Genomic DNA, 43,010 nt, shown 5'->3' with positions numbered 1-43,010 from the left:
GTAGTGGAATGGTCCTGGGAAGACCAACCAAAGGGGGTGATAGTCCCGTACACGAAAGTCTGTATATAGTGAATTGAGTAGGGCGGGACCGGAGAAATCCTGCTTGAATACACCGGCACCATCCGGTAAGGCTAAATACTCCTGAGAGACCGATAGTGAACCAGTACCGTGAGGGAAAGGTGAAAAGAACCGCAAGCAGCGGAGTGAAAAGACCCTGAAACCGTATGTCTACAAGCGGTCGGAGCGTAAAAGCGACGGCGTGCCTTTTGCATAATGATCCTACGAGTTATTCCTTACTAGCAAGTTTAAGTGCTTAAGGCACGGAGGCGTAGCGAAAGCGAGTCTGAATAGGGCGCTCAGCTAGTAGGGATAGACGCGAAACCGAGTGATCTACCCATGGGCAGGTTGAAGGTGAGATAGTCTCTCACTGGAGGACCGAACCGGTAAACGTTGAAAAGTTTTCGGATGACCTGTGGGTAGGGGTGAAAGGCTAATCAAACTCGGAGATAGCTCGTACTCCCCGAAATGCATTTAGGTGCAGCGTTGGGAAGAGTATTGCGGAGGTAGAGCTACCAATAGGGCTAGGGGGCTTCACCGCCTACCAACCCCTGATGAACTCCGAATGCCGTAATATTGCACCAGCAGTGAGGCTACGGGTGCGAAGGTCCGTGGCCAAGAGGGGAACAACCCAGACCATCAGCTAAGGTCCCTAAATTTGAGCTAAGTTGGATAAACGAGGTGGGGATGCTATGACAGCTAGGATGTTTGCTTGGAAGCAGCAATTCATTTAAAGAGTGCGTAACAGCTCACTAGTCGAGCGTTCCTGCGCGGAAAATGAACGGGCATCAAGCTCAATACCGAAGCTATGGACTCTACGGAGTGGTAGGGGAGCATTCCAGTTGCGGCGAAGGTCAAGCGCGAGCTTGGGTGGAGCGGCTGGAAAAGAAAATGTAGGAATGAGTAACGAAAAAATGGGTGAGATACCCATTCGCCGTAAGACTAAGGGTTCCTCGTTCGATGTTAATCAGAACAGGGTTAGCCGGGTCCTAAGGAGCAGCCGAGAGGCGAATCTGATGGCAATCTGGTAAAAATTCCAGAGCTTGCATACACTAAAAAGGGGACGGGGTTGAGGAGATTGCACGTACTGACGGAATAGTGCGTTGAGCGGAAGCCTCTGGCTGAAGCGAGCGATTGAATGAGCCTCCAAGAAAAGCCGAAGTATGCAACCCGTACCGTAAACCGACACAGGTAGTCGAGGAGAGTATCCTAAGGCGCTCGAGTGAACCACGGTTAAGGAACTAGGCAAATTAGCCCCGTAACTTCGGGAGAAGGGGCACCACGAGAGTGGTCGCAGTGAAGAGGTCCAGGCGACTGTTTAGCAAAAACACAGGACTCTGCCAAATCGAAAGATGAAGTATAGGGTCTGACACCTGCCCGGTGCCGGAAGGTTAAGGAAGGGGCTTAGGGGTAACTCGAAGGTCTTGACTGAAGCCCCGGTAAACGGCGGCCGTAACTATAACGGTCCTAAGGTAGCGAAATTCCTTGTCGGGTAAGTTCCGACCTGCACGAATGGTGTAACGATCTGGACACTGTCTCAACCGTGAGCTCGGTGAAATTGAAGTATCGGTGAAGATGCCGGTTACCCGCAACGGGACGGAAAGACCCCGTGAACCTTTACTACAACTTCACGTTGGGTTTGAGCATAAGATGTGTAGGATAGGTGGGAGGCTATGAAGTGATCACGCTAGTGGTTGTGGAGCCGTCCTTGAAATACCACCCTTCTTATGCTTAGATTCTAACCGCAGGGACAGCGTGTGGTGGGTAGTTTGACTGGGGTGGTCGCCTCCAAAAGAGTAACGGAGGCTCGCAAAGGTACCCTCAGCATGGTTGGTAATCATGCGAAGAGCGTATGAGTATAAGGGTGCTTGACTGAGAGACGGACGCGTCGAACAGGGACGAAAGTCGGCTCAAGTGATCCGGTGGTTCCGCATGGAAGGGCCATCGCTCAAAGGATAAAAGGTACTCCGGGGATAACAGGCTGATCTCCCCCAAGAGCTCACATCGACGGGGAGGTTTGGCACCTCGATGTCGGCTCGTCACATCCTGGGGCTGGAGAAGGTCCCAAGGGTTGGGCTGTTCGCCCATTAAAGTGGCACGCGAGCTGGGTTCAGAACGTCGCAAGACAGTTCGGTCCCTATCTGTTGCGGGCGTTGGAATATTGAGGAGATCTGGCTCCAGTACGAGAGGACCGGGTTGGACGAACCTCTAGTGTACCAGTTGTACTGCCAAGTGCACCGCTGGGTAGCTATGTTCGGAACGGATAAGCACTGAAAGCATCTAAGTGCGAAGTCGACTCCAAGATGAGTATTCCTTATTAGGGTCGTGGGAGACTACCACGTTGATAGGCTACAGGTCGAAGTGTGGTAACATACGCAGCCGAGTAGTACTAATTACCCGAAAGCTTCTTATGTGAAGAAGAATGGATGGGAGTGGGTGTCAAAGCTCACTCCCGTGAACAACCTAGAGTGCCTATTCTAAAAGAAATTCTACTTCTACCCAATTGTCATGAAAATACAAAGGGGCTTCGATGAAGATCGGGGTCAACAGTGATGAAAAGTCTGGTAAATGTGCTGATGAAGCAAATTTTGGGGATTGTGACCCAAGATTCATCACTCATCATTCCTCACTCATCACTTACCAAAGACTTGTTGGTGGTTATAGCGAGCGGGTTCCACCTCTTCCCATTCCGAACAGAGAAGTTAAGCCGCTCAGCGCTGATGGTACTGCCCTTGGGTGGGAGAGTAGGTCGCTGCCAACTCAATACAACACATACAGCCTCATTCGTTAACTCGGATGGGGCTTTCGTGTGTACGGGACTGACCAACAACACACCCTGTCCAACACCCAACCCAACCGGAAAAGACGCACAGCCGTGCGTCTCTACAAGGCCCACAATCTCACAATCCACCTAACCACGGAGTGGTTTAATCTTGCATAGCCGCGGTCGTCCGCGGACAAAAGTCGGAGCAAGGCGTCCCAACCACGGCAGTGGTTGAACTGACTAGCAAAAATGGTTCAACCGCTCCCGCGGTTGTGGAACAAGCCCGTAACTGAAAAATCCCCGGACGACCGGGGCTATTCTGAATTCAATCGCTCCGCGATTGGCAGGGTCTTGAAAGTGAGGAAGATAAGGAATGACAACTTGAGCTTTTTAATTGTGCAGCAGGCCGCTGCACAATTCCCCCTACCTCCTAAACCTATACAAATACGTCGCCCGACTCGCCGTACCCGTAACCTTCTTCTCCAACCTTTCCAGCATATTGATACCCAGGATTTTCTTTTGAAAATTATTGATGGCAAAGGGGCGATCATACAGCCCAATAAACAATACGGTTTTCATCGCCAAATATTTAGCTTTGTTTTACACTAAAAAACGCTGCGATGAAAAAACAGGTCCTTTTCAGGGTGACAAAGCCCAATTTTAAAATAATTTGCCTTACTATTTTTGGTTTAGCTTCCTCAATGCTTGCCATGGCCCAAAGCAAACCAGACACCACGAGTTACATCCAAACCTTGAACATCAAGACGGGAAAAATTGATACCATTCTGGCCATTAAAAAGCATTTTGAAGCACCCAACTGGCATCCTGACAACTACCTGGTACTGAACAGCAAAGGAAAAATTTTTACGCTGGATTTGGCTACAAAAAAAATGACGGAGTTGAACACCGGCTTTGCCACTGCCTGTAACAACGACCACGGCATTTCACCAGATAAAAAATGGTTGGTCATCAGCCACAACGACCGCAGTGACCCTTCACCAAAATCCTACAAATCCGCTTTGTACATTCTGCCCATCACCGGAGGAGAACCCCGCAGAATAACCCCCGAAGTGCCCTCTTTTTGGCATGGCTGGAGCCCCGATGGCAAGACCCTGGCCTATTGTGCCGAGCGCAACGGGAATTTTGATGTTTACACCATTGGTATAGAAGGCGGGACGGAAAAAAGATTGACCAGTACCGAAGGATTGGACGACGGCCCCGATTATACCCCCGATGGGAAGTACATCTATTTTAACTCCTACCGCACCGGCCACATGCAAATCTGGAGAATGTTGGCCGATGGCAGCCAACCCGAACAAATGACTTTTGATGCCAATTCCAATTGGTTTGCCCACCCTTCGCCCAACAACAAATGGATTGTGTACATTGCCTACACTTCGGATGAAAAACAAAGCCATTTGTTTGGCAAAAACGTCAAATTGTGCCTGATGAACCCCAAAAGTAAAGCCATCAAGGACATCACCCCGGTGTTTTATGGCGGCCAAGGCACCATCAATGTGCCGTCCTGGAGCCCGGATAGCAAAAAAGTGGCCTTTGTGAGCTATTCGGTCAAATGATCCATTTAAACATCAGGTCAACCTAAAATAAGCTTTATGGAAAACCATAACTCAGCAAGCAGAAGAAAGTTCTTACAAAAACTGGCGGCCACAAGCTTGGCCACTGCAGCCTCCCCATTGGCTGCCCTCAGTGGCAGCCTTCTTTATTCATTCCTTAATCACCTTCAAGTCCCGAAAATACCCTTCTGTCCCTACATCAACCCATAAACCAATGCCCCCGGAAGCCTTGTCGCCCAGTTTCAAATCCTTGACCAGCAGCACCGGATATTTGCTATTGTTCAAAAACAACTTTGCTTCCTTACCTTTTACCTCAATCCGCATGGTGATCCATTCGTTCAACCCCATGTCAGCATAACTTTCAAAGGTTTCAGGCGCTTCTTTTCTTAAGCGATCAAACTTGAAGTTGGGGTAAGAAAAGTACTGGATACTGTGATTGCGCCGAACCTGGTCATCGGCACGGCCATTGGTAGGGCGGATGTAAATGCCCTCGAATTTTGAGTGCTGCTCATCAATTCTGAATGCTACTCCGATAAAACCCCGGTCCGAAGGGCGGGCAGTTTTTAACAAACGACTCAATACCTTCACTTCAATCACGCCATCTTGAAAATCAAGGCCTTTGATTCGCACATAAGTAGGCTCATCTACGGCCTTCAAGGTGGAGTCTTTTTCAACTCTCAGTACTTGTTTGCCCATCAATTTTTCGATGGACATGTAAGTTTGGTGGGCTTCGAGTTGACCAGCCTCAAGTTTGATCGTTTGAGCGAATAAACTTTTAGTAAAAAGCAAAAGCCCGATGATTAAAGCAAATTTTAAGGTTTCCATTATTTAAACTTGATTGAAGAAGGTTGATGCAAAGGTCTTGCCTTAACCGCTAAGTGACCCTTAAACTATCTTAAGAAATTGGAGAACTTGGGTGCCAACTCAAGTTAATACCATAAAATTTCCGCTTTGGACATATGCTCAAAGCGAGCACTCATTTAGGAATCACATTCACAATCACCCTTTGATACCGGGTTAAAGCTGGGGTGCCATTGTCTTTTACTTCCAAAATAAAGTGCATCGTCCTGGTCTCGCTGACGTTTGGTGCTAAGAATCTGAATTCTTTATTGTTGGGGTTTTGTAGGGAAAACTGGCTTGCATTGAGTGAGCCCACTTCTTTGTAAAACACCCACTTGTAACTCAATGCATTGTTGTCTGGATCAGTGGCATCCGCAGAGAGGACTACTTCTGATCCTGATTTTACGGTGATTTCCTTCGGATGTTTGAGCGTGACCACGGGAGGATGGTTGGCCCCAGCAAAGGTTTTGGCAACGCACCAATCCATGCGGGCAAAGAAGTCATTTTGAAAGGCTGTTCTCCAGCGCCAGATGGTGGCGTGATTGCTGGTGTGAAAACTTTTGGTAATCTCGCTGTATACCTCGTCCTGCGTATCGGTCCAGATGGGACGTGTTTCGGCTTCGTACATGTATTTTTTAAAGGGCGGAATATACAACTCATAGCGGCCACCCCAGCCTCCGTAATTGGGATGTTCCGGATCGTTTAGTCCATTGTTGATCAACCCTAAAAAAGAGGGGGTGTCACCCTCCATCAAATATTCGATCTTTGGATATTTTTCACCCAAAGCGCCATGATTTTTACGTACATGTTCATCCAGGTGTTTGTTCCGGACAATGGCAGTATCTGCACCGGTAAAACGACCATGGAAAACATCGCCAGAGATGCCAGGCCAGGTAGCATAGTGGTATTGACCACCGCCATTTTCTTCAAAACCAGGGCTTACGATGTAAAACAAGGCTGGGAAAGTATTGCGAATCCAGGGCCCCGTGTCGTCCTGATCGGAAATGGTGTAAACCCTCAATTTGGAGATGACTTGATTGATGGTGCTTTCCGACTCCGTCTTTTTTAATTTCCAGAGTGCCTGTGCCAGTACGTTGGTGCCACCCCAGGCCTGTATGTATAGCGGACGAGGGTCATTTTTGAGCATACTTTTTAGTAGCCAATCCGATCCTTCCGAATCTTTGCCATCGCCCAGGCCTTCCTTGCCAAAAACGGGCAAACCTTTTTTGATGATGGAATGGATGTAAGCCTCGCTTGGAAAGCCTTTTTCGTGGACTTCGAGGTTGTTTCTAACTTTGCCATAAGCCTCGGCTATTTCATGCAAACGCCATTCGGCGGTTTTGTTGCGCTGCCAGCAGGAGGTTGTGGCTACAATCCCTTCCGTGTCAAAGTGATTGGCATAGGTCAAAAAGCGCACAAATGACATGGCATCATCGGGCTCATTTTCAATATCGGTCAGGACAAAAACGCGTGGATTTTGGGTGTAAGCGAAGCCCCCGAGTATGGACAGGATGAATAAATAGATGATTTTCATGGCAAGCGAGCTAAATAAGGTTCTGATTTCTTGTACCATTGCCAGGACGATGCCTTCACAAGCCCTTAGCAAGGAGTGAATTTACTTTTTTGTCCATTAATCTAGCCATCCATTTTTATTATCCAAAAGCACGGCCTTTTGGAAAGCTGTTTTCAAAACTGACTTTCATTTGCCAGTAGGTTTATTTTGAGAAATTGCAGTAACTCAAGTCAACACCACAATCTTCCCCGTAGCTTGATTGCTTTCCATGTACTGGTGGGCGGCCACAATTTGATCGAGGGAAAAGACCTTGTTCACCTTTAATTTGATTTCCCCACTTTCAACCAATTGGATGAATTCCTGAAAGGATTGGGTGGCGCAACGCATTTGGCCACTGTCAAAAATGGTCAACTGCACTGTGGCCGGAATAAACTCCATTGGTGCAAAATTGGGGATTGACCATTTTTCAGAAAGCATTCCGGTCATACAAGTCATTCCACCTGGTCGGTTGCATTGCAGTGAATCCTGGAGGGTCTCGGCACCTACCAATTCCAAAACCTTGTGTACACCCAATGGGAAAAGGTCACGTACTTTATTCCTTAGTTGACCATCGTCGATCAAAACATGAGTTGCACCATTTTCGTAAAGAGTTTGGGATTTTGCGGGATTGCGGGTACTGGCGATGATGGTCAAACCCTGGTGTTTTGCCAGTTGGGTGGCGAGCATACCTACGGATGAAGTTGCGCCACGGATCAGCAAAGTTTCCCCCTTTTGGATGTTTAAAGCCAGGTGCAAAGAGCCGTACACCGTTTGGAACATTTCGGGAATTGCCCCCAGCATTTCCCAGGACAAATCACTTTGAACAGGATAAAGAATGGTTTTGGGCAAAACCGTGTATTCCGCGTAACTTCCATCGTAATCCCGGCCCATGCCGCCCATCATGGCGGCCACCTTTTGACCTTTGGGGTATTCTCCGGATGGGTCAAACTCTATTTCGCCAACACATTCGATGCCCAGTACCCGCGGAAACTGCACATTGGGCGAATAACCTTTGCGGGTCATCAGTTCTGAGCGATTCAAGCCAAGAGCTTTTATCCGGATCAGGACTTGACCTTCTTCGGGAGTGGGGATGGGGACTTCCTGTATTTGGAAGTTTTCGGCTCCGCCAGGGGTATACAAAACAGCTGCTTTCATGGTGAAATTTTGTGCTATTTGTGCAACAAAGGTGCAAGGCTTACAGGAGTTCAACCCATAAACAATCTTAAGAAAAAGGCTTAATGTAGTTTAAGGAAAAGGGCTATTTGAGTTTTCTGTCCGCCCTTATTTTGCTCAAAAACTCCGGTGTAATGCCCAGATAAGAGGCAATTTGGGTATTGGGCAAACGATTCGACAGCACCGGATACTGCTCTAAAAAAGCTTCGTAACGCTCTTGTCCAGTTGAGCTGATGTTTTGCAATACCCTGTTTTGCAGTTCGATGTATTTGTTTTCCACCATGATGCGGAAATTCCGGTTAAAAACGGTGTGATTGTCGTACAAGTAATAAAGGTCGTCCCGGAAGATTTGGAGGATTACCGAGGGTTCAATGGCTTCGATGTAGAGTTTGCTCGGTTTTTCTTTGTACAGGCTGGCAAAGTCGACGATCCAGTCATTTTCTGCGGCAAACTGAAGGTTGTGTTCCTTACCCTTAGCATCCACACCATACATCTTAAAACAGCCTGAAAGGACAAAAGTGATGTGTTGACAAACGTCGTTTTCTTGAAGGATGAATTGTCTGCGTTTGATCCGTCGTTCTTTAACACGGCTGATCAAGGCCTCAGTTTCCTGAGGTTTAAGCGGGAGGTACTTGCTGAAATAGTCGATTAATTGAGCTGTGTTCATAACATGGAATAACTAACGACCAATCAATTGATCAGTCGTTAGTTATGTTTACTCAAAAGAGTTGTGCCTAAATCCCCAACACCTTCCGGTTAAAGGCCTCATCCGATCCTGCACCAGCAAAATCATCAAATGCCTTCTCTGTCACCTGAATGATGTGGTCGGCAATGAATTGTGCACCTTCCTCTGCCCCTTGTTCCGGGCTCTTGATGCAACATTCCCATTCCAGTACCGCCCAGCCATCGTAATCGTACTGCGACAATTTGCTGAAGATCGCCCCAAAGTCTACCTGGCCGTCGCCCAGGGAGCGGAAGCGGCCTGCGCGGTTTACCCAGCCCTGGAAGCCGCTGTATACCCCTTGAGAACCACTTGGGTTAAACTCGGCATCCTTTACGTGGAAGGCCTTGATGCGGTCGTGGTAAAGGTCGATAAAGGCTACGTAATCCAGACACTGTAGCACAAAGTGGCTAGGGTCGTAGTTGATATTGGCGCGTGGGTGGCCGCCGAGGTAGTCTACAAACATCTCGAAAGTTACCCCATCGTGCAGGTCTTCTCCTGGGTGCAACTCGTAACAAGCATCCACCCCGTTGTCTTCAAACACATCCAGAATTGGCTTCCAACGCGCCGCCAATTCTTTGAAGCCCGTTTCAACCAGTCCTGCCGGACGCTGCGGCCAAGGGTACAAAAATGGCCACAACAAGGCACCAGAGAAAGTGACGTGTGAGGTCAAACCCAGGTTTTTGCTCGCCTGTGCGCCCCATTTCAATTGCTGTACTGCCCATTCGGTACGAGCTTTGGGATTGCCATGCACTTCGGCGGGGGCAAAACCATCAAACATGGCATCGTAAGCGGGGTGTACTGCGACCAATTGTCCTTGCAGGTGCGTCGACAATTCAGTGATGGACAAGCCATAATCGTCAATTTTGCCCACCAACTCATCGCAGTAGCTTTTGCTTTCGGCGGCTTTTTTGAGGTCGATCAGACGGCTATCCCAGGTTGGAATTTGAATGCCTTCGTAGCCCAGGCCTGCAGCCCACTGGCATACGCTGTCCAGGCTATTGAATGGGGCTTCATCGCCCATGAACTGCGCCAGAAAAATGGCGGGTCCTTGTATCGTTTTCATGTCTGCTATAGGTTATTTTGCAATGTCATAAAGTCCCCAGCGATCGGGGTCTACTTCGGGTTTGTCTCCCGGGTTGAAAGATAAGGTAATGGTTTCTTTACCCAAATCAAGGCGCTGAATTTTTCCATTAATTTTTATCTCAACGGGGAAAGAGAAGGGCAAATTCTGGGGTGTTTCCCAGTGCAGGCTGATTTGTTGGCCCTCCACTTTGGAAACCAGCTTGGGCAATTGTGGCTGGCGGAGGTAAACATCAAAAAACCAACCCAGGGCTTTGCCACTTTCCTGCTCGCATATCAATTGAAAATCGGCAGTGGTTACAAAGTGACACTGGCGGCCATCCTTGATTTTTTCCGCTTCAGGCGTATCGTAGCACAAGCGACGCATCGATTTGAGCAGTGCTTCCTTGCCGATGACAGCACGCAGGGCGTGCAAAATCCAAGCACCTTTGGTGTAAATGGGTGCGCGGTAAATCTGTTTGGAACTTTGCGAAGCTAGTGGTGCCACCGCCAGATTATTGGGAAAACGCCGCGAAGCATTCATGTAATCGTGGTAACCCTTGATTCCTTTCAACTCCTCCATGTACAAGGCTTGCATGTAAGTACAAAAACCTTCGTGAATCCACATGTCTTTCCAGTCGTAATTGGTGACCAGGTTGCCCCACCATTCATGGCCAAATTCGTGGTGGTGCAGGGCGTCGAAGCCCCAGTCTTTGCCCCCGGTCATGCTGCCATTGTTGAAGTTGGCACCATAAGCGATGATGCTTTGGTGTTCCATTCCCAGGTGTGGGGTTTGAGCAACGCCGTATTTGTCGACGCGGAAAGGGTAGGGGCCCAGCATTTTTTCGTAAAACTTGATGTGCTCAAAAATCTCGGTAAAGAGTTTTTTCCCTTTCTCATAATCATCGGGCAGCACATAAAACACCACCGGGAAAGTTTCTCCCGTCACACTTTTGTAGGGGCCTTCGATGCTACGGTAAGGTGCAAGGTTGAGCGCTACGTTGTAAATGTTGATGGGGGTAGAAATGTACCAGTGAAAGGTTTGGGTACCGTCTTTGTGTTTGATGGTGCTGCGCAAACGGCCATTGCAGGCAGCTACCAGGGGTTCAGGGACTCGCACATTGAAGGCCATGGAATCGGGCTCATCGGATACGTGGTCTTTGCAGGGCCACCAGAGGTCAGCACCTTCGCCCTGGCAAGTGGTGGTAATCCAGGGGGCGCCGGATTTGGTAGTCGCCCAGGTGAAGCCACCATCCCAGGGAGCACGGGCGGCCACGCGGGGTTTGCCGCCATAAAGGATGCGCACCTGGACTTGTTCGCCCGCCTGGCGGGTAAAGCCTAGGTCGATCCATATTTGGCCAACTTTGCGGACAAAGGGCGCAGCAATCGGCTTCTTTGGATTGGATAAATCCCAGATTTCCTGAACGTTCAACAGGGTGTCCAAATCCAGCACCAATTGATTCATCGGATGAACGACCTTGGCGCGAACGATGACTTGCCCGTCAATTTCACGGGTTTCGGGCTTGATGCTCACACTGAGGTCGTAAAAAGTGACGTCGTAGGCGGCTTGTTCAGGGCTGAGTGGGCCGCCGGAGTCGAGGATGGGGGTTTGGGCGGAAATAGCAGAATAAACCAGCAGGGTGATGCTGATGAAAAAGAATTTAATGTGATTCATGTTTTTGGATTAGCCGATAGAGCAAAAGTTGTCGACCAAATATTCGTGGTGATCGAAACTGTTCTATACAAAAATACGTTTTTTAAGCGAAAGAAGTATTTTTGTTCAGCAACGACTTGCAGCGACAGCGATATCTGCTCGGCAGCCCCCGTTCTGGCCGACTTTCAAATCCCTGCACATCAAGTATTTGGAAAATAGCTCATGCTCGACAACATCATCGTCAAACTCCTGCTCGCACCATTGTCCCTCTTGTATGGAATTGGCATCAGTGTACGCAACAGTTTTTACAATTCCGGACTGATTCGTTCGGTTAAGTTCAATCTGCCCGTTATTTCGGTTGGTAATTTATCCGTTGGTGGAGCTGGCAAAACTCCACACATTGAATACCTCTTGCGCTTGCTGCACGATTACATCGAAGTGGGTACGCTGAGTCGGGGCTACAAACGCACTACTTCTGGCTACCTGGATGTGGAAGCTGATCACAGCGCCAGTGATGTGGGAGACGAACCTCTGCAGTTTCGGCGTAAATTCCCGGACATTGCCGTTTCGGTTTGTGAAAATCGAGCATATGGTATTCCTCAAATGGTAGGTCGCCACCCCGCATTGCAAGCCATTTTGCTCGACGACGCATTCCAACACCGTGCAGTAATCCCTGGACTGAACATCATGTTGACCGAGTACGCCCGGCCATTTTTTGAAGACTTTCTGATGCCTTCTGGTCGATTGCGCGAATGGCGTTCTGCCTACCGCCGGGCCGACGTATTGATCGTAAGCAAATGCCCCCCCAATTTAACCATCGAGCAAAAACATCAAATGCTCGAAAAGTTAAAGCCGCTGGCGCATCAAAAAGTCTTTTTTACCCAATACACTTATGGCGATCCATATTACATTTTTAACCCAGGGTACAAAAAAATCCTGGATAAGGATACCGATTTGCAATTGTTGAGCGCCATTGCGGGAACGGACTATTTGTTGTCTTACCTGAACCCGATTGTAGCTACTGTAACCAGCCAGGAATACACGGATCACCACAATTTTTCAGCGGATGACTTGTTGGAAATTCGTGCACAATTCCTGCGCATCAAGTCACCGAACAAATTGATTCTGACCACTGAAAAAGATGCGATGCGACTGGAAGCTCACCGTGAATACATTCACAAAGAGGATTTGCCCATCTTTGTATTACCCATTGAGGTGGAATTTTTATTCAATGAAGGACCTCAGTTTGATCAAATGATTCAAAATTATTTGCTCAATTTTAAAGTTTGACTAACGCAGAAAAATTAACTTCCCGATTTGGGTTTTGAATAGGGAGTCGAACGGTTCATTTCAAGTGAGCTTCCTATTCAAAAGCCTCAAAAAAAATCGGGAAGTAATTTTTTGCGTCATACTAAGAGTGTATTTTTACCCAAATCCCTACGTCGTGAGCCTTTTGCAACGCATTGTTTATACCGTATTGAAAGCCTTGATTAAGCTGGTTGTCCATGCGTATTATCCACGAATCGCATTTTCTGGAAAAAGAAAACTGAAGATAAGTGGTCCTACCATCATTACGGGCAACCACCCCAATACCCTTATGGATGCCCTGAATGGTGCACTTTGGGTCAATCAACCCGTGTATTTTCTGGCCATGGCCCGATTGTTCAAACCCGATTGGGTGGGCAAGATTCTGCGCTTTTTATTTTGTATCCCCCTCGAACGGCGGAAGGACAACAATGGAGGTCCAGTCAACAATGATGATTCTTTCCGACAGGCCATCGATCACTTATTGGCAGGCAGAAATCTATTCATTGCCCCCGATGGGGGGAATGAGCTGGAGCGCAACTTGTTGCCTCTTAAAACGGGTACTGCCCGCATCAGCCTGAGCGCAGAAATGCAACAGGACTTTCAATTGGGCTTGCACATCCTTCCACTAGGTTATACTTATTATGGTGACCGGGAGCAGTTTGGCAGTGAAATGTTGATCCAGGCTGGTGAACCCATCACGCTCCAGGATTTTGCAGAGGCCAATACTCACGACCATCAGAGCACCGTACGCAATCTGACGGCATTACTGGAAAAACGCATGCAGGACTTGCTCCTCAATGTCAAAGACGAGGAGGAAGATCAATTGTTGTACGTGTTGGAGGACATACTGCGCGATGAGGCTCCTTTGCCACTACCCGCTTTTTTTCAACGCAGTAAAGCCCTGTTGCTCCACTTGCGCAATTATGCCATTGAGCATCCAGAGGCTTACGATAGCTTTGTTTTACAAGTAAAAAATTATGCACAGGCGCTTAAATCGACCCAGGTGCGTTCGGGTGCGGTATTTTTGCAGCAAATCGGGCGTTCGGCTCGCCTGCGCAAACAATTGAAATTTTGGATCTTGGCTCCCGTTTGGGCTTTCGCCTGGCTTAACCATTGGCCGCTGATCGCTTTGTGTCGTTTTGCTGTTCGCAAATTGGATTTGCACATTGGCTACAAAACAACGGTGGAACTCTGCCTTGGCCTATTGGCTTTGCCCATTTTTTACCTGCTGCAATCTTTATTGGTGGAAGCGTTTACGAGTACAACTTTGAGTTGGATCTATTTGCTCGCCATTGCTGTAGCGGGTAGAATCGCCAGTTTCAATCGAGGTTACATGGAGAATGGTTTTTCCTTTGTAAAATTGAATAAAATGGGGCCGATCAAACATAAATTAGCCCAGGAAAGAAAAGCGCTCGCTTTACAATTGGAGACATTTTTGCATCAAATTCAATAATAAATGGTGTCCGGCATCCTTGCAATTGTGTTTATCGGAGCAACGATAGTGCAGTTGTTGTTTTGGTTGCTGGTTTTTTTAAGGTTGGGGACGTACTCTTCAACACCCCCTTTGGGTGAGCTAAATCTTTCGGATGATCAACTTCCCCCCATCTCCGTCGTCATTTGCGGATGTAACGAAGCGGACAATTTGAGCAAATATCTTGACCGTTTTCTCGCCCAAGACTACCCTTTCTTTGAGGTTGTGGTGGTAAATGACAATTCTGTTGATGAAACTGAAAAAATTTTGTTGGCGTTTCAAAAAAAATATTCGATCTTACATCCCGTTACGATAGCAGAGCAACATCCACCTGGAAAAAAGCACGCTTTACAGGTGGGGATTGCAGCCGCAAAATACGATTTGCTTTTGTTGAGTGACGCAGACTGCTACCCATCCTCCCCCCATTGGATCCGGCACATGCAGTCTTTGATTAAAGATGAGGTTTTAATTGGACTAGGCTATAGTCCGTATGAATATCGAAACGGTTTTCTTAATCGTTTCATCCGCTTTGAGGCCATTTACACTGCCATTCAGTATTTCTCTTTTTCCATCGTGGGTATGCCTTATATGGGCGTTGGCAGGAATTTGATTTACCACAAATCACTCTATCAACAACAACAAGGTTTTTCTACACATTTGGATCTCGCTTCAGGTGACGATGATTTATTTGTCAACGCTGTAGCGACCGGGAAAAACACGGCAGTGCAATTGGCTTCAGAAAGTTTTGTTTTTACCATCCCCAAAATGACTTGGGGAGGCTACTACCATCAAAAAACGCGCCATTTGACCACTGGCACCCGCTACAAACCATTGCATCAGATGGTGTTGGGCATGTTGTCAGCCAGCCATTTCTTCCACTACGTCGGAGGTTTGGCTTGGGGCTTATACTCGGGTCATTGGAGCATTGTTTTGATTTTTTACCTGGCGCGAGCCACGGTAGTAGCAATGGTAAGCAGACCCATCTTAAGCCGCTTGAAAGCGCTTTCTCTCTGGCCCTGGATGCTTCCTTTAGACCTGATTTATCTTTTCTACTACTTCGTGTTTGCGCCGGTTTTGATAATCGGCAACCCACGAACATCATGGAAACACTAGCACAAAACAACACCGCCCGTCGCCGGGGCAAAGACGACCACAGCCTGGTTGAACTCGCTGTAAATGGCAATCAACGCGCCTACAGCATTTTGGTAGAACGGCATCAAGGCAGCTTGATGCGGGCCATCCAAAAAATCGTCCCCAACCGGGTCGATGCAGAAGACCTGGCAATGGAGTCCTTTGGCAAAGCTTTTAGCAATCTCGAAAGGTACCGCCCTCATTTTGCTTTTGGCACCTGGCTACAACGCATCGCCATCAATCACTGCATTGACCACCAGCGCAAACGTCGTTTGCAGACGCTTTCGATCGACGCCCGGATGTGTGAAGAATTTGAAGGGCGATTTTCAGAAAACGTTCGCTCCAAAACTTTGAACCCCGAGGAAAGCCTCATCAGTTTACAAAAAAGACACCTGCTCCGCAATTTGATCGCTCAGCTCAGCGAGCGCTATCAAATGATGTTGGAACTGCGTTATTACGAAAATCTAACCTACGCTGAAATTGCCGACGAGCTACAAATCCCATTGGGCACCGTAAAAGCACAATTGCACCGGGCCCGGGAAATCCTTCACGACATGCTTTGTCAGCCAGAAGCGGCAGCGTATTGAGGATTTCGGATATCGGATTGGGTATTTCGGTGGGGTGCTGCTTCTACTATTGTTGTGTGTAAAAACTTAGTATTTCAAATTTGGGATGCTACTGTTTTTCACACTTCAACATGGTAGAAGCAGCGCTACCCCGAAATCCGAAATCCCGAAATCCGAAATTCTACCACTCAGGGCACACCATTTTAGCCTACCTTAGCATCTGTTATGGTAACTAAAAATCCCTGATTATGCGTACCTTATCCCTATGGTGTGGCTTATTGCTATGCAGTTTTTTATTAAGCGCTTGCCAGAGTGGTTCAAGCAATTTTGAAAATGGTGATGCAGAAGATTCAGCTGCTCCTCAGACTGAGAAGTATGTTCAATTTACACAACCACCTCCTCCAGGCGAAAATGAAGTCGGCACTCCGCTTGAACCCAAACTCATCAAAACGGGGACGCTGGAATTTGAGACATCCAACCTTGAAACTACCTATCAACTGGTTCGTCAGGCCGCCCAAAGCAACGAGGCTTTTTTGAGTAACGAATCAACCTCGAACCAATACGACCGGATCGTCCAACACCTGACCATTCGGGTACCTTCCCGTAATTTTGACAAACTGATAAAAGCTGTTAGTGAAGGGGTCAAACGTTTTGATACAAAATCCATCGAAGCCACTGATGTGACCGAGGAATTTGTGGATGCTGAGGCACGCTTAAAAACCAAAAAACAACTTGAACAGCGGTACCAGGAACTCCTCAAACGGGCCAACAAGGTTTCAGAAATTCTGGAAATTGAAGAACAAATCGGGGAATTAAGAGCTGAAATTGAAGCCGTTGAAGGGCGATTGCGCTACCTCAACAATCGGGTGGATTATTCGACTTTGGATGTACAGTTTTATCAGAAAATGCCTACTCTGGCTAGAAATGACCGGCACTTTGGAAGGGCTTTTTTACAAGGATGGGATAATTTTGTTTCCCTCTTATTTGGATTGGTCGCCAATTGGTCAACCATTCTTATTTTGCTTGTAACAGGGTACTTTTTACAACGCTATATTCGGAGAAAATTGAAAAATAAGGTGCAAGAGTGAGTTACAAGGGTGTAGTCTGATTATACCCACGAATCTTCAACTGGACTCCCCGAAAGTTCTAAACTTTCGGGGAGTTCTGCGCAAAGCCAAAATATTCAACTATCCCGCTACACTACTTTCATAAGCAGCAGCGTCCATCAATCCTTCCAATTGCGAAGGATCGCTGATTTCTACTTTGATGATCCAGCCTTCACCATAAGGATCAGTATTGACCAAATCGGGCGAGCCATCCAGGGCGGCGTTCACTTCCAACACCTTACCATCTACGGGCATGAACAGGTCAGAAACGGTTTTTACCGCTTCAACTGAGCCGAACACTTCGTTTGCATTCAGCTGATTGCCTATGCTGTCAATGTCTACATAAACAATATCGCCCAATTCGCCCTGAGCAAAATCAGTGATGCCAATGGTGGCAATATTGCCTTCCGTTACGCGTACCCATTCGTGCTCGGATGTATAACGCAAGTCTTGAGGAAAATTCATGTCTGAATCGTTGAGAGTTTAAAATTGGTTTCTTTGGTTAGTTGAGAGGTTGAGAAGCTGAGAAGTTGAGGCTACCGCGAGTAACTTAGACAAGGTCTAGGTCAAAATCGCTTGCGGTAGCCTCAACTTCTCAACTCCTCAACTCCTCAACCTAAATTATGCTTTGGCCTTTTGCTCAGCCAGGAATTGTTTTACCCATTCAGTTGTCACCGATTTTGGACGTTCCAGCGGGAATCCCAGGGCACGCGACCAGCACAATGCGGCCAGTACACCCAAGGCGCGGGAAACCCCGAACAATACCGTGTAATACCCGTATTCTTTCAGGCCATAGTGCACCAGTAGCGCACCAGAGTGGGCATCCACGTTTGGCCAGGGGTTTTTGACTTTACCCAGGCTACTCAAAATGCCGGGCACTACGTCGAATACCTTCCAAACTACTTCGACCACATCGTCGTGGCTGATGTATTCTTTGGCAAACTCCATTTGAGCCATAAAACGTGGATCCGGGCGACGCAATACCGCGTGCCCATAACCTGGAACGACTTGGCCCTTGGACAAGGTGGCGTGTACGTAATCGGCAATTTGCTCTTTGCTTGGTGCAGTAGTGCCCAACTCATCCAACATGTCAAAGATCCACTTGATCACTTCCTGGTTGGCCAGGCCGTGCAATGGGCCAGCCAGTGCGTTCATGCCTGCTGCAAAAGTCAGGTAAGGATCGCTGAGGGTAGAACCAACGAGGTGGGTGGTGTGCGCTGAGGCATTACCACCTTCGTGGTCGGCGTGAATGGTCAGGTACAAACGCATCAGGGCCTTGAACTCTTCGTTTTCAAAACCCAGCATGTGCGCGTAGTTGCCCGACCAGTCTTCGGTAGTGCTGGGAGCAATATGGTTTCCACCTGCATAGGTGCGGCGGTAGATGTATGCAGCAACCTGGGGCAAACGAGCGATGAGGTTCATCGTGTCCTCATACGTCGCATCCCAGTATTCATCTTTAGGCATCCCTTCATCGTAACGGGCCGCAAAAACGCTTTCCGTTTGCATGGCGTTGATGGCGATCGAGAACTGGGTCATGGCGTGGGTATTCGCCGGTAGGGAATCCAGGGTTGTAAACACGTGAGCGGGTACTGCACTACGTCTGCGCCATTCTGCGGTCAACCAATCAGCTTCAGCCTGTGTGGGTACTTCACCAACCAACATCAACCAAAACAATGCTTCGGGCAGTGGTTCTTTGCCGTCTTTACCTTTGGGGAGTTGTGCTTTCAATTCCGGAATCGACATATTCCGAAAGCGGATACCTTCCATTGCGTCCAATTCGGAGGTTTCCCAAACCATCATTTTGATGTCGCGGGCACCGCCATAAATCTGTCCGAGGTTTACGTCATCCACCATCAATTCGCTGTGCTCCTTGAGCAAGGATTTGATTTCGACTTTGAGTGCGCTGGATTTCTCGTAGAATTTTTTCTTGAGGGTATCCATTCAAGTAAGTGTTATGGTTAGTAATGTTATTCGCTTGCTTGGTACAGTGTACTTAGTTGGGGTAATTACCTTTGCAGATATTCTGTGCCAGTATTTCAGGCCGCAAAAATATTACATTCATTCCGCCAAATAAAAACAATTTGGCAAGGATTTCCGATGCTGCCGCAATTTATTTCCCAAATACAGACGCACGGCGCGCGTCTTTACCTGACCCGAAATCGAAATTAAAACGCCTTAAACGTTCCAGGGTTGGCTAAAGGCGGCTGTTTCCGTAAAAATGCAATAATAAATTGGTTTTTTTAGATGATCTGTGTCTCCTTGCCGCTTCTTTTTTAGTTTTGTTGCTCATTTAAGCTGCTAGCATGTTGGTTGTAAACGATGTATTGATTAGTGACGAAATAGTACAAGAGCATTTCATTTGTGATTTGGATGCTTGTAAGGGCGCCTGTTGCTGGGAAGGGGACTTTGGTGCACCCCTGGAAAAGGCTGAATTGCCCATTCTGGATGAAATCTACGACTCCATCAAGGATTTTTTGACCAGCGATGGCCGGGCTGCGATTGAAGCGCAGGGCAAATACACCTATTTTGAAGAAATGGGAGGCTACGGTACACCTCTGGTCAATGGCGCAGCCTGTGCTTACCTTACCTACGACATCAATGGTATTGCGAAGTGTGGCATTGAATTGGCACACCAGGCCGGGGCAACTCACTTTTTAAAACCGATTTCCTGTCATTTGTACCCAATCCGGGCCAAGTCGGAAGTGGCCGGATTTGAAGGCCTGAATTATGAGCGCTGGCACATCTGTTCGGCAGCCTGTACTTTGGGCAAAAAGGAAAAAGTACCCGTTTATGTCTTTTTAAAAGATGCGCTGATCCGAAAGTACGGGGAAGATTTTTACGAGGAGCTGTGTGAAGCGGCGAAGGTTTTGGAGGAATAAGGACTGGCTATCAAAATACTTACAACTGGACGTTTAAACGGTTCGTCCAGTTGTAATGGTGACACTTTTATTTACAAATACTCTTCAGCAATGTCTTTTTCAAAGTACAGGTAAAAGTATACCGCAAATCCAAAATCAGTCGCATCCGTTGAAACCAACCTGTAGCCTTTTTGTGCATATTCGTCCAATTTGGCTTGAATATCACTTGTTGAATCTTTCAGGATATGTTCTTTATCCAGCGATAGTTTGGAATAATAAATGAGTGATTCGAGTTTGTACTCTTTCATTTTGTGTTTTAAGTTATGGATTAAGAATGGTTTAAAATCAATAAGCCCTACTTTACAGCCGCTCCCTGGTACAACAGTTTTTTGCTGCTGTTCTCCAAAGAATACATCCCTCGCCACTGCTTCAGCACGTATTTTTTGCTTTTCCAGGTGCCTGCATCACCCTTGCCTACTTTGGGCAACAGCACCGCTTTTTCGCCTGGTAGAAAAAGCTCGACCTTGGCATCTTCGTCCATCGACTTAAAAACGATAAAAGCGGAAGTGGTCTGGTTCAAATCCTTGGCTTGGGGATCGAGGCGGATCCCTGCTTCAAAAAGGCGGATGCATTCGCTCCGCAATTCCGACCATTGGTAACCTGCTGAACCAATGCAGCCATGCTTGTCTCTATCACCACCTACGGTTGGGGTACCGTCTGGCTTTTGGGCATTACAAGCACTCAATAGGAGGAACATGAAAAAGGCCAAAAGGGTAAATCTGCTTGACATTATCAATGAATTAATGGTTAAATGTGAGTCATTCCGTTTTGTAGTCACTTGCCGCATCCAAGTTTTGTTTTGCTTCAGTCCAAGTTAAGCTAGTTTAGTTTTTCTTCCAACTCAACTTTAGCCCACCATAATAACTGGCTTGAGCAACCCCCGGCTCATAAAAACGGTTCCCTACAGCATTGAGCAAAATATTCCCGGTGTACTCCGTTCCAAAAATATTATTGATGCCTGCAAAGGGTTCAATGCGCCATTGTTTGCCCAATTGGAAAGCATGCCCTACCCGCATCGATGCCAAAGTAGACCCTGCGGCAGTAGCACTATTCGCATCATTTACAAACACTTTGCTGATGCTACGCGCCTGAGCCGCAATAAAAAAGCCGGAGCGATGCGCCCACTGCAAAATGCTGAACAAATGATGTTTGGGCACTGCCGGTTGGGCATTGCCAGCAAAACTGGTGCCATTGGCGGTGTAATCTTCGTAACTGAAGTCTGAATAAGTGTAGTTGAGGGTCAGGTATAGACCTTCCTCCAGGCGCAAATTGAGCGCAGCCTCGATTCCCTTGCGGAGCGATTTACCCGCATTGCGGAAAAAAGTACGCCCCGGAGCAGTCGCCAGTTGGTAAGGTACCAATTCGTCTTGTAAATTGATTTGAAAAAGGGCAAGGTCGAGCCCCAGGCGCTCGTTGATCAGGAACTTGCTGCCCAGTTCGTAATTCAGCGAACGTTGCGGTTTTAAATCGGGATTGAAGCCACCCAAATTGCTGGGGTTAGCAGATAACTCGGTGAGGGTAGGGGTTTCAAAATTGCTGGCCACATTGGCATAAACATTCGCCCAATTGTTGGCTACAAAAACGGCACCAACACTGGGATTGAAGCGGTCAAAATTTTGTTCCCCGCTTTGATTGCCATCGGTCAAGAATGCATCATCGGAGCTGAGGCGCAGGGCATCATAACGCGTTGCAGCAGTGAGGGTCAGTTTTTTTCCCAGCGTCAATTCATTCAACCAAAAAGCCCCGGTGCTGCGGAATTTTTCAATTTGATCAAAAGTTTGATTGCCTCTTTTGCCATTGTCGTTGTTGTAGCGCTGGCGGTCATCCTGTTGATCATTCCACTCCAGGCCCACTTGTGAGCGGTACGGGCCGCTGGTGTAGGCATAGGTGACGCCCACTCCGCCAAAACTCCGCTGGAATTCTACCCAGCCACCACCCTGGAAGGCCAAACGATTGGCAAAATCCCGGTTGGTCAAAAAAGTCCGGGCTGTAAGGCTATGTTTGCAGAAAACTGCTTTTCAAAAACGAGCCCTACCCGTCCTTGAGCTACTTCTTCTCCGGCATTAAATTGTACATTGGCGGCCCGTGCCTGGCGACGGTCGGCGCTGACTTGTTCGCTGGTGAGGCCACCGGCATCCTCGGCGTAAGGGCTCTTGCCGTAATTCACCAGCAGAGAAAGCCGGGTGTTGTCACTCAACTGGTAACGCAGCTTGAGGTTCAGGGTGGTTTGTTGCATGGCACTTTGGGCGCGGTAACCTTCCATGCGGTTTTGCGAAGCGCTGGCAAATACCCCCAGTTTACCCACCTTAAAACCCGTTTTTAGCTGATAGCGCTGGAATCCAAAACTACCTAAAATGGCCTGGCTTTCGGCGAAAGCCTTTTGGCTGGGTTCTTCCGTAGAAAAATTGAGTACTCCACCAGAAGCATTGCCGTATAAACCAGCTGAAGCACCGCGTAACAGTTCCATCCTTTGCAAGGCTCCTGCATCCACGTTGTCTACATCGGCCTGCCCATCGGGGGTAGATTCGGGCAAGCCATCCACAAACAACCGAATACCCCGAATGCCGAAGGCTGCGCGTGCGCCAAATCCACGAATGGAAATGCGCAAATCCTGCGAAAAGTTATCCGGATTGAGGGTGAAAACACCCGGAACGGCCACAAGTGATTCATTGAGGGACAATTGTGCCTGGGCCCGTTGAATTTGGCTTTTGTTCAGCACACTGATGGCAAAAGGCAAGCGGTTGTATTGCGCCTCAAAGCGGGAAGCGCTCACGGTGATGGGCGCAATATCTAGGGTGCGTAGGGTGTCTTGAGGAGTTTGTTCTTGAGCAAAAAGAGAAAAATGCAGGCTTAAAAAAAGCAGTAGGAGGTAGCAGCGCATGGTGTTTGAATTGTGGGTGATTGAGCGGTAACAAAGATAGCAGACTTTGTTTACAACTTTTCACCCTTAATCAATACAGCCGATTGAATGGACTGCTCTTTCAGGTGCAAAAACTGCTTGCGGGTTTCATCCTGCATGTAGCCTTTAAAGTCCAACTCGGAATCAAATTCCACTAAATGAATTTCATAGGGTTGTTCCATGTGCAATTCGATAAAATCTGCTGTATTTCCCGGCCGTAAGCGGAACAACAAACGCCCGTTGTAACGAGGAATGCCGGGAAGCGCAATGGCTTCGAATTCGTCAAAAATGGCCTCCTGGCCGGGTTTGAGGTAGATGAGTTGGGTGATGTAGAGCATGGTAGCTTTTTTTAGATATTAGCAATCAGCTATTAGCTTTTACCAGACTTCCCTTCGTGTGTCTTAAGTGCCTGAGGTTTCTTAGGTGGTGAAATAATATCCTGCTTCGCAGGTTTTTTCTTTTTCCACCACCTAAGAAACCTCAGGCACTTAAGACACACCGAAGCTGACTGCTGATAGTTATTTTATATTGTATTTTTTCAAAATCGGCAACACCTTATCCAATGGTATGGCCTCAATTTTATGCCCATCCTTGCCCTCGGTGGTGGTGGCCATGAATAGCGAATTGAGGATGGCTTCTTCGGTGGCTTCGATGGCGGCCATGAACAGGCCGGACATGGCGTCGTTGCGCAATACGGTCTGTGTTTGAGTGAGGTCCTTGGAGTCGTGTTTGACCCTCGTTTCAGGAGCGGTGCTAAAAGCAATGACGTAGTCGCCGCTGCCATTGGAAGCAATGCCCCCCGTTTTGCCCAGGCCTAAAAAAGCACGTTTGGCCAGGCGCTCCAGATTGCGGCTATCCAGTGGTGCATCGGTGGCCACCACGATCATGCAGGAGCCGTCGGCTTTGTCCTTGAAGTATTCGCTGAGATAGTATTGTTTCAGTTCTTTGCCTACCGGGGCACCGTTGATTTCCAGGACGCCGCCGAAATTGGTTTGCACCAGCACGCCGAGGGTGTATCCACCCAATTCGGCTGGGAATTTCCGCGAGGCTGTGCCAATCCCTCCTTTAAAATTGAAACAAACGGTGCCTGTCCCTGCGCCCACACAACCTTCGGCCACCGGTCCGGATTTGGCATTTTTCAAGGCTTCCCAGACGTGCTCCTTGCGAAGGTGTCGCCCCCGGATGTCGTTGAGGTAGCCGTCGTTGGTTTCGCCAACCAACGCATTGACCGACTGGGCTTTTTCATTGCCGGGCTGGTTCAGGGTGTATTCGATGAGGGCATCTATGGCGGTGGATACATTGAGCGTATTGGTTAGGGCAATGGGCGTTTCGAGGTTGCCCAACTCTTGCACCTGGGTGCTGCCCGCCAGTTTGCCAAACCCATTGGCAACAAAGATTGCGGCGGGAATTTTGTTTTGAAACAAATTGCCCGTATCCGGTACAATCACCGTGACTCCCGTACGGATGTTTTGACCTTCGCGCAGGGTATGGTGACCGACCTGGACATTGCCAACATCAGTAATGGCGTTGTGGCGGCCAGTGGGGAGTACGCCGACGCGGAGGCCAAGGGCGCGGGCGCGGGTTTGGGCTTGGGACATGGTGAGGAGGCTGAAGACAAAAAGAGTGGTAAATAGTTTGCGCATCAGAATTTGAATTCGTTGGGTTATTGTCGCAACCAGATGTGGTATTCATGGTCTAAATTCAACCAATACTGGGCTGAGGTATTAAAAATTTCGCCAAGAATCCTGGCCGTATCAAGACTAATGCTTTTTTCGTTGTTCAACAACTCATTGATGTGCTTTTGTGAAAATGCAGTAACTTCTGCGAATTCTTCCCGGCCCCATTCGCGTAGTTCTAGTTGTTCGTGAATGAAATAGCCAGGTCCAAATTTTTTGACGGGTCTTATTTGTGAGGTTTGATTCATGTTATTAGGAGTGGTTATTTGATGTTGTTGAAAATAACGAAAATAAGGTGGTTGCCAAAAATATGGCTTTTGGGTTAAAGTTGAAAACAATTTGGCGAGCCTTCCAATTTATTTGGGCCTTATAGTCACAAAGTCATAAATGGTAAAATACTTGTTCAGTTCCGCTAAAAAACATAATTTTATCCAATCCAAATGTAAAATATGTACCTCAACGACCAACAAGTACAAACAATCCGGGACTATTTTCAAAACAAACCAGTTTTGAAAGCTTACTTGTTTGGCTCTTACGTACGTGGTGAGGCCGAGGAAAAAAGTGATGTAGACATTTTGGTCGAATTGGACTATACTCAACCAGTCGGGCTGGAGTTTGTAGGCATGAAATTGGATCTTGAGGATTTACTGGGTAGAGAAGTGGATTTGGTTTCTGCTAGGGGGCTTTCTGAGTTTATTGGCCCTCTTATTCATCAGGAAAAAGAGTTGCTTTATGCCAGATAAATTTGGGGATAAGGGGCGGATAGAGCATATACTCAAAGCCATCAAGACCATTGAATCCTACATTCAAAAAATCACGTTTGAACAATTTCAGCAAGACAACATGCGCCTGGACGCCTGTATTAGGCAGTTAGGAATTATCGGAGAGGCGGCCAATCGGGTTTCTGAAGAACTAAAGCAGACCTCATCTCAGGTACCCTGGCGTCAAATAATTGGTTTGCGGAATGTGCTGATTCATGAATATTTTGGAGTTGATGATAAAAGCATTTGGGATATTATCACAGTGAATCTACCAGTTTTAAAGGGAGGTTTGGAGCATGTGCTTTCCGAGATTGGTTCGTAATTACTGATGCCCAACCCAAAAATGTTCAATAGTATAGAGACCAGAATCACTAGCAGTACATTCTTTGATTTTTTCGATGACTTTTATATATGTGCTTTTGTCAAATTGAGACCAGCCATTACCTTTGTCAAGGTGTTGTTTCCAAAAATCTTTTAATTCACCTACATTACATAGGGCAAGTCCTTTGAAAAGTAGCCTATCAATTGGCGGGTGAATCTTTTTGACTTTTTCGTGCTCATGATAGCCGCCGCAGACAAAAATAGTTTTGAGGTAGACATTGATGAGTTTTGCAGCTACACCATAAGAGATTTTCTTATCAGATTGCGCAATTAATTTTTCACACCATGCATTGTGCTCCTCGTCAAAATTATCAGGCAAACTACCTGGATAATCAATATATCTCTTCAATTCTATACCATCAATCAACTCCTTTGCCAGTTCAACTTTAAACCGTTGTCCCAAAACACTAGCAGCCCGGCCCGCAGCCCAAACTGCAAACTTATGCTTGTGATTTTCAATCTTAAATTCTTCTTTACACAGATTCATACCCTTTAAGTCTTTTATAGAAAGTATCTTACGATAATTTTAAGTAAAAGTTACATTGGATTCAATTCACCACCTGCCGATAATACCCCACCATCTCCCGTCCCAGCGCATACACATCCCGCCACTCAAAATACCAGGGACTCACCCCACTCACTGCCTTAAATCCCTTTTTCCGAAACAACATCTTACTCCTCGTCAAATGGAAGTATTGCGAAACCACAATGACACTTTTGAACCGCAAAGAATCCTGTAAACCGAGCGTATTGACAACCGATAAGGTGGTATTGTTTCCTTGGTTGTCCACTATGATGAGGCTATCCGGCACCCCATTTTTGAGCAAATAATCCCGCATTTTATCCCCCTCGTAATGGCCTTCTTTGCCTAGGCCGCCACTGACGAGGAGTCGTTTTACCCGACCTTGTTGGTACAGTTTTAGGCCACAATCGACTCGTTTGGCCAGGCGGGTGGAGAGGGTTCCATCTTCGTTGACCTTATTGCCCATGATGACGCCGAGGTCGGCAGATTGCTGGTGATCCCATAAGCCGTCGACGATGGTTATACTGAGGTGTAGGAATATCCAGAGCAGCAAAAGGAAGAGGCTGTACTTGGTGTAGCGGAGGATGGGTTTGTTCATTTGATTTGGCAAAGGTGATAAAGTGTTGTTCAAATGTAGCCCGTATTTTGGGATTTGCAAATTTAGAGTTAGGTTGATGGTTACTGTTGAATAGCCTACGTTAAAGAGCTTTTCGAAAGTCTGAAACTTTCGAAAAGGCGTCTTAGGTTTGAGATTTAAGCACCATTTGGGAACCTCTTTTCGAAAGTTTCAGACTTTCGAAAAGCTCAAATAAGCACCATTTTGTAAAATGAAATACTAGTCATATTGCTCACTTTATTTCTAGTTCCTATGCAGAAAAACTGCGAACCAATAGTGCTTTGTGCCTTCGCGCCTTGGTGGCGCAAAAAATGTCTAATAGTGCATCCAAACCCTATAACAGGCAAAAAGCCAACCCAAGTATCCACTATTTTCCCTTAACTTGCCCCGATCATTCAGCACAAATCATGCCTATATGCTCGGGTTAAAACCATACTTTTTTGCGCTATTTTTTCTCCCCATTTTTCTTGTCGCCCAAAACCCCAAAGTCACCATTTCCGGTTTATTGAAAGACGCTTCCACCAAAGCCCCACTCTCCTTTGTCAATGTCGTTTTTAAATCCCCGCAAGACAGCAGTTTGATCACAGGCACCATCAGCAATGAAGAAGGGCGATTTAGTGTGGCCGAGCTCAGCAGTGGCACTTATGTTTTGGAGTTGTCGCTAATCGGCTACCGTCGCAGCATCCAAAGGGTGGAAGTAGGTAAGTTGAGTGCTTTCCTGGACCTGGGCATCCTTGAGCTCCAGGAAGACGCCGTGCAACTTGGCGAAATAGTCGTCAGCGGCCAGCAAGACGAGGTCAATAGCCGCATGGACAAAAAGACCTTTTCCCTGAGTGACAACCTCAGCCAAAGTGGTGGTTCGGTGCTGCAAGCCATGAAAAACCTTCCCGGTATCACCACCGACAACGACGGCAAAGTACAACTGCGCGGCAGCGACAAAGTCACCATCCTGATCGACGGCAAACAAACCGCCCTGACGGGTTTTGGCAACCAAAAAGGCCTGGACAACATCCCCGCCTCCGCCATTGAAAAAATCGAAATCATCAACAACCCTTCCTCCAAATACGATGCCAATGGCAACGCTGGCATCATCAACATCATTTACAAAAAGAACCAGGAGGAAGGCTGGAATGGAAAAATTGGTGTAATGACTGGCCTGGGCGCCTTGTGGCCCAAAGCAGAAAGCTTGCCGGGAATCCGTACACAATACCAGGTTACCCCTAAATTTAATCCCTCGGTAGCCCTCAATTACCGCCGCAAAAAACTCAACACCTTCTTACAAAGCGATTGGCTCTTGGACAAAACCTTGAACCGCAACGAATTCACCACCCGTTTTTACGAAGATGGTGAGGTGGTCAGGCAACAGGTACAGCGCAACCGCACCACCACCAATATTGCCGCTAAAGCAGGTATCGATTATGCCATCAGTGCCAATGATGCCCTCACGATTTCCGGTCTGTACAGTAGCGAACATGTATTGGATGATGGCGATATTCCTTATTTCAATCAGAATTTATCCGAACGCCGCCGCCTGTGGCAGTTCCACGAAGATGAATACAATACGGCTTTTACAGGTTCGGCGGTGTATCAGCACAAGTTCAAACAGGCCGGGCATTTGCTCAATCTCAGTTTCAATTACACCTTTCACCGGGAGGACGAAAAATACTTCCTGACCAACATCAATCCAACTTTTACCGGCCGAGACACCTTTAAATTGATTGCTGACGAAAATGTTTCTGACCTGAATCTGGATTACGTCAAACCCTTGAAACACGGTAGGGTAGAGGCTGGTTTCAAATTCCGCCGCCGCTACATCCCCACCAATATGCGCTTTTTCCCGGGGATCAATTCACCGCTGGATACCAATGCGGCCGGCTGGGCCAATTACGGCGAAACCATTCCCGCTCTGTACAGCAATTACATTTATGAGCGCCACAATTTTGAAGTGGAAGCAGGGTTGCGGGTAGAGTACGTCCAACTGAAATATGCCGTAAACCCCGAGCACAATACCTACAAAAGTGACGGCTACAACTACATCCAGCCCTTTCCCAGCGTACGCCTGAGTTACAACCTGAAAGCGAACCACAAACTATCCCTCTTTTACAATCGCCGAGTCGACCGGCCTGACGAAGGAGACATCCGCATTTTTCCCAAATACGATGAACCCGAGATTTTGAAAGTGGGCAACCCGGCCCTAAAACCGCAGTTCACGAATACCATCGAGTTGGGTTATCGAACTTCCTGGGCCAAGGGTTACTGGTATTCAGCCTTGTACCACCGCATCGTCGATGGCACCAAAATCCGCATAGGTACCATCGTGCCGGGCAGCAACATCATCTACAACATTTACCAAAACGCGGGACTGAGTTACAATACGGGACTGGAATGGATTGTACAACAGTCCGTGAGCAAGTGGTTTTCCTTCAACGCCAACCTGAACGTGTACCGCAACGTCATCGATGCATTTACGATAGAAAACAAATACCCCGTACCCTCGGTATTTTCCGCAGCAAAAACGACCTACACGGCCGGTAATGCCAAATTGAACCTCGCTTTCAAATTCCCCAAACAACTCGACCTGCAAGTGACCAGTATTTACCTCGCACCAGACATCATCCCGCAGGGCAGAATCGCGGCCCGCTTTTCGGTAAACCTGGGTTTGAAAAAAACGATCCAGGATGGCAAGGGCGAATTGTTTTTGAATGGAACGGATGTATTGAATACCCTGCGGATTCAAAAAACGATTACGGGCAGTGGTTTCTCTTACACGACGACGGATTATTACGAAACGCAGGCTTTCCGGGTGGGGTACAGTTGGAAGTTTTGACCAGAAGGTTGATGTGATAAAATTAAAGGTCATGACCCAGAATGCCTTGGTAATAAGTGCGCATAATTCCACGTTTAACCATCCAAATCGACACAAATGGCACTGGAAGCAAACAAAGATGAACAAGCTAAGCAAGGCTCAACACCTTTTGCCCAAACCTATTTCCACGGAACCAAGGCTGACTTAAAAATTGGCGATCTGATTGAACCAGGGTTTAACTCAAACTATGGAAAGAGAAAAAATGCCAAATACATTTTTTTGTCTGCGACCTTGGAGGCTGCGATTTGGGGAGCTGAACTTGCTTTTGGCACAGCACAAGAACGAATTTATTTGGTAGAACCAACCGGAGCTATCGAAGATGACCCCGACTTGACCGACAAAAAATTCCCCGGCAATCCGACAAAATCCTATCGCTCGACTGATCCCTTTAGAGTGGTAGGGGAAGTTACCATTTGGAAAGGGCACCCAGCAGAACAGGTTAAGGCCATGAAAGACGCTTTGGAAAAGTTGAAGGAGCAAGGTATTGATTCGCTCAATGACCACTAATGATTGAAATGGAATGAGCGAACTTTTACGACAACAAATAGAAAAAATAACCCTGCTGTCAGACGCAGAGTTTGACTATGTTTTGTCCCATTTTGTAAAAAAGAAATTCAAAAAACACCAGTTTGTTGTTCAGGAAGGTGAACATGTCACCTACGATTATTTCATTTTGAATGGCTGTTTAAAATCATACTTTACCGACCACAACGGCAAAGAACACATTCTGCAATTTGGCATGCAAGACTGGTGGATCACGGATTATCAGGCGTACTATGAGCAGTCGACGGCAAGCATCAATGTTGACTGCATTGAAGCCAGCGAACTGCTTTGTTTGTCCCTACAGAATCGGGAAAAATTGTGTTCAGAAATGCATAAAATCGAGCACTTTTTCCGAAAAAAAACCAATAAACACAATGTGGCTTTACAACAACGCATCCTCTCCTTGTTGAGCCACAACGCCAAGGAAAAATACGAGCAGCTGATGCAGTTGCATCCACAGCTTTTTCAAAAAGTCCCCAAACAATTGATCGCTGCCTATCTCGGTGTTACCAGAGAAACCTTGAGCCGACTCAATTCTTCTTCGAAATAATGTGCGCTACCTCACAGCAAAGTTGTGAGGTATGTCCTTTCGATTTCCTTGCCTTCCTTTGACCTTTGTGCTGTCAACAAAATGGTAAAAAACAGCACCAACATGAAAAGGCGAAACGCAGTAAAAGCAATGGTTTTGGCGGGTGTTTCAAGCTCTTTTCTTCCAGTTTTTGGCCATCAACCAACCCTTAAAACTAAAAAAGCAATGTGGAATAAAACGAAATTCACCGAACTATTGGGGATAGATTATCCCATTGTGCAAGGGCCATTTGGTGGCGGATTGTCGTCTGTAGCACTCACTAGTACCGTTTCAAATGCGGGCGGTTTAGGTTCATTTGGGGGACAACCTTATTCAGCCAGTGAAATTATTGAAATCAGTAAAGAGATCAGGAAGTTTTCCAACAAGCCCTTTAACATCAATTTGTGGGTGAACGATCGAGATGCCCGCCTGGCAGATTTTGGGGATGATGATTATAAAAAGCTAACGGCTTTATTTGAACCCTATTTTAAGGAATTGGGTTTGCCGATACCTGAAAGACCCCGCAATCTTGGGACCAAATTTGAAGAACAAATCGAAGCCATTTATGAAGCCAAACCGGCCATCTTCAGTTTTGTATACGGCATACCTTCAGCAAGCATCCTGGAAAATTGCCGAAGACTGGGGATAAAAACACTTGGCGCAGCAACGACAGTAGATGAAGCAATTGCTTTGGAAAACGCTGGAGTTGATGCAATAGTGGCAACAGGTTTTGAAGCGGGTGGGCATCGGGTTTCATTTTTGAGGTCGGCTGAAGATTCTTTAACCGGAACATTTTCATTGATCCCCCAGGTAGCCGACCAGGTAAAAATCCCGATCATCGCAGCTGGAGGAATTGCCGATGCCAGAGGAATAAAAGCAGCATTGGCCTTAGGGGCTGATGCGGTACAAATGGGAACCGCTTTTTTGGCCACTGCACAATCCAACGCATCACAAGATCACAAAGACAAATTGTTTACACCGGACGCAAAATACACGACCCTTACCAAAGTATTTACGGGCAGGTTGGCAAGAGGAATCAGAAACAGGCTTACGGAAGAACTAAAGGATCACCAAAATTTACTGGCACCTTATCCATTACAAGGTAAATTTATGGGCTTATTAAAAGCGTACCCGGCAACGGCCAATTCAAACCCCGATTTTAAAGCATTTTGGGCTGGACAATCAGTATCATTGCTAAAATACCGGGATGCTAAAATTTTGATGGAGGCTTTGGTGAAGGAAATGAATGAAAAATAAGTAACGTGTAAAATATACTAAGAATGTGGGAATCATGTAACTGTTCCTCCTAACCGTGTAATGCTTTACGTGGTTAAGGGGGATATCTTTGCTTTGTGAGATGTAACAATTGGGTGGTAAAAATTTCACATAGTACTCTACCTCTAAAAAAGCAAAGATATGTTTCATCACGTAAAAGAATTGCAATTTAACGCACGCGTTTCCAAACCCGATGTTCGTTTCGCGAAGCTTCTTCTAGAACAATTTGGCGGGCCCAACGGGGAACTTAAAGCAGCCATGCAATATTTTGTACAGGCATTCGGCTGTCGAAAATCGGCTCCTGACAAGTATGATCTGCTCATGGACATTGCAACCGAAGAATTCAGCCACCTTGAAATTGTGGGTGCAACCATTCAAATGTTGCTCACGGGCGTAAACGGTGAATTGAAAAATGCTGCTGATGAATCTGACCTAAGCAAAATGTTAGATGGCAAAGCGGCAAAAGAAAATTACATCCACGAGGCCATGATCAATCCCCACTTCTTTGTTGTAAGTGGAGGCACACCTACCCTTACCGATAGTGTTGGCAACCCCTGGAGTGCCACCTACATTATGGGCATGGGAGATTTAACGGCGGACCTTCGTTTAAACATCGGTGCAGAAACCAGTGCTAAAATGGTTTACGAAAACTTGATGAAATTTACCGATGATGTTTATGTAAAAGAGTCATTGCGGTATTTAATGACCAGAGAGGTAGCCCACTTCCAAATGTTTCAAGCTGCATTAGATAGCATTGAGCCCAACTTCCCGCCGGGAATTTTGCAAAGTGACCCGAAGTTCAGCAACAAATATTTCAACATGTCTAAGGGCAACGATTTTAAAGGTCCCTGGAACGATGGGCCAAGCCCGGAGCTAAACGAAGACTGGCAATTCATTGAAGATCCATTGACACATGTTCGTGAAACAAACGGTTTGTTAGACGAAACAGCCCAAGGAACAGACCGCACAGAAAAAACGGTGCAAAAACAAAATAAAGCATTGAGCGCTGCCCGCAAAGCCGAAGTGGACGAAGCAACCCGGCCCTTAAATGGTGTAATGAGTTGGTCAGTTTACGAAGAGGAAATGGCAGCAGAATTGGAAACAAAATCAAGAAGATAATTTACATTTTATGGGAAAGCCTGTTCCAATTTTTTTGGGGACAGGCTTTTTTCACGCCAGGAGAAGAAATTCCAAAAACAAGGTGTGGATGGAAAATAATCAGTGAATCATGTAATTCTTCTCAGCAATCATGTAATGCCTTATTGGGTTAACAACAATATTTTTGCGGTACGCCATACAGTGTTTGTATGGTAAATTTTTCATATTCCCAATCTCTAAAAAATAGTAACCTATGATGATTGAAAAAAAAGTCCCCTTGCAACTTGTTTGTTTTTCTCATTTGCCATGGAAGTTTGTTTACCAACGTCCACAACATCTGATCAGCCGTTTTACAAAAAAATATGCTGTTTATTACATCGAGGAGTTTACCAACAGTACCGAAGAAGATGGCTACTCCATCAATAAAACAATTGAAAACGTTACAGTTATAGTGCCACATTTGTGCAATCGCGTTCAAGGGGCACAAAATGAGGCAAAAAGAAAAGAAATCGTGCTGAAAAATCTTTTCAAAGCGCACGCTATACAATCCTATGTTTTCTGGTATTACACCCCAATGGCACTTGCCTATACCGCTAATTTTAAACCCTTGGCTACCGTATACGATTGTATGGATGAGTTGAGCGCTTTTAAATTTGCACCACCTGAGCTGAAAACATTTGAACAGCAATTGTTCAAAAAAGCGAATATCGTTTTTACGGGTGGCAACAACTTGTACAAGGCAAAAAAGGGACAGCATCACAACATCCATTCTTTCCCCAGTAGTATTGATAAAGCCCATTTTAAAGCAGCCAGAGACATCAATGAAGAAGTTGCCGACCAGGCAGCCATACCCCATCCTCGCTTAGGATTCTATGGGGTAATCGATGAACGTTTTGACATCGATTTAATCAAACAGGCGGCTGATGCCAAACCTGACTGGCAATTTGTTTTGGTAGGACCGGTTATAAAAATTGACGCCGCCACCTTGCCTAAAAATAAAAACATCCATTACCTCGGCCCTAAAACTTACGAGGAGTTGCCTTCCTACCTGAGTGGCTGGGATATTGCATTGATTCCATTTGCCATCAATGAATCTACCCGCTACATCAGCCCAACCAAAACACCAGAATACCTTGCCGGGGGGAAGCCGGTAATTTCTACCGCCATCACCGATGTAATCAACCCTTATCAGGAATTGGGCTTGGTACACATTGTACAAAATGCCGAAGACCTGCTGCAAATGGCCACATCAGAGTTAAGCATAAGCGACAAGAGCGAATGGCTGGGCAAGGTGGATGAATACCTCAGTACCATCTCATGGGATGCCACCTGGGAAAGGATGCATGAACTGATGCAAAACGAAATGGAGTCAAATCAAGATTTACAAACCGACAAAATCAATCAATATGTATGATTATTTGATCGTAGGGGCAGGACTGGCAGGGTCGGTACTGGCAGAGCGCTTGGCATCAAAAGCCAATAAAAAGGTGTTATTGATCGACAAGCGAAATCACATTGCTGGGAACACTTTTGATTATTACAACAGCGATGGTATTCTGGTGCATAAATACGGGCCGCATATTTTTCATACCAACAGCAAAGAAGTTTTTGACTACCTCAGCAATTTTACGGAATGGCGGCCTTACGAACACCACGTATTGGCAAGTGTGGATGGGCAATTGGTACCCATACCGATCAACCAAAATACCGTCAATGCCCTGTATGGGTTAAATCTTTCTCAGCTGCAGGTACAGGATTTTTTTAATTCAAAAGCAGAAAAAAAAGACCAGGTCCTTACCTCCGAAGATGTGGTAGTCAATGCAGTAGGCAGAGAACTGTACGAGAAATTTTTCAAACATTACACGATCAAGCAATGGGCGCTCGATCCATCTGAACTGGATGCTTCTGTAACGGCAAGGGTGCCCACCCGCACCAATAAAGACAACCGGTATTTTACGGATAGTTATCAGGCAATGCCCCTGCATGGGTACACCAATATGTTTCAGCGCCTATTGGATCATCCCAACATCCACATCATGCTTAATACTGATTACAAAGACCTGGTTGATGAAATCGATTTTAAGACTTTAATTTATTCCGGGCCTATTGATGCCTATTTTGATTTTTGTTTCGGAAAACTTCCTTACCGCTCCATCAATTTTAAAAGCCAAACCATCGACAGTGAAAATTACCAACCCACTGGAACGGTCAATTATCCAATGAGCCAGGCCTACACCCGCATCACCGAATTTAAACACCTAACCGGGCAAAAGCATGAAAAAACTTCCATTGTATTTGAGTACCCTACCGCCGAAGGCGACCCCTACTACCCCATACCACGTAAAGAAAATATGGCAATATACAATCAGTATAAAACATTGGCTGCCGCAGAACCCGATACCTTTTTCACCGGCCGCTTGGGGACTTACAAATATTACAACATGGATCAGGTAATCGCTCAATCACTAACCTTGTTCAAAAAAATAATGCAGGCGGAACAGCTCCAGATCAAAAATGAACCCATCAAATCATCAAATGGCACGGTACAGTTTACTCCGAATATCCCTAAACAATGAAAAACAACAATCCATTTCATTCTTTTTGGATGGCCGGTTACGAGTGTGCCGACCATTTAAATGCTTTTGGTGTAAGGGTTGACCTGATTAACAGCACCGGCCACCTTCATTTAATGGATACTGACTATAAAAACCTTGCTCCTTTTAAAATCGCTACCGTACGGGAAGGAATTAGATGGAGCAAGGTAGAAACAAAACCCTACCACTACGACTGGTCGGTGGTCAGTACCATGATACAAAGTGGCCAGGCCAACAACATCCAGCAAGTTTGGGATTTATGCCATTTTGGTTACCCCGATGACTTGACGCCTTTGCATCCCCAATTCACCGATCGCTTTGTAGCATTGTGTACAGCATTTGTGCAATTTTATAGAAGCATCGATGCTACGTCCATTTTAATTGTTACGCCAATAAATGAAGTAAGCTTTTTATCCTGGTTGGGAGGCGATGTGAAAGGCACTTCACCCTACTGTACCAATCAGGGTTGGGAGGTCAAGTACAATTTAATGAAAGCGTACATCAAAGGAATTGATGCCCTAAAAGCCGTTGACCCCTCGGTGCGTATTTTAACCACCGAGCCACTGATCAACATTGTACCCAATACTGCCGCAACCCTGGAAGAAATTGAAAATGCGGCAGCACTGCACGAAGCTCAATTTCAGGTGACAGAAATTTTGTGCGGCCGGATGTGCCCTGAATTAGGGGGAAGCGAAGCTTACCTTGATATACTGGGGTATAATTTTTACTACAACAACCAATGGACAGCAGCACCACATGAATTTTTGGATTGGAAAATAGGCGAGCGAAATCCAAAATTTGCCCCTTTGCATCAATTGCTTGTTTCCGCTTTTAAAAAATACAATCGCCCCTTTGTATTGACCGAAACGAGTCATCCAAAAGAAGACCGGCCATTGTGGATTAAAATGATTGAAGTCGAGGCACAGAAACTTTTACGAGCTGAGCTTCCTTTTTGGGGCATTTGCTGGTATCCGATGGTCAACAGGCCCGATTGGGATTATTTGCATGATTGGCATTATGCAGGAATTTGGGATGACGTGTACAATAAAGATTCACCAGTAAGAGCCTTGCATGTACCCAGTGCAGAGGCACTGTTGGAGGCACAAAGCAGTTTAAATGAATGCTCTTTTTTATAAAATCACAACATGCACGGAAGCAAATTCATGTTTGCCACTGGAATTGAAAATAGTTATCCCACTATTTTGTTGCCGGATGGTACCACCAAGCGGGTAGATGAAATGGAGAAGACGGGTCATTACCTTCATTGGGAAAAAGATTTTGATTTGGTGAAAGAAATGGGGATAGAATTTTTGCGGTATGGCCCACCTTACTACAAAACCCACACAGCACCTGGTACCTTTGACTGGTCTTTTACAGACGTTACTTTTCAGCGGCTGAAGGAATTGGGCATTACACCATTGGTCGACCTCTGTCATTTCGGGGTGCCGGATTGGTTGGGGGATTTTCAAAACCCTGATTTTCCGCATTATTTTGCTGAGTATGCAAGCGCTTTTGCCACCCGATTTCCTCAACTACAGTTTTATACGCCGATTAATGAAATATTTATAGCTGCCATGTTTTCTGCACAATATGGCTGGTGGAACGAAAGGTTGAGTTCTGATCAGGCTTTTGTAAATGCATTGAAAATTATGTCAAAAGCAAATGTCATGGCCATGCATGCCATTTTAAAAATTCAACCAGAAGCAACGTTCATCCAAAGTGAATCCACCGAATATTTTCATGCTACCGAACCTAGCGCATTACCCCTTGCCCGTTTTTTAAATCAAAAGCGGTTCCTGTCGCTTGACCTTACCTATGGCTTCCCCCTCAATGTCAACATGTATGAATACTTGCTGCAAAATGGGATGACTAAAAACGAATACAATTGGTTTACCCAAAACCAGGTAAAAGCAAGGTGTATAATGGGAAATGACTATTATGTAACCAACGAACACCTGGTTCACCCCGATGGCTCTACCCAGGCATCAGGAGAGATATTTGGGTACTATGTACTAACCAATCAGTATTACAACCGGTACAAATTGCCCATCATGCATACCGAAACCAATATAAGAATGCCAGCTTGTAAAGAGTGGCTGCTAAAACAGTGGGCCAACCTGCACCGGCTCAAACAAGATGGAGTGCCGATTATAGGTTTTACCTGGTATAGTTTGCTGCACCAGGTGGATTGGGATTCTGCACTGAGGAATGATGCAGGAAACGTCAATGAACTGGGTTTGTACGACCTCGATCGAAACATCATGCCAGTAGGCGTAGCCTATAAGCAGTTGATCAAAGAATGGAAAGACATCCTCTTGGAAGAAAGTTATGGACTTCTATTTCAGCACCATTAGATTTTATGAAAAGTAGCTCAAAAAAGCCCGTTCTGGCCAAGTGAGCTGCTGTTCATAAAGTCTAATGATCACCTGAAGAAAATGGTATCTTCTTTTATGATGTCGGCAGTATAATGTGAAAATAAATCATGAGCGTCAATGCGGTCTTCATTTACTCGCGCTGTATGGATTACAGATGGCAGCTCTTTAAAAGGCTGTATATACGCACTTGCAACATCTTTAATTTGTGCGTCTTTACTTACAGTTTTTCTTTTTAATCCTAGTTTGAAGTTTTTCATTTTCGGGAACTTATGTTTAAGTGGAACAAGTTTTTCACCAGTGTAGTTATACTCCCTGTGTCGGATATAGCTACTTACCTGTACAAAATTAATGTAGTTGACCTTAAAAGATGTTACACAATTATTGTTTAATTTTACAAGATTAACGGCGTTATAGGGGCAAATGAACCTAGGCTCACAACCAATTTACATGCTAAGCAAAATCAATATTTTCTTGCTGACCCTGGCCTTTGTAGCTTTGATGGGTTGCAAAACCACCCAACTGAGCAACTCCGCCACCGCGGAAACGGGTATGTTTAAGGTAGCCATCCTTTATCCAAATGGAGAAGATAAAACCTTTGACATGGATTATTACGAAAAGAAGCACATGCCAATGGTAGCTGGGTTTATCGGCGAAAATTTAAAATTTTATGAAATTGACAAAGGGGTATCTGGTAGAACACCAACTGATAAACCACCTTATGTGGCCATAGGTTATTTTTACATTAAGGATGTGGCTTTATACAGTCAAGCGATTGCCAAAAACAGAGATGCCGTTGTCAATGACTTTAAAAATTATACCAACATCCAGCCCGTTGTGCAGATCAGTGAAATCAAATATTTGGTGCACAGTACCAAGAAATAGGAAAGGGAAAGAGGATGTGGACCCATTGGAAGATTTGAAAGACAGTTTGGTACAACACCCGAAAAATGTTCAAAAAACTCCTCGACAACCACAAACTGGGTGGCCTCAACTGCCTGCTTTGGAAAGATGGCCAAATTGTATACCAGGAAAGTTCCGGATACAAAAACCTGGAGACCCGGGAACCGATGGGCACCGATACCCTTTTCAGGATTGCTTCCATGACCAAACCCATAACTGCAGTCCTGGCACTGATATTGAGGGAAGAGCAAAAACTGGATTGGTACGACCCGATCACCAAGTGGTTTCCTCAATTCAGGCGTATGAAAGTCCTGAAAAATCCACAAGGAGAAACCGTGGATGCCACGCGACTCATCACCGTCCTTGACTTACTCACCCATCGGGCAGGTTTTACCTATAGCGATTTTCAGCAGGGACAACTCAAAGAAGACTACCTTCAGGCTTTGGGTGGAGACATCGATTCGGAACTCAGCCATGAACAATGGATCGATGGCCTGGCTGCTTTGCCCTTGCTCAATCAGCCAGGTGAACTATTCAATTATGGCCGTTCAAGCGATTTGTTGGGGATCCTCATTGCCACCATTGAAGGGAAGCCGCTGGGCAAGGTAATGGAGGAAAAAATATTCAGGCCATTGGGCATGAATGATACCTTTTTTGAGGTTCCAGACCACAAAAAAAGCAGGTGTGCCTCCAATTTTGGGTACGACGAATTGGGCAATCTGGTCAACCTTGAAACCGTTCCCTTAAACATGGCCTTTAAAGAACGCCCCCCTGGTTTAGCTTATGAATCGGGCGGTCAAGGACTGTGGTCCACGATTGGGGACTATTTAAAATTCGCCACCCTTTTCGTTCAAAACGGAAGTTCAAATGGCGTTCAACGCCTGAAACCGGAAAGTATGGAGATCATGTGTACCAATCAATTGACCGCTAATCAAAGGGCTCAGTCAACCTTGATGGGTAACCCGATTTTTAGCGAACATTATGGCTTTGGTTTGGGGCTGGCGGTAGTCATGAAAGAAAGCAAATATGGCTCGATCCCTTGCTCTGGCTCCATTGGCTCAGTGGGTTGGCCGGGTGCATATGGGGGTTGGTGGACTGCAGATCCTGTGAAAAAAACGGTTGCCATCTTTTTAACGCACAGCATGACCGAACCCCAACAACTGGCCCAAGGGATTGGATTTGAATTGTATGAGGCCATTGACATTTTTTCAAATTATTGCAAGGAACACAGTTAAAGTACCACCCAAAAATAGACAACTGAGTTTTGTTTCCTGATTTTTTGCCATCTCAATATTATTCAGGATATTACAGCTACCCTGTTTGTGGATTCATCCGCATTCATTCAATCCATTTATCAAGCAGCTTAATCACAACACAACTCTGTTTTATGAGCTCACGTCGTAACTTTTTACAAAAAATTACCGCATCAGCCATCGCCCTGCAAATCCCCGACTTTGTTTTGGGCGCCCAGGAGGAAGTAATCCCTCAAGAACCCTACGAAGGACCCGTTTTGCGGGTCGCCATCATGGGGCTGGGTAGTTATGGAAACCGCGTTGCCGGGGCCATGCAAGCCTCCCAAAAAGCCAAATTAGTAGGGGCGATCAGCGGTACACCTTCCAAACTCAAAGACTGGCAAAGCAAATACGGCATCCCGGAAAAAAACTGTTACAACTACGAGAATTTTGATGCCCTCAAAAACAACCCCGACATTGATGCGGTGTACATCATCACCCCCAATGCCTTGCACAAAGACCAGGCGATTCGGGTGGCCAATGCTGGCAAACACGTGATCTGTGAAAAACCCATGTCGATCAATGCCAAAGATGGCCAGGCCATGATCGACGCCTGCAAAAAGAACAATGTCAAATTACTGGTCGGCTACCGGATGCACTTTGAGCCCAAAACCCTCGAAATCATCCGAATGAGAAAGAATGGTGAACTGGGTAAAGTGTTGTTCTTCCAGGGCCTCTGCGGTTTCATCATCGGCGATCCTACTCAATGGCGCCTGAAAAAAGAACTGGCAGGCGGCGGCGCCATGATGGACATTGGGATCTATGCAATCAACGGCGCCCGCTACATGATCGGCGAGGAACCCATCTGGGTGACCGCCCAGGAAACCAAAACCAACCCTGAAAAATTCAAACCCGGCGTGGATGAGACAATCCAGTTTCAATTGGGTTTCCCGAGTGGCGCAGTGGCCTCCTGCCTGTCCACCTATTCGCTGAACAACCTGGATCGTTTTTTCCTGAATGGGGATAAAGGTTTTGCGGAAATGTTGCCCTCCACGGGTTATGGCCCCATCAAGGCCCGCACCAACAAAGGGGAATTGGACTACCCACACGTTACCCACCAAACCGTACAAATGGATGAAATGGCGGGGATTATTTTAGAGGGTAAAAAACCCATCGTACCAGTGGACGGAGAAGAAGGATTAAAGGACTTGAAAATCATTGATGCGATCTTTTTGGCCGCCAAGACAGGGAAGAAGGTGCCGCTGAAGTTGTAAATGACCTGAGTCACCCTGAGTTGAAAAACCAAAACCAGGCTAATCTAATCGCGGAGCGATTGAATCTTGAATAGCCGCGGTCGTCCGCGGAAAAATGGCAAGCAGAATGCTTCACAACCGCGGAAGCGGTTGAACAAACCGGGTCGAAATTCAACCGCTCCCGCGGTTGCGGAACCTTGCCAAACACCTATGCCCGCGGACGACCGCGGCTATTCAAGATTCAACCGCATCCGCGGTTGGAATTTCGGAATTCGGGGTGATTTATGACTAATCTAGAAACCAACAGTCATGAAATATTTACCAGCAGAAGACATCACCTTCCAATCAAAATTAAAAGAATCAGAACTCATTCAAAGGCTAGAAAATAGCATTGAACCGGTAAAAGCTTTTCGCTTTGGGTTGTTTAACCGCAAGGATACAAAACCCTATCAAGGTAAAATTGTTGAACACAGCTTCAACATCTCAAGAATCATCAATTACCGAAACTCGTTTTTGCCACAGATTAGCGGAAGCATTGAAAATACCTTTACTGGGAGTTTAATCAGGGTAAAAATGAGGCTACATGTTGTGGTGATTATTTTTCTCTGCATCTGGGGAGCTATTATGGGAGGCGTCTGTATCCTCTTTTTATCCCAAGCCTTTGGCAGCACTGATTTTGACCCAATGATGTTGATCCCACTTGGAATGTTAGTGGTGTTTTATGTAGTGATCATGCTTGCCTTTAAATATGAAAGCAAACAATCTATAGCGGACCTGCAAAGCCTGTTTGAAGCAGAGATAATCAATTGATCCTTTCCTTCACCCCCTGCAACTCCGGTAAGCTTGTACTTGGCCGATCCAAATAAAAATAAGCCGTCGAAGAATAATCATCCCTTCTATAAAAATTCACCCAGCCATCCGGAAAATCCGCATCAAAAATATCTTTGGGTTGATCCAACAAACGGATCGTTTTGTCTCCAGCCAGCACCATAATTGGCTTTAGGGGCGCTTTGTTTTTGACCAGTCGACGAATGTAGTCGCGCATTTCACCGCCCATTTGTTGGATAGCGCCGCTGAAATGCTGGAAAAAGAACACCTGATCGGGTACGTGAAAGCGGTAAAACGCATACTCCCGGGTACTGTCGTTGGCTACGGTACAACCCTGATACAGGTTCTTGTACACACCCAGGCCCCAGGCAGTGCCAATGTAATCTTCAGTACCCGTGCCGATGTAGGAAGGGTATTGCGCGTCGCCATCCATGTACAACTTGACCTCGCCTTCACACCAACCCGTGTTTTCATAACAAGCATCTGTTTTGATGCCCATATTCAGTCCCAGGTAGCGCCCTTTTCCGTCGATGCGGGGCAAAAATTCAAAATCCTTGCCTAGTTCCGAGCTTTTTTGACGGGTCCAAAAGGCGTGAAAATACAGGGCATCCGGCTCAGGTTTTTTCAACTCCACGAAGTCAATGTCGTAAAAGATCATTTCATTGGCCAACTCACTTTCATTGGTGATGGTGATTTTGGCTCCAGTTTTAAAGGGCATACTGATG

The 43,010-nt window shown here is 46.3% G+C and carries 42 protein-coding genes and 2 rRNA genes (2 of these 44 only partly in view); 24 read left to right on the top strand and 20 right to left on the bottom strand.

Annotated features, from left to right (window positions below):
• Window positions 1–2,470, top strand: a 23S ribosomal RNA gene (locus tag ACO08K_RS10280) (it extends 263 nt beyond the left edge of the window).
• Between the two features lie 237 nt (window positions 2,471–2,707).
• Window positions 2,708–2,818, top strand: a 5S ribosomal RNA gene (rrf, locus tag ACO08K_RS10275).
• 426 nt (window positions 2,819–3,244) lie between these two features.
• On the opposite strand, the gene ACO08K_RS10270 is transcribed toward rrf, so the two are convergent.
• Window positions 3,245–3,400 carry an NrtR DNA-binding winged helix domain-containing protein gene (locus ACO08K_RS10270; protein WP_421796307.1) on the bottom strand — a complete coding sequence of 52 codons (156 nt, stop codon included), beginning with the start codon at window positions 3,398–3,400 and terminating at the stop codon, window positions 3,245–3,247.
• 131 nt (window positions 3,401–3,531) lie between these two features.
• Between ACO08K_RS10270 and ACO08K_RS10265 the strand changes: the two genes are divergently transcribed.
• Entirely contained in the window at window positions 3,532–4,398 is an 867-nt protein-coding gene (locus ACO08K_RS10265) for a TolB family protein (protein WP_421796306.1), read from the top strand.
• 147 nt (window positions 4,399–4,545) lie between these two features.
• Here ACO08K_RS10265 and ACO08K_RS10260 read toward each other — a convergent pair whose 3' ends face one another.
• The 6 genes from ACO08K_RS10260 to ACO08K_RS10235 form a co-directional block, all read right to left on the bottom strand.
• Window positions 4,546–5,220 carry a hypothetical protein gene (locus ACO08K_RS10260; RefSeq protein WP_421796305.1) on the bottom strand — a complete coding sequence of 225 codons (675 nt, stop codon included), beginning with the start codon at window positions 5,218–5,220 and terminating at the stop codon, window positions 4,546–4,548.
• A 151-nt stretch (window positions 5,221–5,371) separates the two neighbouring features.
• Window positions 5,372–6,769 carry a nucleoside hydrolase-like domain-containing protein gene (locus ACO08K_RS10255; RefSeq protein ID WP_421796304.1) on the bottom strand — a complete coding sequence of 466 codons (1,398 nt, stop codon included), beginning with the start codon at window positions 6,767–6,769 and terminating at the stop codon, window positions 5,372–5,374.
• A 204-nt stretch (window positions 6,770–6,973) separates the two neighbouring features.
• Window positions 6,974–7,942 (bottom strand): zinc-binding alcohol dehydrogenase family protein, encoded by a 969-nt coding sequence (locus ACO08K_RS10250; RefSeq protein ID WP_421796303.1) that lies wholly within the window; start codon window positions 7,940–7,942, stop codon window positions 6,974–6,976.
• Between the two features lie 103 nt (window positions 7,943–8,045).
• A complete protein-coding gene (locus ACO08K_RS10245; RefSeq protein WP_421796302.1) occupies window positions 8,046–8,627 on the bottom strand; it encodes a Crp/Fnr family transcriptional regulator in 582 nt (193 codons plus the stop codon).
• Window positions 8,628–8,694: 67 nt separating this feature from the next.
• On the bottom strand, window positions 8,695–9,747 hold the full coding sequence (locus ACO08K_RS10240; RefSeq protein WP_373551125.1) for a sugar phosphate isomerase/epimerase family protein: 1,053 nt from the start codon (window positions 9,745–9,747) through the stop codon (window positions 8,695–8,697).
• Between the two features lie 12 nt (window positions 9,748–9,759).
• A complete protein-coding gene (locus ACO08K_RS10235; protein WP_421796301.1) occupies window positions 9,760–11,418 on the bottom strand; it encodes a M1 family metallopeptidase in 1,659 nt (552 codons plus the stop codon).
• Window positions 11,419–11,619: 201 nt separating this feature from the next.
• Here ACO08K_RS10235 and lpxK point away from each other — a divergent pair, with 201 nt between their 5' ends.
• The 5 genes from lpxK (at window position 11,620) to ACO08K_RS10210 (ending at window position 16,961) form a co-directional block, all read left to right on the top strand.
• Complete coding sequence (gene lpxK / locus ACO08K_RS10230) at window positions 11,620–12,687, top strand: tetraacyldisaccharide 4'-kinase (protein WP_421796300.1); 1,068 nt, start codon at window positions 11,620–11,622, stop codon at window positions 12,685–12,687.
• Between the two features lie 154 nt (window positions 12,688–12,841).
• Window positions 12,842–14,158, top strand: coding sequence for a 1-acyl-sn-glycerol-3-phosphate acyltransferase (locus ACO08K_RS10225; RefSeq protein WP_421796299.1), 1,317 nt, complete (start codon window positions 12,842–12,844; stop codon window positions 14,156–14,158).
• Between the two features lie 3 nt (window positions 14,159–14,161).
• Window positions 14,162–15,289 carry a glycosyltransferase gene (locus tag ACO08K_RS10220; protein WP_421796298.1) on the top strand — a complete coding sequence of 376 codons (1,128 nt, stop codon included), beginning with the start codon at window positions 14,162–14,164 and terminating at the stop codon, window positions 15,287–15,289.
• Window positions 15,277–15,894, top strand: a complete 618-nt coding sequence (locus ACO08K_RS10215; protein WP_421796297.1) for an RNA polymerase sigma factor — start codon at window positions 15,277–15,279, stop codon at window positions 15,892–15,894. The genes ACO08K_RS10220 and ACO08K_RS10215 overlap by 13 nt, the downstream gene beginning before the upstream one ends.
• Window positions 15,895–16,121: 227 nt before the next feature.
• Window positions 16,122–16,961: a DUF4349 domain-containing protein gene (locus tag ACO08K_RS10210; protein WP_421796296.1), complete on the top strand. Its 840-nt coding sequence runs from the start codon at window positions 16,122–16,124 to the stop codon at window positions 16,959–16,961.
• A gap of 99 nt (window positions 16,962–17,060) precedes the next feature.
• Here ACO08K_RS10210 and gcvH read toward each other — a convergent pair whose 3' ends face one another.
• Together gcvH and ACO08K_RS10200 are read right to left on the bottom strand one after the other, a co-directional pair.
• Entirely contained in the window at window positions 17,061–17,444 is a 384-nt protein-coding gene (gene gcvH, locus ACO08K_RS10205; RefSeq protein ID WP_421796295.1) for a glycine cleavage system protein GcvH, read from the bottom strand.
• A 156-nt stretch (window positions 17,445–17,600) separates the two neighbouring features.
• Complete coding sequence (locus ACO08K_RS10200; protein ID WP_421796294.1) at window positions 17,601–18,920, bottom strand: citrate (Si)-synthase; 1,320 nt, start codon at window positions 18,918–18,920, stop codon at window positions 17,601–17,603.
• 362 nt (window positions 18,921–19,282) lie between these two features.
• Between ACO08K_RS10200 and ACO08K_RS10195 the strand changes: the two genes are divergently transcribed.
• Window positions 19,283–19,858, top strand: a complete 576-nt coding sequence (locus ACO08K_RS10195; RefSeq protein ID WP_421796293.1) for a DUF3109 family protein — start codon at window positions 19,283–19,285, stop codon at window positions 19,856–19,858.
• Window positions 19,859–19,929: 71 nt separating this feature from the next.
• Here the strand turns inward: ACO08K_RS10195 and ACO08K_RS10190 are convergent, their stop codons facing one another.
• From ACO08K_RS10190 to ACO08K_RS10160, 7 genes are all read right to left on the bottom strand, one after another.
• A complete protein-coding gene (locus ACO08K_RS10190) occupies window positions 19,930–20,145 on the bottom strand; it encodes a DUF4177 domain-containing protein (protein ID WP_421796292.1) in 216 nt (71 codons plus the stop codon).
• 47 nt (window positions 20,146–20,192) lie between these two features.
• Entirely contained in the window at window positions 20,193–20,627 is a 435-nt protein-coding gene (locus ACO08K_RS10185) for a hypothetical protein (protein ID WP_421796291.1), read from the bottom strand.
• A gap of 94 nt (window positions 20,628–20,721) precedes the next feature.
• Entirely contained in the window at window positions 20,722–21,873 is a 1,152-nt protein-coding gene (locus ACO08K_RS10180; protein ID WP_421796290.1) for a TonB-dependent receptor domain-containing protein, read from the bottom strand.
• The gene (locus tag ACO08K_RS10175; RefSeq protein WP_421796289.1) at window positions 21,870–22,778 is read right to left on the bottom strand and encodes a TonB-dependent receptor plug domain-containing protein; all 909 of its coding nucleotides are present in this window, start codon (window positions 22,776–22,778) and stop codon (window positions 21,870–21,872) included. The genes ACO08K_RS10180 and ACO08K_RS10175 overlap by 4 nt, the downstream gene beginning before the upstream one ends.
• A 50-nt stretch (window positions 22,779–22,828) precedes the next feature.
• Entirely contained in the window at window positions 22,829–23,134 is a 306-nt protein-coding gene (locus tag ACO08K_RS10170; RefSeq protein WP_421796288.1) for a DUF1330 domain-containing protein, read from the bottom strand.
• Window positions 23,135–23,314: 180 nt separating this feature from the next.
• On the bottom strand, window positions 23,315–24,439 hold the full coding sequence (locus ACO08K_RS10165; protein ID WP_421796287.1) for a P1 family peptidase: 1,125 nt from the start codon (window positions 24,437–24,439) through the stop codon (window positions 23,315–23,317).
• Window positions 24,440–24,459: 20 nt separating this feature from the next.
• The gene (locus ACO08K_RS10160; RefSeq protein ID WP_421796286.1) at window positions 24,460–24,720 is read right to left on the bottom strand and encodes a helix-turn-helix transcriptional regulator; all 261 of its coding nucleotides are present in this window, start codon (window positions 24,718–24,720) and stop codon (window positions 24,460–24,462) included.
• Between the two features lie 201 nt (window positions 24,721–24,921).
• On the opposite strand from ACO08K_RS10160, the gene ACO08K_RS10155 reads away from it, so the two are divergent.
• Both ACO08K_RS10155 and ACO08K_RS10150 read left to right on the top strand, forming a co-directional pair.
• Entirely contained in the window at window positions 24,922–25,215 is a 294-nt protein-coding gene (locus tag ACO08K_RS10155) for a nucleotidyltransferase family protein (protein ID WP_421796285.1), read from the top strand.
• Entirely contained in the window at window positions 25,205–25,555 is a 351-nt protein-coding gene (locus ACO08K_RS10150) for a DUF86 domain-containing protein (protein WP_421796284.1), read from the top strand. The genes ACO08K_RS10155 and ACO08K_RS10150 overlap by 11 nt, the downstream gene beginning before the upstream one ends.
• Here the strand turns inward: ACO08K_RS10150 and ACO08K_RS10145 are convergent, their stop codons facing one another.
• On the bottom strand, window positions 25,556–26,101 hold the full coding sequence (locus ACO08K_RS10145) for a hypothetical protein (protein ID WP_421796283.1): 546 nt from the start codon (window positions 26,099–26,101) through the stop codon (window positions 25,556–25,558).
• 61 nt (window positions 26,102–26,162) lie between these two features.
• Window positions 26,163–26,735, bottom strand: coding sequence for a YdcF family protein (locus ACO08K_RS10140; RefSeq protein WP_421796282.1), 573 nt, complete (start codon window positions 26,733–26,735; stop codon window positions 26,163–26,165).
• 433 nt (window positions 26,736–27,168) lie between these two features.
• Between ACO08K_RS10140 and ACO08K_RS10135 the strand changes: the two genes are divergently transcribed.
• The 9 genes from ACO08K_RS10135 (at window position 27,169) to ACO08K_RS10095 (ending at window position 38,051) form a co-directional block, all read left to right on the top strand.
• Entirely contained in the window at window positions 27,169–29,580 is a 2,412-nt protein-coding gene (locus ACO08K_RS10135; RefSeq protein WP_421796281.1) for an outer membrane beta-barrel protein, read from the top strand.
• Window positions 29,581–29,676: 96 nt separating this feature from the next.
• Window positions 29,677–30,126 carry an NAD(+)--rifampin ADP-ribosyltransferase gene (gene arr / locus ACO08K_RS10130; RefSeq protein WP_421796280.1) on the top strand — a complete coding sequence of 150 codons (450 nt, stop codon included), beginning with the start codon at window positions 29,677–29,679 and terminating at the stop codon, window positions 30,124–30,126.
• Between the two features lie 13 nt (window positions 30,127–30,139).
• Window positions 30,140–30,712: a Crp/Fnr family transcriptional regulator gene (locus ACO08K_RS10125; RefSeq protein ID WP_421796279.1), complete on the top strand. Its 573-nt coding sequence runs from the start codon at window positions 30,140–30,142 to the stop codon at window positions 30,710–30,712.
• A gap of 204 nt (window positions 30,713–30,916) precedes the next feature.
• Complete coding sequence (locus ACO08K_RS10120) at window positions 30,917–31,987, top strand: NAD(P)H-dependent flavin oxidoreductase (RefSeq protein ID WP_421796278.1); 1,071 nt, start codon at window positions 30,917–30,919, stop codon at window positions 31,985–31,987.
• A 159-nt stretch (window positions 31,988–32,146) separates the two neighbouring features.
• On the top strand, window positions 32,147–33,124 hold the full coding sequence (locus ACO08K_RS10115) for a manganese catalase family protein (RefSeq protein ID WP_421796277.1): 978 nt from the start codon (window positions 32,147–32,149) through the stop codon (window positions 33,122–33,124).
• A gap of 232 nt (window positions 33,125–33,356) precedes the next feature.
• Window positions 33,357–34,517 (top strand): glycosyltransferase family 1 protein, encoded by a 1,161-nt coding sequence (locus ACO08K_RS10110; RefSeq protein WP_421796276.1) that lies wholly within the window; start codon window positions 33,357–33,359, stop codon window positions 34,515–34,517.
• A complete protein-coding gene (gene glf, locus ACO08K_RS10105; RefSeq protein ID WP_421796275.1) occupies window positions 34,510–35,679 on the top strand; it encodes a UDP-galactopyranose mutase in 1,170 nt (389 codons plus the stop codon). Before ACO08K_RS10110 ends, glf begins: the two co-directional genes overlap by 8 nt.
• Window positions 35,676–36,833 carry an amine oxidase gene (locus ACO08K_RS10100; protein ID WP_421796274.1) on the top strand — a complete coding sequence of 386 codons (1,158 nt, stop codon included), beginning with the start codon at window positions 35,676–35,678 and terminating at the stop codon, window positions 36,831–36,833. Before glf ends, ACO08K_RS10100 begins: the two co-directional genes overlap by 4 nt.
• A gap of 9 nt (window positions 36,834–36,842) precedes the next feature.
• Window positions 36,843–38,051, top strand: a complete 1,209-nt coding sequence (locus ACO08K_RS10095; protein WP_421796273.1) for a family 1 glycosylhydrolase — start codon at window positions 36,843–36,845, stop codon at window positions 38,049–38,051.
• 68 nt (window positions 38,052–38,119) lie between these two features.
• Here the strand turns inward: ACO08K_RS10095 and ACO08K_RS10090 are convergent, their stop codons facing one another.
• Window positions 38,120–38,329 carry a hypothetical protein gene (locus ACO08K_RS10090; protein WP_421796272.1) on the bottom strand — a complete coding sequence of 70 codons (210 nt, stop codon included), beginning with the start codon at window positions 38,327–38,329 and terminating at the stop codon, window positions 38,120–38,122.
• 190 nt (window positions 38,330–38,519) lie between these two features.
• On the opposite strand from ACO08K_RS10090, the gene ACO08K_RS10085 reads away from it, so the two are divergent.
• The 4 genes from ACO08K_RS10085 (at window position 38,520) to ACO08K_RS10070 (ending at window position 42,267) form a co-directional block, all read left to right on the top strand.
• Window positions 38,520–38,954, top strand: a complete 435-nt coding sequence (locus ACO08K_RS10085) for an EthD family reductase (protein ID WP_421796271.1) — start codon at window positions 38,520–38,522, stop codon at window positions 38,952–38,954.
• 65 nt (window positions 38,955–39,019) lie between these two features.
• Window positions 39,020–40,207: a serine hydrolase domain-containing protein gene (locus ACO08K_RS10080; RefSeq protein WP_421796270.1), complete on the top strand. Its 1,188-nt coding sequence runs from the start codon at window positions 39,020–39,022 to the stop codon at window positions 40,205–40,207.
• 152 nt (window positions 40,208–40,359) lie between these two features.
• Complete coding sequence (locus ACO08K_RS10075) at window positions 40,360–41,478, top strand: Gfo/Idh/MocA family protein (RefSeq protein ID WP_421796269.1); 1,119 nt, start codon at window positions 40,360–40,362, stop codon at window positions 41,476–41,478.
• A gap of 288 nt (window positions 41,479–41,766) precedes the next feature.
• Window positions 41,767–42,267 (top strand): hypothetical protein, encoded by a 501-nt coding sequence (locus ACO08K_RS10070; protein ID WP_421796268.1) that lies wholly within the window; start codon window positions 41,767–41,769, stop codon window positions 42,265–42,267.
• On the opposite strand, the gene ACO08K_RS10065 is transcribed toward ACO08K_RS10070, so the two are convergent.
• Window positions 42,260–43,010 carry the 3' portion of a glycoside hydrolase family 172 protein gene (locus tag ACO08K_RS10065; RefSeq protein WP_421796267.1) on the bottom strand. 362 nt of this gene lie beyond the right edge of the window, so the window shows 751 of its 1,113 coding nt (coding positions 363–1,113); the start codon falls outside the window, past its right edge; the stop codon is at window positions 42,260–42,262. The two genes, ACO08K_RS10070 and ACO08K_RS10065, sit on opposite strands and share 8 nt — an antisense overlap.

The sequence above is a fragment of the Haliscomenobacter sp. genome (assembly GCF_965225875.1).
In the GTDB taxonomy this organism is placed as follows: Bacteria; Bacteroidota; Bacteroidia; order Chitinophagales; family Saprospiraceae; genus Haliscomenobacter.
Note: the sequence above shows the minus strand (reverse complement) of the source record. Positions and strands in the feature narration are given on the sequence as shown.

Excerpts from the sequence above, each read along its gene's own strand:
- ACO08K_RS10270 (WP_421796307.1), bottom strand. The coding sequence starts at position 3,400 with ATGAAAACCGTATTGTTTATTGGGCTGTATGATCGCCCCTTTGCCATC.
- ACO08K_RS10265 (WP_421796306.1), top strand. The coding sequence starts at position 3,532 with ATGGCCCAAAGCAAACCAGACACCACGAGTTACATCCAAACCTTGAAC.
- ACO08K_RS10260 (WP_421796305.1), bottom strand. The coding sequence starts at position 5,220 with ATGGAAACCTTAAAATTTGCTTTAATCATCGGGCTTTTGCTTTTTACT.
- ACO08K_RS10255 (WP_421796304.1), bottom strand. The coding sequence starts at position 6,769 with ATGAAAATCATCTATTTATTCATCCTGTCCATACTCGGGGGCTTCGCT.
- ACO08K_RS10250 (WP_421796303.1), bottom strand. The coding sequence starts at position 7,942 with ATGAAAGCAGCTGTTTTGTATACCCCTGGCGGAGCCGAAAACTTCCAA.
- ACO08K_RS10245 (WP_421796302.1), bottom strand. The coding sequence starts at position 8,627 with ATGAACACAGCTCAATTAATCGACTATTTCAGCAAGTACCTCCCGCTT.
- ACO08K_RS10240 (WP_373551125.1), bottom strand. The coding sequence starts at position 9,747 with ATGAAAACGATACAAGGACCCGCCATTTTTCTGGCGCAGTTCATGGGC.
- ACO08K_RS10235 (WP_421796301.1), bottom strand. The coding sequence starts at position 11,418 with ATGAATCACATTAAATTCTTTTTCATCAGCATCACCCTGCTGGTTTAT.
- lpxK (WP_421796300.1), top strand. The coding sequence starts at position 11,620 with ATGCTCGACAACATCATCGTCAAACTCCTGCTCGCACCATTGTCCCTC.
- ACO08K_RS10220 (WP_421796298.1), top strand. The coding sequence starts at position 14,162 with ATGGTGTCCGGCATCCTTGCAATTGTGTTTATCGGAGCAACGATAGTG.
- ACO08K_RS10215 (WP_421796297.1), top strand. The coding sequence starts at position 15,277 with ATGGAAACACTAGCACAAAACAACACCGCCCGTCGCCGGGGCAAAGAC.
- ACO08K_RS10210 (WP_421796296.1), top strand. The coding sequence starts at position 16,122 with ATGCGTACCTTATCCCTATGGTGTGGCTTATTGCTATGCAGTTTTTTA.
- gcvH (WP_421796295.1), bottom strand. The coding sequence starts at position 17,444 with ATGAATTTTCCTCAAGACTTGCGTTATACATCCGAGCACGAATGGGTA.
- ACO08K_RS10200 (WP_421796294.1), bottom strand. The coding sequence starts at position 18,920 with ATGGATACCCTCAAGAAAAAATTCTACGAGAAATCCAGCGCACTCAAA.
- ACO08K_RS10195 (WP_421796293.1), top strand. The coding sequence starts at position 19,283 with ATGTTGGTTGTAAACGATGTATTGATTAGTGACGAAATAGTACAAGAG.
- ACO08K_RS10190 (WP_421796292.1), bottom strand. The coding sequence starts at position 20,145 with ATGAAAGAGTACAAACTCGAATCACTCATTTATTATTCCAAACTATCG.
- ACO08K_RS10185 (WP_421796291.1), bottom strand. The coding sequence starts at position 20,627 with ATGTCAAGCAGATTTACCCTTTTGGCCTTTTTCATGTTCCTCCTATTG.
- ACO08K_RS10175 (WP_421796289.1), bottom strand. The coding sequence starts at position 22,778 with ATGCGCTGCTACCTCCTACTGCTTTTTTTAAGCCTGCATTTTTCTCTT.
- ACO08K_RS10170 (WP_421796288.1), bottom strand. The coding sequence starts at position 23,134 with ATGCTCTACATCACCCAACTCATCTACCTCAAACCCGGCCAGGAGGCC.
- ACO08K_RS10165 (WP_421796287.1), bottom strand. The coding sequence starts at position 24,439 with ATGCGCAAACTATTTACCACTCTTTTTGTCTTCAGCCTCCTCACCATG.
- ACO08K_RS10160 (WP_421796286.1), bottom strand. The coding sequence starts at position 24,720 with ATGAATCAAACCTCACAAATAAGACCCGTCAAAAAATTTGGACCTGGC.
- ACO08K_RS10155 (WP_421796285.1), top strand. The coding sequence starts at position 24,922 with ATGTACCTCAACGACCAACAAGTACAAACAATCCGGGACTATTTTCAA.
- ACO08K_RS10150 (WP_421796284.1), top strand. The coding sequence starts at position 25,205 with ATGCCAGATAAATTTGGGGATAAGGGGCGGATAGAGCATATACTCAAA.
- ACO08K_RS10145 (WP_421796283.1), bottom strand. The coding sequence starts at position 26,101 with ATGAATCTGTGTAAAGAAGAATTTAAGATTGAAAATCACAAGCATAAG.
- ACO08K_RS10140 (WP_421796282.1), bottom strand. The coding sequence starts at position 26,735 with ATGAACAAACCCATCCTCCGCTACACCAAGTACAGCCTCTTCCTTTTG.
- ACO08K_RS10135 (WP_421796281.1), top strand. The coding sequence starts at position 27,169 with ATGCTCGGGTTAAAACCATACTTTTTTGCGCTATTTTTTCTCCCCATT.
- arr (WP_421796280.1), top strand. The coding sequence starts at position 29,677 with ATGGCACTGGAAGCAAACAAAGATGAACAAGCTAAGCAAGGCTCAACA.
- ACO08K_RS10125 (WP_421796279.1), top strand. The coding sequence starts at position 30,140 with ATGAGCGAACTTTTACGACAACAAATAGAAAAAATAACCCTGCTGTCA.
- ACO08K_RS10120 (WP_421796278.1), top strand. The coding sequence starts at position 30,917 with ATGTGGAATAAAACGAAATTCACCGAACTATTGGGGATAGATTATCCC.
- ACO08K_RS10115 (WP_421796277.1), top strand. The coding sequence starts at position 32,147 with ATGTTTCATCACGTAAAAGAATTGCAATTTAACGCACGCGTTTCCAAA.
- ACO08K_RS10110 (WP_421796276.1), top strand. The coding sequence starts at position 33,357 with ATGATGATTGAAAAAAAAGTCCCCTTGCAACTTGTTTGTTTTTCTCAT.
- glf (WP_421796275.1), top strand. The coding sequence starts at position 34,510 with ATGTATGATTATTTGATCGTAGGGGCAGGACTGGCAGGGTCGGTACTG.
- ACO08K_RS10100 (WP_421796274.1), top strand. The coding sequence starts at position 35,676 with ATGAAAAACAACAATCCATTTCATTCTTTTTGGATGGCCGGTTACGAG.
- ACO08K_RS10095 (WP_421796273.1), top strand. The coding sequence starts at position 36,843 with ATGCACGGAAGCAAATTCATGTTTGCCACTGGAATTGAAAATAGTTAT.
- ACO08K_RS10090 (WP_421796272.1), bottom strand. The coding sequence starts at position 38,329 with ATGAAAAACTTCAAACTAGGATTAAAAAGAAAAACTGTAAGTAAAGAC.
- ACO08K_RS10085 (WP_421796271.1), top strand. The coding sequence starts at position 38,520 with ATGCTAAGCAAAATCAATATTTTCTTGCTGACCCTGGCCTTTGTAGCT.
- ACO08K_RS10080 (WP_421796270.1), top strand. The coding sequence starts at position 39,020 with ATGTTCAAAAAACTCCTCGACAACCACAAACTGGGTGGCCTCAACTGC.
- ACO08K_RS10075 (WP_421796269.1), top strand. The coding sequence starts at position 40,360 with ATGAGCTCACGTCGTAACTTTTTACAAAAAATTACCGCATCAGCCATC.
- ACO08K_RS10070 (WP_421796268.1), top strand. The coding sequence starts at position 41,767 with ATGAAATATTTACCAGCAGAAGACATCACCTTCCAATCAAAATTAAAA.